At 73.3% G+C, this 57671-nt stretch carries 42 protein-coding genes and 1 pseudogene (1 of these 43 running past the window's edge); 20 read left to right on the top strand and 23 right to left on the bottom strand.

Annotated features, from left to right (window positions below; all coding sequences use genetic code 11):
* The 5 genes from IE272_RS31035 to IE272_RS31015 form a co-directional block, all read right to left on the bottom strand.
* A protein-coding gene (locus IE272_RS31035; RefSeq protein ID WP_229897851.1) for a MinD/ParA family ATP-binding protein crosses the window boundary here: on the bottom strand, positions 1-453 show its beginning. Its footprint begins 711 nt before the window's first position; the window shows 453 of its 1164 coding nt (coding positions 1-453); its start codon is at positions 451-453; its stop codon lies beyond the left edge, outside the window.
* A gap of 54 nt (positions 454-507) precedes the next feature.
* Positions 508-1851 (bottom strand): type VII secretion integral membrane protein EccD, encoded by a 1344-nt coding sequence (gene eccD / locus IE272_RS31030; RefSeq protein ID WP_098890925.1) that lies wholly within the window; start codon positions 1849-1851, stop codon positions 508-510.
* Between the two features lie 169 nt (positions 1852-2020).
* Positions 2021-2311: a hypothetical protein gene (locus IE272_RS31025; protein ID WP_050360873.1), complete on the bottom strand. Its 291-nt coding sequence runs from the start codon at positions 2309-2311 to the stop codon at positions 2021-2023.
* An 84-nt stretch (positions 2312-2395) separates the two neighbouring features.
* Complete coding sequence (locus tag IE272_RS31020) at positions 2396-3256, bottom strand: GNAT family N-acetyltransferase (RefSeq protein WP_190009115.1); 861 nt, start codon at positions 3254-3256, stop codon at positions 2396-2398.
* Between the two features lie 59 nt (positions 3257-3315).
* Positions 3316-4938 carry a PucR family transcriptional regulator ligand-binding domain-containing protein gene (locus tag IE272_RS31015; protein ID WP_050360869.1) on the bottom strand — a complete coding sequence of 541 codons (1623 nt, stop codon included), beginning with the start codon at positions 4936-4938 and terminating at the stop codon, positions 3316-3318.
* 104 nt (positions 4939-5042) lie between these two features.
* Here IE272_RS31015 and IE272_RS31010 point away from each other — a divergent pair, with 104 nt between their 5' ends.
* From IE272_RS31010 to IE272_RS31000, 3 genes are all read left to right on the top strand, one after another.
* Positions 5043-6560, top strand: coding sequence for a sodium:solute symporter family protein (locus tag IE272_RS31010; RefSeq protein ID WP_050360868.1), 1518 nt, complete (start codon positions 5043-5045; stop codon positions 6558-6560).
* 245 nt (positions 6561-6805) lie between these two features.
* Positions 6806-7792: an agmatinase gene (speB, locus tag IE272_RS31005; RefSeq protein WP_050360867.1), complete on the top strand. Its 987-nt coding sequence runs from the start codon at positions 6806-6808 to the stop codon at positions 7790-7792.
* Complete coding sequence (locus IE272_RS31000; RefSeq protein ID WP_056707056.1) at positions 7789-9471, top strand: thiamine pyrophosphate-binding protein; 1683 nt, start codon at positions 7789-7791, stop codon at positions 9469-9471. The genes speB and IE272_RS31000 overlap by 4 nt, the downstream gene beginning before the upstream one ends.
* 43 nt (positions 9472-9514) lie before the next feature.
* Here IE272_RS31000 and IE272_RS30995 read toward each other — a convergent pair whose 3' ends face one another.
* A complete protein-coding gene (locus IE272_RS30995; protein ID WP_047176708.1) occupies positions 9515-9880 on the bottom strand; it encodes a hypothetical protein in 366 nt (121 codons plus the stop codon).
* A gap of 311 nt (positions 9881-10191) precedes the next feature.
* On the opposite strand from IE272_RS30995, the gene IE272_RS30990 reads away from it, so the two are divergent.
* The 3 genes from IE272_RS30990 (at position 10192) to IE272_RS30980 (ending at position 16134) form a co-directional block, all read left to right on the top strand.
* Positions 10192-13923: an ABC transporter ATP-binding protein gene (locus tag IE272_RS30990; RefSeq protein WP_056707052.1), complete on the top strand. Its 3732-nt coding sequence runs from the start codon at positions 10192-10194 to the stop codon at positions 13921-13923.
* Between the two features lie 238 nt (positions 13924-14161).
* Positions 14162-14527, top strand: coding sequence for a hypothetical protein (locus IE272_RS30985; protein WP_056707051.1), 366 nt, complete (start codon positions 14162-14164; stop codon positions 14525-14527).
* Between the two features lie 122 nt (positions 14528-14649).
* Complete coding sequence (locus tag IE272_RS30980) at positions 14650-16134, top strand: S28 family serine protease (RefSeq protein ID WP_050360860.1); 1485 nt, start codon at positions 14650-14652, stop codon at positions 16132-16134.
* A 52-nt stretch (positions 16135-16186) separates the two neighbouring features.
* Here IE272_RS30980 and IE272_RS30975 read toward each other — a convergent pair whose 3' ends face one another.
* From IE272_RS30975 to IE272_RS30935, 9 genes are all read right to left on the bottom strand, one after another.
* Positions 16187-16846 carry a hypothetical protein gene (locus IE272_RS30975; RefSeq protein ID WP_050360931.1) on the bottom strand — a complete coding sequence of 220 codons (660 nt, stop codon included), beginning with the start codon at positions 16844-16846 and terminating at the stop codon, positions 16187-16189.
* Positions 16847-16972: 126 nt separating this feature from the next.
* Positions 16973-18805, bottom strand: a complete 1833-nt coding sequence (locus IE272_RS30970; protein ID WP_190009113.1) for a glycoside hydrolase family 3 protein — start codon at positions 18803-18805, stop codon at positions 16973-16975.
* A 209-nt stretch (positions 18806-19014) separates the two neighbouring features.
* On the bottom strand, positions 19015-19803 hold the full coding sequence (locus IE272_RS30965) for a sugar phosphate isomerase/epimerase family protein (protein WP_057662896.1): 789 nt from the start codon (positions 19801-19803) through the stop codon (positions 19015-19017).
* 76 nt (positions 19804-19879) lie between these two features.
* Positions 19880-20500 (bottom strand): GAF domain-containing protein, encoded by a 621-nt coding sequence (locus IE272_RS30960; RefSeq protein ID WP_056707046.1) that lies wholly within the window; start codon positions 20498-20500, stop codon positions 19880-19882.
* The gene (locus IE272_RS30955) at positions 20484-21410 is read right to left on the bottom strand and encodes a S8 family peptidase (protein WP_190009111.1); all 927 of its coding nucleotides are present in this window, start codon (positions 21408-21410) and stop codon (positions 20484-20486) included. Before IE272_RS30955 ends, IE272_RS30960 begins: the two co-directional genes overlap by 17 nt.
* A gap of 3 nt (positions 21411-21413) precedes the next feature.
* Complete coding sequence (locus tag IE272_RS30950) at positions 21414-24704, bottom strand: adenylate/guanylate cyclase domain-containing protein (RefSeq protein WP_190009110.1); 3291 nt, start codon at positions 24702-24704, stop codon at positions 21414-21416.
* A gap of 171 nt (positions 24705-24875) precedes the next feature.
* A complete protein-coding gene (locus IE272_RS30945) occupies positions 24876-25094 on the bottom strand; it encodes an aroma-sacti cluster domain-containing protein (RefSeq protein WP_069756450.1) in 219 nt (72 codons plus the stop codon).
* The gene (locus IE272_RS30940) at positions 25091-25846 is read right to left on the bottom strand and encodes an iron-containing redox enzyme family protein (protein WP_056707038.1); all 756 of its coding nucleotides are present in this window, start codon (positions 25844-25846) and stop codon (positions 25091-25093) included. Before IE272_RS30940 ends, IE272_RS30945 begins: the two co-directional genes overlap by 4 nt.
* Positions 25843-26967 (bottom strand): radical SAM protein, encoded by a 1125-nt coding sequence (locus IE272_RS30935; protein ID WP_190009108.1) that lies wholly within the window; start codon positions 26965-26967, stop codon positions 25843-25845. The genes IE272_RS30940 and IE272_RS30935 overlap by 4 nt, the downstream gene beginning before the upstream one ends.
* A gap of 322 nt (positions 26968-27289) precedes the next feature.
* On the opposite strand from IE272_RS30935, the gene IE272_RS30930 reads away from it, so the two are divergent.
* The 3 genes from IE272_RS30930 (at position 27290) to lanKC (ending at position 31528) form a co-directional block, all read left to right on the top strand.
* A complete protein-coding gene (locus IE272_RS30930; protein WP_164219961.1) occupies positions 27290-27445 on the top strand; it encodes a hypothetical protein in 156 nt (51 codons plus the stop codon).
* Between the two features lie 166 nt (positions 27446-27611).
* On the top strand, positions 27612-28904 hold the full coding sequence (locus tag IE272_RS30925) for an MFS transporter (protein ID WP_050360848.1): 1293 nt from the start codon (positions 27612-27614) through the stop codon (positions 28902-28904).
* Positions 28905-28915: 11 nt separating this feature from the next.
* Complete coding sequence (lanKC, locus tag IE272_RS30920) at positions 28916-31528, top strand: class III lanthionine synthetase LanKC (RefSeq protein ID WP_190009106.1); 2613 nt, start codon at positions 28916-28918, stop codon at positions 31526-31528.
* A gap of 67 nt (positions 31529-31595) precedes the next feature.
* Here lanKC and IE272_RS30915 read toward each other — a convergent pair whose 3' ends face one another.
* From IE272_RS30915 to IE272_RS30900, 4 genes are all read right to left on the bottom strand, one after another.
* A complete protein-coding gene (locus IE272_RS30915; protein WP_190009104.1) occupies positions 31596-33458 on the bottom strand; it encodes an AfsR/SARP family transcriptional regulator in 1863 nt (620 codons plus the stop codon).
* A gap of 186 nt (positions 33459-33644) precedes the next feature.
* A complete protein-coding gene (locus IE272_RS30910) occupies positions 33645-36566 on the bottom strand; it encodes a helix-turn-helix transcriptional regulator (protein ID WP_190009102.1) in 2922 nt (973 codons plus the stop codon).
* Between the two features lie 79 nt (positions 36567-36645).
* A complete protein-coding gene (locus tag IE272_RS30905) occupies positions 36646-36843 on the bottom strand; it encodes a hypothetical protein (protein WP_050360846.1) in 198 nt (65 codons plus the stop codon).
* A gap of 117 nt (positions 36844-36960) precedes the next feature.
* Complete coding sequence (locus IE272_RS30900) at positions 36961-40293, bottom strand: type 2 lanthipeptide synthetase LanM family protein (RefSeq protein ID WP_190009100.1); 3333 nt, start codon at positions 40291-40293, stop codon at positions 36961-36963.
* A gap of 400 nt (positions 40294-40693) precedes the next feature.
* Between IE272_RS30900 and IE272_RS30895 the strand changes: the two genes are divergently transcribed.
* Together IE272_RS30895 and IE272_RS30890 are read left to right on the top strand one after the other, a co-directional pair.
* Complete coding sequence (locus tag IE272_RS30895) at positions 40694-41155, top strand: DUF6232 family protein (RefSeq protein ID WP_268254208.1); 462 nt, start codon at positions 40694-40696, stop codon at positions 41153-41155.
* Positions 41152-41496, top strand: coding sequence for a hypothetical protein (locus tag IE272_RS30890; protein WP_050360843.1), 345 nt, complete (start codon positions 41152-41154; stop codon positions 41494-41496). Before IE272_RS30895 ends, IE272_RS30890 begins: the two co-directional genes overlap by 4 nt.
* Positions 41497-41554: 58 nt before the next feature.
* On the opposite strand, the gene IE272_RS30885 is transcribed toward IE272_RS30890, so the two are convergent.
* Positions 41555-42655 carry a LacI family DNA-binding transcriptional regulator gene (locus IE272_RS30885; RefSeq protein WP_073741439.1) on the bottom strand — a complete coding sequence of 367 codons (1101 nt, stop codon included), beginning with the start codon at positions 42653-42655 and terminating at the stop codon, positions 41555-41557.
* A gap of 109 nt (positions 42656-42764) precedes the next feature.
* Between IE272_RS30885 and IE272_RS30880 the strand changes: the two genes are divergently transcribed.
* From IE272_RS30880 to IE272_RS30865, 4 genes and pseudogenes are all read left to right on the top strand, one after another.
* Positions 42765-43916, top strand: a complete 1152-nt coding sequence (locus IE272_RS30880) for a Gfo/Idh/MocA family protein (RefSeq protein ID WP_190009098.1) — start codon at positions 42765-42767, stop codon at positions 43914-43916.
* Positions 43917-43956: 40 nt separating this feature from the next.
* Complete coding sequence (locus IE272_RS30875; protein WP_190009096.1) at positions 43957-45105, top strand: dihydrodipicolinate synthase family protein; 1149 nt, start codon at positions 43957-43959, stop codon at positions 45103-45105.
* Complete coding sequence (locus IE272_RS30870; RefSeq protein WP_050360839.1) at positions 45102-45938, top strand: sugar phosphate isomerase/epimerase family protein; 837 nt, start codon at positions 45102-45104, stop codon at positions 45936-45938. The genes IE272_RS30875 and IE272_RS30870 overlap by 4 nt, the downstream gene beginning before the upstream one ends.
* A gap of 216 nt (positions 45939-46154) precedes the next feature.
* Positions 46155-46700 (top strand): annotated as a pseudogene (locus IE272_RS30865) (DinB family protein); the annotation flags it as partial.
* A 20-nt stretch (positions 46701-46720) separates the two neighbouring features.
* Here IE272_RS30865 and IE272_RS30860 read toward each other — a convergent pair.
* A complete protein-coding gene (locus IE272_RS30860; RefSeq protein WP_190009094.1) occupies positions 46721-47428 on the bottom strand; it encodes a VOC family protein in 708 nt (235 codons plus the stop codon).
* A gap of 290 nt (positions 47429-47718) precedes the next feature.
* Here IE272_RS30860 and IE272_RS30855 point away from each other — a divergent pair, with 290 nt between their 5' ends.
* Positions 47719-48600 carry a lysozyme gene (locus IE272_RS30855; RefSeq protein WP_050360836.1) on the top strand — a complete coding sequence of 294 codons (882 nt, stop codon included), beginning with the start codon at positions 47719-47721 and terminating at the stop codon, positions 48598-48600.
* Positions 48601-48774: 174 nt separating this feature from the next.
* Positions 48775-49422 (top strand): peptidoglycan recognition protein family protein, encoded by a 648-nt coding sequence (locus IE272_RS30850; RefSeq protein WP_050360835.1) that lies wholly within the window; start codon positions 48775-48777, stop codon positions 49420-49422.
* 332 nt (positions 49423-49754) lie between these two features.
* Here the strand turns inward: IE272_RS30850 and IE272_RS30845 are convergent, their stop codons facing one another.
* Entirely contained in the window at positions 49755-51332 is a 1578-nt protein-coding gene (locus tag IE272_RS30845; protein ID WP_229897858.1) for an MFS transporter, read from the bottom strand.
* 238 nt (positions 51333-51570) lie between these two features.
* Here IE272_RS30845 and IE272_RS30840 point away from each other — a divergent pair, with 238 nt between their 5' ends.
* From IE272_RS30840 to IE272_RS30830, 3 genes are all read left to right on the top strand, one after another.
* Positions 51571-52149: a MarR family winged helix-turn-helix transcriptional regulator gene (locus IE272_RS30840; RefSeq protein ID WP_050360833.1), complete on the top strand. Its 579-nt coding sequence runs from the start codon at positions 51571-51573 to the stop codon at positions 52147-52149.
* 53 nt (positions 52150-52202) lie between these two features.
* Entirely contained in the window at positions 52203-54428 is a 2226-nt protein-coding gene (gene recD2 / locus IE272_RS30835) for an SF1B family DNA helicase RecD2 (protein ID WP_098890935.1), read from the top strand.
* A gap of 215 nt (positions 54429-54643) precedes the next feature.
* Complete coding sequence (locus IE272_RS30830; protein WP_003969077.1) at positions 54644-55942, top strand: citrate synthase; 1299 nt, start codon at positions 54644-54646, stop codon at positions 55940-55942.
* Positions 55943-56439: 497 nt separating this feature from the next.
* Here IE272_RS30830 and IE272_RS30825 read toward each other — a convergent pair.
* Positions 56440-57671, bottom strand: a 1232-nt coding sequence (locus IE272_RS30825; RefSeq protein WP_190009092.1) for a heavy metal translocating P-type ATPase, incomplete at its 5' end; no start/stop codon positions are given.

The following is a 57671-nucleotide window of genomic DNA, read 5'->3' as shown; positions in this document are numbered from 1 at the left end:
GATGGAGGTGACGGCGATCTGCCGGCCGGTCGTCACCGGCTGCTGGATCCGCTCGGCGGTGCGGGTGATCTCGGCGACTTCGCGGGCCGCCGACGACGAGACGATCCGGCGTATCGCGCGTGAGACCCGTGCGGCGGCCGGCTCACCCTGCCGGGGGCGGCGTGCCGTACCGGACAGCGCGCTGTCGACCACGGGCCGTGAGTCGGGGGAGCGGGCGGGCCGTTGCATACGTGCCGGAGGAGCGGCGGGAGCGGGGGACGACGCGGGGGTGTTCGGGCCCGGCGCCCGCGCACCCGTACGCGGCTGCGGCTGCGGCTGCTCCTGCGGAGGCTGCTGCTGTTCCTGTGCCGGACGGTGGCCGTGTGCCGCACCGTGGCTCTGCGCGCGCTGCGGAGGAGGGGTTCCCCTCAGATCGCGCAGCACATCACCCTGCCAGTTGTCCGCGTTCGGCATGTCTGCCCTTCTCCTCCGCTCCGATGCCCGACCGGAGTCGCCCGCGCATGAATGTCAGAACTTGTCGAGCAACTGGCCGTACATGCCGAACACGCCGATGGCGAGCGGGAACAGTCCCACCATGCCGATGGACTCGATCAGGTCGGCGGTGCGCCGCAGCCTCACCCGCACATGCTCGGGAGGCTCCACCGCCAGGGCGAGCAGGGGCAGCAGTGCCGCCGTGCCGAGCACGACGACGGGGCCCGCGCCCCCGGACCCCTGCTCCATCCACAGCATCACCAGGCGTACGAGGAGGACCGCCGCGGCGGCGAACAGGGCCACCACCTCGGCCACCAGGGGGAACGCGCGAGCCCTCGACAGCAGCACCACCGCCACCAGAGAGGGAAGGAGCACCGTCCACACGGTCGGCCGCGGGGTCAGGGTGAGGAGCCACCCCGCCCCCGTCGCGGACGCCGCGGTGACCACGGTGGCGAGGGCGAGTCCGCGGTGCGTGGCGGCCAGTGCGTCGGCCACGTCGTGGCGGCTGACCGATGCCCCGCCCGAGCGCCGGTCGTCGAGCGCCGTGAGGCCGGACGCCATCAGCGCGAGCCGGGGCAGCATGCCGAGCAGTACCACGGAGAACACCGCCATCACGGCGCCCAGTCGAGCCGGATCCGGTTCCACGGCGGCGACGGCCTCCCACACCGCGGCGACCGCGGCGGTCGCACCCGCACCGATCAGGCCGCCGCGGCCGAGCGGCGAGAAGAATCCGAGCAGCAGCAGGGCGAGGGCCACCGCCGTCGCCACCGCGGCGAGCCGGGCCTGGCCCGACCAGTCGTACGCGTCGGCGGCGGTCCAGGCCGTGAGAACACCGAGACCGCCCGAGACGAACAGCAGCGCGGTCGCCAGACCGCGGTTGCCCGTTCCGATCCGGGCGCACAGTGCGCCGCCCACCAGAAGGACGGCGGTGGCGACCGCCAGCGCGAGGGCCAGGGTGTCGAGCGGGAATTCGCGCCGGGCCAACAGTGCGGTGATCACGGCGAAGGCCACGGTCGATGCCCCGGCGGTGACCCTTCGCGCGGCCGGACGCCAGCGCCAGGCCTGGAGGTCGAGGCTGTCGGCCACCTGGTCCGTGACGTCGTGGACCACCGGGGCGGGCGGAGCCGCGTGGGTCCTGACCAGGCGCAGCACGGCACCGTCGCTCACGCCGGCCGAGGCGAGAGTGCTGTCGTGCGGCAGGGCCGAACCGTCGGAGGTGATCAACTGCCGGGTCAACGGCCGCGATGCCGCCCGGTCGTCCAGCAACTGCAGTATGTCCGGCAGTAGTTGACCGATGGGCGTGTCCGAGGGCAGCACGATGTCGGCCCGGCGCCGCTCGCCGACCAGGGTCACCCGGCTCAGTTCCGAGCGGGACGTCATTGCTGTGCTCACCACTTACGGAAACCTATCATCGTGATGTTCCGAAATTTCGGGCCAATTGGGCAAAGCGCGTTGCGCGGTGGGCGCATTCCCGAGTTCGGCCCCATCTCGCCTGCAACGCTTGCGTGGTGAATTTCCGGCCACTTTGTCGTTCCCCGGCCGGAGTTGATCAGAGGGCCTTCTCCGGGCCGGAAGAATGCGTCGGCCGGTCGTACCGCTGCGCCTGCCGCTGCTGCTTCTCCTGCTCGGCCTTCTGCTTGTCCAGTGTGTGCTGGAGGAAGGACCAGCCGACGCACCCGGCGCAGAGCACGGCGGTGATGGCGATGCCCGCGAATACCTTTCCGAGCCGCTCGTCGGCGGTGCGCCGTGCGCGTCCCACGCCGAAGAGCAGAGCGTCTCGCATCCTGCGGCGGCGTACCCCCACCGATTCCAGCAGCTGACTGTCGTAATCCCGTGCCACACGATCCCCCTTTGCCACTGCAACATACCGAGGCGCGGTCGTGGAGTACACACCAGGGGGCCGTGATGTGAGGGGGAGCGGTGTTCACATCCCGCCGGGGCGCGTCCAGTCGAGGTTCTCGCGTACGACGGTGAATCCGGCCGACCGGTAGAGCGCGGCCGCCGCCTCGTTGCTCGCCGGCGTCAGGACGGCCACCGCGCTCGCGCCCCGGTCGGCGAGTGCCGCGCAGGCGCCCCGTACGGCGTCGCGCCCGTAGCCGTGTCCGCGGTGGTCCGCGTGGGTGCCGACCGGTTCGAGCAGTCCGCACCTTCCCGTGCCCCCGAACCAGCCGGTCGCGGCGGCCGCGGGCTCCCCGGCGGGTGTGCGGACGAGCGTCTCCACGGCGAGGTGGCCCGCAGGGGACTTCTTCATCGTGCGCCAGTGGTCGGCGGTCAGCGTGGATCCCGTGAAGGCGGCTCGATGCACCAGCGCCCGGTCGGCCGTGTCGGACTCGGTGACCTGTACGGCGCGGCTCGACACCGGCTCCGGGGTCCAGGAGAAGACGAGCCAGGGTTCCTCCGTGTCCGGTTCCCAGCCGGGTACGGGCAGGCCGTCGGTCGCGTCGTTGCCGGGTACGAGCAGGTCCTCGGCGTCCGCCGCGAGCGCCCCGAGGTCGGCGTCGGGCGCGGTGGTCACGCGCAGCACGGGGCCGTCGAGGAAGCCGACCGCCACGGGCGCCGCCGTCGTCACACCTTCGGCCCGTGCGGAGGTCTGTGCGTCGGCCCGTGTGTCGGTCCTTGCGTCGGTCCAGAGGAAGACCGTCGCGTCGTCCCGCCGCAGCAGCCAGCCCACGTCCCCGGGGTGCAGGCTCCCGGACGGGGCGTCGGGCGGTGTCCACGCGCGCAGCGCGCGCAGTGCCGGGCCGGTGTCGGCGGGAGACAGGCGGTGCCGTGAGAGTGAGGCCATGCGCGGAGACTAGCCAGCGTGCCGCCGGGTCGCGAAGGCATTTGTGTCCGGGCTCGTGGTCATGTCTGCCGCAGCGCGAACCACAACTCCGTCCGTACGTCCATGTCGTCCAGGTCCATGGCCAGCAACTCCCCGCACCGCCCGATGCGTTGGCGGACGGTGTTGCGGTGGACGCCGAGGGCCACCGCCGTACGGTCCCAACTGCCGTGGAGGGAGAGCCAGCAGCGCAGGGTGTCGGCCAGCGGCGCGGTGAGCGGGGCGAGGAGGGCGCGGGCGTGGGCGGCCGCCTGTTCGGGCGGGACCAGCGCGGCGAGCCCGCCGGTGGGGGCGTCCACCGTCAACGGGGCGCGGGTGGCCCGTGCGTGGGCCAGGGCGCGGGCGGCCACGGCGTCGGCGGCGGCGAGTGCGGTGACGGGGGTGGGGGCGGACGCGCCGAGCGTCCAGCCGGGCCTCGGGGTGGGCCGGGCCGGTTCCGGTGCGCGCTCGACGGGCTGTGCCGTGGGCCGGGCCGGATCCGGTGTGGTCTCACCGGGCAGTGCCGTGGGCCGGGCTTGCGCTGCGGTCTCGCCGGGCCGTGCCGCGATCCGGTCGGGTTCCGGGCCGGGGCCCAGCAGCACCCGGACCGCCTCGCCGGCGCCGCGCTCCGCGTCGACCAGGGCCGTGCCCAGCGACGCGCCCAGGGCCCCGGCCGTCAGGGCGTCCGCCGGGGCTCCGTCCGTACGGCGGGCGTGGATCACCGTCCAGGGGCCGGTGGAGCCGAGGAGCGGGGCCACCTCGGCGGGGGAGGCGCCCAGGAGCATGCGGACCAGGGCCGCCGAGCGGCCCGCCGCGTCCGCGCCCTGATGCGGGGCGGCCAGGAGGGAGAGGAGGACCACCGCGATGCCCGCCACCGTGTGGTCGCCGGATTCCCGATGCCGGGTCGCCAGCGCCAGGACCAGGCCTTCGCCGCCGCCCAGCGCGTACGCGGACAGGTGGGTGCCGCCGTGGGTGTCGGTGGCCGAGGAGGGGGAGCCGGGGCGTTCGCGGGCGACCACCCGGGCCAGCCGTGTCAGGGCCCCCGCCGCCTCCGGGTCCGGGCGGCGGCCCGCCGCGTGGAGCTCCTGGCCCCGCGCCGTCAGCAGGGCCGCCCGGCCGCCGAGCTGCGTCGCGAGCTGGTGGAGGACCGCCGGTACGGGGTCGGGGCGGGCCGCCGCCGTCGCCAGCGCCTGCTGGGCGCGGGTCACCCGGCGCAGCTCGCGGTGGCGCGCCTCGGCCATCAGCCGCCACACCGCCCGCGCGATCGTGGTGAACGGGGTCTCGGGCGGCACCTCCAGCAGGGGCAGGCCCTGCCGGTCGCACGCCTCGATCAGCGCGGCCGGCACCGTCTCGTGCACCGGCCGCACCCCGAAACCGAGCGCCGCCGCCCCCGCCTGCACCAGCCGGCCGACGTAGTGGTCCGGGTCCGTCAGCAGCACCCCCGCGCTCAGCAGCAGTTCGCCGCCGAGCAGATACGGATACGGGTCGGCCATCTCCGAGGTGTGCACCCAGAGCAGATCGGCGTCGGCCGGGCCCGCGATCCGGCGCAGGCCCAGCTCCTCGCGTGCCAGGAGCTCCGCCAGGGGGATGGGAGGGGTCGGGGGGCCGGTCGGCGGAGTCGTCTGCGGGGCGCCCGCGGAAGAGTTCGACATGGACGGTTCATCCATTCAGTACGACGAGAATGGAGGAAACGTACACTTCAGCGTCGGCTTTCGGCCACCTACCGTCTTCCTCGCACGTACATCTGTTTGCGCGAGACGGAGGGAAGCCCATGGCTGTCGACTACGCCGTGATCGTCGTCTACCTGGCCGGCATGCTCGCCATGGGCTGGTGGGGCATGCGCCGCGCCAAGTCGAAGAGCGAGTTCCTGGTCGCGGGCCGCCGCCTCGGGCCGGGGATGTACTCCGGCACCATGGCCGCGATCGTCCTCGGCGGCGCGTCCACCATCGGCGGCGTCGGGCTCGGCTACCAGTACGGCCTCTCCGGCGCGTGGATGGTCTTCACCATCGGCCTGGGGCTCCTCGCCCTGTCCGTCTTCTTCTCCGCGCGGATCGCCCGGCTCAAGGTCTACACCGTCTCCGAGATGCTCGACCTGCGCTACGGCGGCCGGGCCGGGATCATCTCCGGCGTCGTGATGTGGGCGTACACCCTGATGCTCGCGGTCACCTCGACCATCGCGTACGCCACCATCTTCGACGTCCTCTTCGACGTGAACCGCACTGTCGCCATCGTCCTCGGCGGCGCCATCGTCGTCGCGTACTCGACGCTCGGCGGCATGTGGTCGATCACGCTCACCGACATGGTCCAGTTCGTCGTCAAGACCATCGGCGTGCTGCTGCTCCTGCTGCCGATCGCCGTCATCAAGGCGGGCGGCTTCAGCGAGATGAAGGCCCAGCTGCCGACCGAGTACTTCGACCCGCTCGGCATCGGCGGCGAGACGATCTTCACGTACGTGCTGATCTACACGTTCGGCATGCTCATCGGGCAGGACATCTGGCAGCGCGTCTTCACCGCGCGCAGCGACAGGACGGCGCGGTGGGGCGGCACGGTCGCCGGTACGTACTGTCTCGTCTACGCCATCGCCGGGGCCGTCATCGGCACCGCCGCCAAGGTGATGTACCCGAACCTGCCGAGCGCGGACGCCGCCTTCGCGACGATCGTCAAGGACGAGCTGCCGGTCGGCGTGCGCGGGCTGGTGCTCGCCGCCGCGCTGGCGGCTGTGATGTCGACGTCCTCCGGCGCGCTGATCGCCTGCGCCACCGTGGCCAACAACGACATCTGGTCCCGGATCCGCGGGGCGGTCGGCCGGGGCGGGGGCGGCGACGAGCCGCACGACGAGGTCAAGGGCAACCGGATCTTCATCCTGATCATGGGCGTCGGCGTCATCCTCATCGCCATCGCGCTGAACGACGTGGTCGAGGCGCTGACCGTCGCGTACAACCTGCTGGTCGGCGGGCTGCTCGTGCCGATCATCGGTGGGCTGCTGTGGCGGCGCGGCACTGCGGCCGGGGCGCTGGCGGCGGTGTGCGTCGGGGGTGTCGCGGTGATCGGGCTGATGGCGCACTACGGGATCCTCGCCAACCAGCCGATCTACTACGGGCTGCTGGCGTCGCTGGCCGTGTACGTCGTCGTCTCGCTGGCTACGCCGCCGACGGATGCGGTGGTGCTGGCTGCTTGGCGTGAGCGGTTGGCGGGGCGTGGTGGTCCGGACGCGGACGCCGCCTCGGAGGCCCCGGCCGAGCCCACCGCCTCCGGCGCACCCGGCACACCCAGCCCGTCCGGCGTTTGAGGACGGACCCCTCGGGCCGGACCACCCCAGCCTGTCCGGCGATTGAGGACGGAACCCTGCTGCCGGATCGGCCGAGCCTCAAAGATGCCCTCAATCGCCGGGCGGGCTGGGGTTCGGCCGGATCGGCTGGGGTTGGCCGACGTCAAAGATGCCCTCAATCGCCGGGCGGGCTTGATGCGGCCGGACCGGCTGGTAAGCCCGCACACTTGACACCGTACGAAAACCGAAGGAAAGGCACACCCCCCATGAGCAGCACCGATTCGCCGCGCGGCCCCATCGACTCCTCCCGCGTCCCGCGGTACGCCGGGCCCGCGACGTTCGCCCGGCTGCCCCGGCTCGACGAGGTCGGCCGGACCGATGTCGCCGTGGTCGGCGTGCCCTTCGACACCGGGGTCTCCTACCGGCCCGGCGCCCGCTTCGGCGGCAACGCGATCCGTGAGGCGTCCCGGCTGCTGCGTCCTTACAACCCGGCCCAGGACGCCTCCCCGTTCGCCCTCGCCCAGGTCGCCGACGCCGGGGACATCGCGGCGAACCCGTTCAACATCAACGAGGCCGTCGAGACCATCGAGGGCGCGGCCGACGACCTGCTGGGCACCGGCGCACGCCTGATGACGCTCGGCGGCGACCACACCATCGCCCTGCCGCTCCTGCGTTCCGTCGCCAAGAAGCACGGGCCCGTCGCCCTGCTCCACTTCGACGCGCACCTGGACACCTGGGACACCTACTTCGGCGCCGAGTACACCCACGGCACCCCGTTCCGCCGGGCCGTCGAGGAGGGCATCCTCGACACCTCCGCCCTCTCCCACGTCGGCACCCGCGGCCCGCTGTACGGCAAGCAGGACCTGACCGACGACGAGAAGATGGGCTTCGGCATCGTCACCTCCGCCGACGTCATGCGACGCGGCGTCGACGAGATCGCCGACCAGCTGCGCCAGCGCATCGGCGACCGGCCGCTCTACATCTCCATCGACATCGACGTCCTGGACCCGGCGCACGCCCCCGGCACCGGCACCCCCGAGGCCGGCGGCCTCACCTCCCGCGAGCTGCTGGAGATCCTGCGCGGGCTCTCCTCCTGCCACCTGGTCTCCGCCGACCTGGTCGAGGTCGCCCCCGCGTACGACCACGCCGAGATCACCTCCGTGGCCGCCTCGCACGCCGCGTACGAGCTGACGACGATCATGTCCCGCCAGATCGCGGCGGAGAAGGAGACGAAGGAGGGCGCGGCCAAGTGAGCCACGACCACGACGACCGGCCGCAGCTCACCGCCGCCCAGGCCGCTGCCGTAATGAATCCGCCGGCCGGCCGCAACGGCGGTGACCTCGTCGTCGAGTCCCTGCAAGGGCTCGGCGCGACCACCGTCTTCGGGCTGCCCGGCCAGCACGCGCTCGGCATGTTCGACGCGCTGCGCCGCTCCTCCCTCTCGTACGTCGGACTCCGCGTCGAGAACAACGCGGGCTTCGCCGCCGACGCGTACGGCCGGATCACGGGGGAGGTCGCGCCGCTGCTCCTGTCCACCGGGCCCGGCGCGCTCACCTCGCTCGCCGCGCTCCAGGAGGCGGCCGCCGCCTCCGCACCCGTCCTCGCGATCTCCAGCCAGATCCCCACGGCCGGGCTCGGCGGCGGGCGGCACGGCTATCTCCACGAGCTGCGCGACCAGCAGGCCTCCGTCCGCGACATCGTGAAGTCCGTCCACACCGTGCGCAGCGCTTCCCAGATCCCCTCCGCCGTCGCCGCCGCCTGGGAGTCCGCGCTGACCGCCCCGCACGGGCCGGTCTGGGTGGAGATCCCGCAGGACGTGCTGCTGGCCGAGACGACCCTGCCGGTCGTCAGCTCCATGGACGCCACCCCGCGCGAGCTCTACCCGCGCCCCGAGCTGACGATCGCCGCGGCCCATCTGCTGTCGAACGCCGAGCGGCCCGTGATCATCGCGGGCGGCGGAGTCGTACGCTCCGATGCCTCCGGCAAGCTCCTCGCGCTGGCCGAGAAGATCGACGCGCCGGTCGTGACGACCTTCGGCGGCAAGGGCGCGTTCCCCTGGGAGCACCCGCTGTCGCTGCGTTCCTGGCTGGAGGACCGGCACACCACCGACTTCCTGGAGGACGCGGACGTCCTGCTCGTGGTCGGTTCCGGGCTCGGCGAACTCTCCTCGAACTACCACACCTTCCGCCCCCGCGGCCGGGTGATCCAGATCGAGGCGGACGCCGGGAAGCTGGAGTCCAACCACCCCGCGCTCGGCATCCACTCCGACGCCCGCGAGGCCCTGTCCGACCTCCTGGAGGCCGTCGAGCGGCGCGAGGACGCGGGTGCCGCCGAGCGCGTACGTACGGTGCTGGAGAAGGTACGGGTCCGGATCGACGCCCAGGACCTCACCCTGGAGCAGCAGGTTCTCGCCGCCGTCCGCGAGGCGCTGCCCGACGCCGCGCCCAGCTTCTGGGACATGACGATCCTGGCGTACTGGGCCTGGTCCGCGTTCGACGCCCGCCGCCCCAACACCATGCACTCCGCCCAGGGCGCGGGCGGCCTCGGCTACGGCTTCCCGGCGGCCATCGGCGCGGCCGCCGCCGACCCGACGAAGCCCGTGCTCGCGGTCTCCGGCGACGGCGGCGCGATGTACTCCATCGCGGAGCTGGCCACCGCCCGCCAGTACGACCTGCCGCTGACCTGGCTGATCGTCGACGACGGCGGCTACGGCATCCTGCGCGAGTACATGACGGGAGCCTTCGGCGAGGCCACCGCCACCGAGCTGTCCCGCCCGGACTTCGTCGCGCTCGCCGAGTCCTTCGGCGTCCCCGCCGTCCGGACGACACCGGAGTCCCTCGCCGGGGATCTGAGCAAGGCGCTGGCGGCCCCGGGGCCGTCCGTCGTCGTGCTCCCGGCCCTGCTGCGGATGTTCGAGCCGACGCACCTGTAGGCCGTACGTCCCCGGCCCGGCGCACGCCGGGCCGGGGACCCGCTCACAGCTCCGCGAGCGCCTTCTCGATCGCGGCCTCCTGTGCCTGGACGCCCTCCTGGAACCGGGCCCGCTCCGCCGGGTCCCGGATCTCCCCGGGCAGTTCCCGGCGGCGCGGCAGAAGGTCCGGCAGCTGCCGGAATATCACCGCGGCGGCGGGCCCCTGGTCCCGGTTGGCCGCGCCGGCCAGATAGCGGCCCGCCTGCCACAGATGCACGGTGAGGTGCTTGCGCGGCTCGGTGGACACCTGCCGCCGCACCCCGGGCTTCCCCAAGGAGTGGTGCGTGCCCTCGCTGAGGCGCTCCAGAGCGGCGAGCGCCGCAAAGAGCTGTCCGCAGCGGTAGGCCTCGGTGAGCCGGTCGTTCGCCATGGTTCCTGCCCCTTCGAGAGGTCCTCCGGCCTGTGGCCGGCCCCGGCTCCGCCCTGGGTCGGCCGGGTCCGCCGCGGGTTACTACCCGCCCGGCCGGGGCCCCGAACCGGTCCTAGGACCCCGGTACCGCACGCCCCCGACCATCGGCCCCGTTTGCCGCCCCCTTTGTTGCGGCGGGATGAAATCCGCAGCCCCGGGCGTTGGTGCCTTCCGGTAGGCCAGGTGGAACGGCTGGATTCGGAGCCAGGTCACCGGTGGAACAGCTGGATCAGCGGACAGGCCGGCGGACAGGCCGAAACGGGAGGCAACGCGTGACGGGCGCAGAGCAACAGGGGTGGGGCCGGCGGCTGACCGGGTACGCGTGGCGGTACCGGCGCAACGTCGTGCTCGCTCTCGGCTCGTCGCTCGCCGGAATGGCCGTCATGGCCCTCGTGCCGCTCATCACCAAGGTGATCATCGACGACGTGGTCACCGACCACACCCGTTCCCTCGCCGTCTGGACCGGGCTGCTCATCGGCGCGGCCGTCCTGGTCTACATAGCCACCTACATCCGCCGGTACTACGGCGGCCGGCTCGCCCTGGACGTCCAGCACGACCTGCGTACGGACATGTACACGACGATCACCCGGCTCGACGGGAAACGTCAGGACGAGCTGTCCACCGGGCAGGTCGTCGGCCGCGCCACCAGCGACCTCCAGCTGATCCAGGGGCTGCTGTTCATGCTCCCGATGACCATCGGGAACGTGCTGCTCTTCCTCATCTCCCTGGTGATCATGGCGTGGCTCTCGCTGCCCCTGACCCTCGTCGCCCTCGCCGTCGCCCCCGCCCTCTGGTTCATCGCCCGCCGCTCCCGTACGCGTCTCTTCCCCGCCACCTGGTACGCCCAGAGCCAGGCCGCCGCCGTCGCCGGAGTCGTCGACGGGTCCGTCTCCGGGGTCCGGGTCGTCAAGGGCTTCGGCCAGGAGGACCAGGAGACCGGCAAGCTCCGCGAGGTCGGTCGCCGGCTGTTCGCCGGGCGGCTGCGCACCATCCGCCTGAACTCCCGTTACACCCCCGCCCTCCAGGCGGTGCCCGCGCTCGGCCAGGTCGCCATGCTCGCCCTCGGCGGCTGGCTGGCCACCCGGGGCGAGATCACGCTGGGCACGTTCGTCGCCTTCTCCACCTACCTCGCGCAGCTCGTCGGCCCGGTCCGGATGCTCGCCATGGTCCTCACCGTCGGGCAGCAGGCCCGGGCCGGTGTGGAACGCGTCCTGGAGCTCATCGACACCGAGCCCTCGATGCAGGACGGCACCAAGGAACTGCCCGCCGACGCCCCGGCCGGGATCGAGTTCGACGACGTACGCTTCGGCTATGACGACGAGCGCCCCGTCCTCGACGGGTTCTCGCTCACCGTCGAACCCGGCGAGACCGTCGCCGTCGTCGGCGCGTCCGGCAGCGGCAAGTCCACCGTCTCCCTCCTGGTGCCCCGCTTCTACGACGTGTCCCACGGGGCCGTCCTCATCGGCGGCCACGACGTCCGCGAACTCACCCAGGCGTCCCTGCGCTCCGCCATCGGGCTCGTCCCCGAGGACAGCTTCCTGTTCTCCGACACCATCCGCGCCAACATCGCCTACGGCCTCCCCGACGCCCCTCAGGAGCAGATCGAACAGGCCGCCCGCGCCGCCCAGGCCCACGGGTTCATCTCCGACCTGCCGAACGGCTACGACACGACCGTCGGCGAGCACGGGCTCACCCTCTCCGGCGGCCAGCGCCAGCGCGTCGCCCTCGCCCGCGCCATCCTCACCGACCCCCGGCTCCTCCTCCTCGACGACGCGACCTCCGCCGTCGACGCCCGCGTCGAGCACGAGATCCACGAGGCCCTCAAGCAGGTGATGGCGGGCCGTACGACGCTCCTCATCGCCCACCGCCGCTCCACCCTCCAGCTCGCCGACCGCATCGCCGTCCTGGACGGCGGGAAGCTCGCCGCGGTCGGCACCCACGCGGAGCTGGAGCGCACCTCCGCGCTCTACCGCCGCCTCCTCACCGACCCCGACGAGCTGGGCGGCACCTCGCCCGGCCACCGGCCGCCCCGCACCGAGGCCGACCCCGAGGACGACCGTGCCCTCCTGGAGGAGCTGGACGCCGAGTTCGACGCGGAGCGCGGCATCACCCCCGAGCTGTGGATCCGCAAGGAGGAGGAGCGGGACACCACGGTCGGCGGTATGCCCGCGACACCCGAACTGCTCGCCCAGGTCGAGGCTCTGCCGCCCGCCACGGACACCCCCGACGTCGACGAGGCCGCCGCCGTGCGTCCCGAGGACTCCTACGGGCTGCGCCGGCTGCTGCGCGGCTTCGGCGCGGTTCTGCTGATCAGCCTCGGGCTCGTCGCCGTCGACGCCGGCATGGGCCTGCTGCTGCCGGTCCTGATCCGGCACGGCATCGACGAGGGCGTCACCCAGCTCTCCATCGGCGCGGTGTGGGCCGCATCCGCGATCGCCCTCGTCGTTGTGCTCGTCCAGTGGGTGGCCCAGACCGGCGAGATCCGGATGACCGGCCGGACCGGCGAGCGGATCCTCTACGCGCTCCGCCTGAAGATCTTCGCCCAGCTCCAGCGGCTCGGCCTCGACTACTACGAGCGGGAACTGACCGGCCGGATCATGACCCGGATGACCACGGACGTGGACGCGCTCGCCACGTTCCTCCAGACCGGGCTGGTCACCGCCTTCGTCTCCGTGGTCACCTTCTTCGGCATCATGGTCGCGCTGCTCGTCCTGGACATCCAGCTCGCCCTGGTCGTCTTCGCCACCCTGCCCGTGCTGATCATCGGCACCTTCTTCTTCCGGCGCAGCAGCGTCAAGGCGTACGAGCTGGCCCGGACCCGCATCAGCGCCGTCAACGCCGACCTCCAGGAGTCCGTCTCCGGCCTCCGCATCGTCCAGGCCTTCGGCCGCGAGGACGACGGGGCCGCCCGCTACGCCGAGCGCAGCGACCACTACCGCCAGGCCCGGGTACGCGGTCAGTGGCTGATCTCCGTCTACTTCCCGTTCGTCCAGCTGCTGGCCTCGATCGCGGCCGCCGCCGTGATCATCGTCGGGGCGGGCCGGGTCGACAACGGCACGCTGACCGTCGGCGCCCTGGTCGCGTACCTCCTCTACATCGAGCTGTTCTTCGCCCCCGTCCAGCAGCTCTCCCAGGTCTTCGACGGCTACCAGCAGGCGACCGTCTCCCTCGGCCGCATCCAGGAGCTGCTGCGCGAGCCCACCTCGACCGCCGACCCGGACGAGCCGCTCGACGTGCTCTCGCTGCGCGGCGAGATCGCGTTCGAGGACGTCTCCTTCGCGTACGGCTCCGACGAGGAGGCGCTGACCGGTGTCGATCTGCGCATCCCGGCCGGCCAGACGGTGGCGTTCGTCGGGGAGACGGGGGCGGGCAAGTCGACCCTCGTCAAGCTCGTCGCCCGGTACTACGACCCCACGGGCGGCCGGGTCACCGCCGACGGGGCCGATCTGCGGACCCTCGACATGACCGCCTACCGGCACCGCCTCGGCGTCGTCCCGCAGGAGGCGTACCTCTTCGCCGGCACGGTCCGCGACGCCATCGCCTACGGGCTCCCCGACGCCACCGACGCCCGGGTGGAGGCCGCCGCCCGCGCGGTCGGCGCGCACGAGATGATCGCCACGCTGGAGGACGGGTATCTCCACGAGGTCGCCGAGCGCGGCCGCAACCTCTCCGCCGGACAGCGGCAGCTCATCGCGCTGGCCCGCGCCGAGCTGGTCGACCCGGACGTCCTGCTCCTGGACGAGGCCACCGCCGCCCTGGACCTCGCCACGGAGGCCCTGGTCAACCAGGCCACCGACCGCCTCACCGGCCGCCGCACCACGCTGGTGGTGGCCCACCGGCTGACCACCGCCGCCCGCGCCGACCGTGTCGTGGTCATGGACCACGGGCGCGTCGTCGAGGACGGCACGCACGACGAGCTGCTCGCCCGGGGCGGGCCGTACGCCCGGCTGTGGCGCACCTTCATCGGCGAGGGCATAGGGGAGGACGAGCCGGCGGGCGTCTGAACGGCCACGGGGTCCATCGGGTCCGCCGGGTCCATCGGGTCCGGCGGTGCAACCTCCCACGGGTCTGCTGCGTCGTAGCCAGGGACGCACAGGTGCGTACAGACGTCAGGTGGGGGCGAATGTGTTCGGCAGAGCTGCGGAGCCGGTGAGACCCATGAGGCCGGCAGGACCGGCGGGGGCTGCGGGACCGGCGGAGGCAGCCGGACCGGCCGGACGGACGGGGCCGGGGGGACGGCCGTTGCTGGCCCGCCTTCTCGTCCTGTTCCTGCTGGCGGGACTCGTGCCCCTGCTCGGCGCCCCCGGCGTCGCCCGGGCCGCCTCCGGCTGCTCCGGCCGCCCGGCGAAGACGGTCGGGTTTTCCACGGGAGAGCTGCGCGTCTACAAGAGCCGCGCCCATGTCTGCGCGGTGACTGTCGCGAAGAAGCCCGGCAAGCGGCGGACGATGAGCGTCACGCTCCAGGCGCGCGGCGGACGCGCCGTCTCCGACAAGGGCAAATACACCAAGATGGCCGGCCCGGTCACGGTCAACGCGCTCAACCGGTGCGTACGGGCCACCGGCGCGATCGGCAAGAAATCCGCCGCCACCGGATGGATTCTCTGCTGACCTTTCCGCCGGCTTCCCCCCTTCTCCGCCGACTTCTTCACTGACACGGACAACCGGGTCTGGCGTGGCGTGTGTTGCCCCGATAAGTTCACGGCGACTGTTGTGAATCAAGGGGAGGGTGCATGCGCAAGGCGCTCACAGGGGTTCTCTCGCTCGCTGTGCTCATAGGCACGGTCGGAGCCACGGGGGCCTCGGCCGGTGCGGCCACCGCCGCGGAGCCGGCCGCGAAGCGGAGCAGCGGCGCTGCCGGAGGCAGCGAAGCGAGCAACGAGGACATCAAGGACCGCATCCTGGCCATCCCGGGCATGAGCCTGATCGAGGAGAAGCCGTACGCGGGTTACCGCTACTTCGTCCTCAACTACACCCAGCCGGTCGACCACCGGCGCCCGTCCAAGGGCACGTTCCAGCAGCGCCTGACGCTGCTGCACAAGGACGTGAGCCGCCCGACGGTCTTCTTCACCAGTGGCTACAACGTCTCCACGAACCCCAGCCGCAGCGAGCCGACGCAGATCATCGACGGCAACCAGGTCTCGCTGGAGTACCGCTACTTCACCCCGTCCCGGCCGGCCCCGGCCGACTGGTCCAAGCTGGACATCTGGCAGGCCGCCAGCGACCAGCACCGGGTGTTCACGGCGCTGAAGAAGATCTACGACAAGAAGTGGCTGGCCACCGGCGGGTCCAAGGGCGGGATGACCGCCACGTACTTCGAGCGCTTCTACCCGAAGGACATGGACGGCGTCGTCGCCTACGTCGCGCCCAACGACGTCAACGACAAGGAGGACTCGGCGTACGACCGGTTCTTCGCCAAGGTCGGGACCCAGGAGTGCCGCGACAAGCTGGCGGGCGTGCAGCGCGAGGCGCTGATCCGCCGGGCCCCGCTCCAGAAGAAGTACAAGGAGCTGGCCGCCGCCAACGGCTGGACCTTCAACACCGTCGGCTCCCTCGACCGCGCCTACGAGGCCACGGTCATGGACTACACGTTCGCGTTCTGGCAGTACAGCCTGCTCGCCGACTGCGTGGACATCCCGGCCGACGCCAAGAAGGCCACCGACGAGGACATCTGGAACTCCGTCGACGCCATCGCCGGCTTCTCCGGCTACATCGACCAGGGCCTGGAGACGTACACCCCGTACTACTACCAGGCGGGCACCCAGCTCGGGTCGCCGGACATCAAGCAGCCCTGGCTCGGCAACCTGAGCCGCTACGGCTACCAGCCCCCGCGCAACTTCGTGCCCCGCTCCATCCCGATGACGTTCGACCGGGGCGCGATGCGGGACGTCGACCGCTGGGTCAAGCGCAACGCCCGGCAGATGATGTACGTCAACGGCCAGAACGACCCGTGGAGCGCGGAGCCGTTCCGCCTCGGACGCGGCGCGAAGGACAGCTACGTCTACACCGTCCCCGGCGGCAACCACGGCTCGAAGGTCTCCGGTCTCCCCGGCGACGAGAAGGCGAAGGCCACCGCCGCGATCCTGCGCTGGGCGGGCGTCGCCCCGGCGGCCGTCGAGGCGGACCCGGCCAAGGCGAAGCCGCTGGCGAAGTTCGACACCAGGCTGGACCAGCGCAACGGTGAGATCGAGCGCGACGAGGCCACGCTGCGCCCGTAGCGCGGCCACGCTTTTCTCCTCGCGGCCGTCCCCGGTGGGCTGCCTCCTCCGGTCACTCTCCAGGTGACCGGCGGGCGCAGCCCACCGGCCTGTCCCCGCCCAGGGCGACGAACAGGTCCGTGGCGCCGGGGCACTGCGCCCGCTGCCGCACCGCCGACTCCACCCGGTAGCGCGGGGCACGGCCGCCCGTGTCCGCGCAGGCGGTCTCCGTGACCTCGCCCGCGCGGGAGGCCGTGACACAGTCCCCGACCACGGTCAGCGGGCCGCCTCCCTGCCCCGGGTCGCCCGGATGCGGGGGCTCCAGATTCCGCATGCAGGCGTAGCCGGTGGTGAGCCGGGAACGGGCCCCGGTGCCCGTCTCCGAGACATGCAGGACGAAGTCCGTGGCGTCCGGGCAGGGCGGTCCCGACGACGGGGTGCCCAGGTGCCGGGCGAGCACGGTGGCCGCGGCCTTCTCGCTGCGGCAGAACACCTCCCGGATCTCCGGGCCCCGCGAACTGCAGTCGCCGGGGCCGAGGAACACCACCCCGTACGCTGACGGGCCGGGCGAGGCGGGGACAGGCGCGGGCCCCCGGTCGTCGGTGACCGTCCCGTCCGGGATCCGGCAGGCCGTCAGCAGGAGCGCGGCGACCGGCAGGACCACGGCCAGGACCGCGACCCCGACCGCGCCCCGGACCCGGGCCCGGCCCCCCGGGGAAGTGTGCTCATCCATGAAGAAACCCCCGATACGTCCGTACAGACGTACACCCGGCGTGGCCCGCCGGAGCGGGGCCACGCCAGGTGCGCGGGGTGCTTTGCGTCCTCGGCCGGAGGGCGGGGCCGTCCGGCCGCCGTAGGGCTAGTACGACAGTCCGTGGCCCACCGGATACAGCACCTGCGTCGGGTCGTCCGCGCGCTGCACCGGGACCGGGAGGGTGCCCTCCGGATCGGCGTGGCCCGCGATCACCCGGGCGGCGGCGCGCAGTTCGACGTCGGTCCAGGAGTACGCGGCGAGGCTCGCGGCGACTCCGGTCCCGGTGAGATGGGCGACGTCGTACGGGTTGCGGACGGCGACGGTGACCACCGGGACGCCGGTCGCCACGAGGGCCGTGACCAGGGTGCGCTGCGAGCTGGTCGCCGTGACGTTGTACGTCGCCACGACCACCGCGTCCCTGCCCTCGGCGGCGGCGACCGCTTCGGCGATCTTCGCCTGGTTCGGAGCCGTACCGGTGGACAACGCCCTCGCGGTGAAGCCCAGTTCACCGAAGGCGTTCGCGAGGGTGCTGGTCGGCGGGCCCGTCGTCCCGGAGGGGGAGGCCGGATCGGCTCCCACCACCAGCAGGTTGCGGTGGCTGCGGCGGGAGAGCGGCAGCAGCGAGCCCGGGTCGGCGAGCAGGGTCGTCGTGCGCTCGGCGATCCGGTCGGCGGCGGCCCGGTGGGCGCGGCTGCCGACCGTCCGTTCGACGCCCCGCCGGCTGACGAACGGGTCCCGGAACAGGCCCAGACGGCTCTTCAGCCGCAGGATCCGCAGGATCGATTCATCGACGCGCGCCTCGCTGATCTCGCCGCCCCGCACCGCCTCCAGCACGGCGTTCCAGGCGACGGAGAGGTTCGGCGGGTTCAGCAGCTGGTCCACGCCCGCCAGCAGGGCGAGGACCGGCACGCGGTCGTCGCCGTACTTCGTGCGCACGCCCTCCATGCCGAGCGAGTCGGTGACCACCACCCCGTCGTAGCCCAGCTCCTCGCGGAGGATGCCGGTGAGGATCGGCCGGGAGAGCGTGGCCGGGTCCTCGGACGGGTCGAGTGCGGGGACCACGATGTGCGCGGTCATGATCGAGTCGATACGGGCCCGGATCGCGGCGCGGAACGGCGGGGCGTCCAGCTCCTCCCACTGCGCGCGGGTGTGGTTGATGACGGGCAGCCCGGTGTGGCTGTCGGTGCTGGTGTCGCCGTGGCCGGGGAAGTGCTTGGCGGTCGACGCGATGCCCGCGCCCTGATAGCCCTTCACCTGCTCCGCGACCAGGGCGGCGACCGAGGCGGGGTCGGAGCCGAAGGACCGCACGCCGATGACCGGGTTGGCCGGGTTGACGTTGACGTCGGCGTCCGGCGCGTAGTTCTGGTTGACGCCGAGCGCGGCCAGTTCGGCGCCCGCGATCCAGGCCGCCCGGCGGGTGTCGGAGCGCGAGCCGCCCGCGCCCAGGGCCATCGCGCCCGGGAGCAGCGTGGCGGGTTCGCCGACCCGGCAGACGATGCCGTGCTCCTGGTCGGTGGAGACGAGCAGCGGCAGCCGGGAACGCCCGGCGAGGGCCGCGCGCTGGAGGCCGTTGGAGAGCTCGGCGATCTGGTACGGGTCGCGGGTGTTGTGCGCCCAGGTGAAGTAGATGATGCCGCCGACGTGGTACGTGGAGATCAACTCGGCGGCCGTACGGACCCCGATCTCCTTGAGGTTCGCGTCGATGTCGGCCTGGTCGGGGTCGGTGGCGGAGTGCCCGTAGACCCGCATCACGAAGAGCTGGCCGACCTTCTCCTCCAGGCTCATCCCGGCGATGATCCGTCGCAGCCGGCGGTCGGTGGAGGTGTTCGTGGAGTCCGCGGACGCGGTGGAGGGGACGGCGAGGACGCCGGTGGCCGCCGCCGCCGTGGCGGCCGCGGTGGCGGTGAGAAGGGTGCGTCTTGAGGTGCGGTGGGGCACGTGAGCTCCTTCCTGGGGTGAAAGAAACTTTCAAGTGAGTACGCTTATAGGGAAAATAACTTCCGGTCAAGAGGGTGGGCCGCCCGCGTCACGCCCCGCACGCGAACGGGGGAAGGCGGAAGCGCACCGGCACACGGCCTCGCCCGGACGCGGAAAAGCGCGGGGACACCGCCTCGCACCGGTCCCCGCGCCCCCGTACCGCCCCGCCGCTACTGCTTCGGCGCCCCGAGCCGCAGCAGGTGCTCGCGCCCCGCGCCCAGCAGACCCGGCAGCTCCGGCGCCCCCGGGTGCCAGCGCTTCTCGTACTCCCAGCACACCCACGTATCCGGATCGAGCCCGTCCAGGCAGTCCGCCAGCGGAACCACCCCGGAGCCCAGCGCCACCGGCGTGAGGTCGTCCGCCGACGCGACGTCCTTCACCTGGACGTATCCCAGGTGCGGGGCGAGCACCGCACGGCTGGCGGCCGGCTCCTCACCGGCGAGCCAGGTGTGCAGCACATCCCAGATCGCGCCGACCCGGGGATGCCCGACCGCGGCGACCACCCGGGCTGCGTCGAGGCCCGCCCGGTGCGAGTCATGGGTCTCCAGCAGGATGCTCACGCCCATGTCGGCGGCGGCCGGTGCGGCCGCTCCGAGCCGTCGGGCGGCCGTCGCGTCGGCCTCCGCCTGCTCCTGGTCGCCGCCGCCGGGGAAGACCCGGACGTAGGACGCGCCCAGGTCCCGGGCCAGCTTCACCAGTTCGGACAGCTCCGCCAGGACCGGTTCGTCGTCCCCCTCGGCAGCCGCCCTCACATACCCGGCGAGAGCCAGGATCTCCACCCCGCCGGCCTTGAACTCCTCGACCACATCGGCCCGTTCCAGCGACGAGAGCCCCAGGTGCACCGGCTCCTCGGGGTGGACGCGCAGCTCCACCCCTCGGTAGCCGTTCGCGGCCGCGAGCCGGACGACCTCGGAGACCGGCGTTCCCGGCACCCCGAGGGTGGAGAATGCGAGCTTCATCGTGCGTGTCCTTCCCTAGTGCCGTCGCCCCGCTCCTGCCCGCCGGGCCGGTGGTCACTCCCGGACGCCGGCCTCCTCAGCCGGTTCCCCGCAGCAGTCGCTCCAGGCTACCCAGCAGCTTCAGCGCGTCCTCGCGCCGCGCACCCTCCAGCAGGCCCGCGCCGGACGCCGCGCGCTGCTCGGCCTCCCGCACCCGCTCCGGGGTGATCACCCGCAGGGCGGCGGCGGCCTGCCGGGCGAACATCGCGAGCAGGTCCAGCTCCCGGACGCCCGACCGGGCCTGCGGGGAGGGGTCCAGTACCTCCAGCACGCCGAGGATCCGGGAGTCGCTGATGAGCGGGGCCGCCATCAGGGAGTTCGGCACGTACGCGGTCGACTCGGCCAGCGAGCGGTCGAAGGCCGGATCGGCGCTCAGGTCGTCCACCACCATCGGTTCGCCGGAGGTCGCCACCCACCCGGCGATCCCGCGGCCGGCCGGGAACCGGCGGCCCACGAGGAACTCCTCGCCCTGCCCGGACACGGCCTGGAAGACCAGCTCGTCCGCCTCCTCGTCGAGGAGGAAGACCGAACTTGCCTCGGCCCCGAAGATGGCGCGGGCCACATCGACGACGGACTGGAGCAGCTCGCTGCGCGGCGCGTCGGCGTCCGGGGCGGCGGCGGGGGAGAGGGACGGGGCGGAATCAGTTCTCTGAGTCATCACGGATATCTCCTGCCGCAGTGGAAGGACGCGGCGCGTGGCGCACATTGGCCGCGGACAGATAGAGGGCGTTCTTGAGCTGGAAGGCCGTCATCCGGGGATGCGCGGACAGGACGCGGGCGCAGAGCCCGGCGACGTACGGCGTGGCGAAGCTGTTCCCCGTGGTGCGGATCGTCCGGCCGCCCAGCCACGGCACGGTCACGTTCTGGCCGGGACCGAAGAACTCCACCGGGGGATCCGGGTTGTACAGGTGCAGTTCGGGGTCGTCCTCCTGATGGCTGCCGACCGAGATCACCGAGGCGAACCGCCACGGAAAGCTCTCCACCGGGGTGTTGTGGGCCGAGGCGACGATCACCGTACGGGCGAAGTAGGCGCTGTCGGCCAGGCTGTGCAGCTCCTGCGCGAACCGGGTGCGGGTGGTCGACAGGCTGAGGTTGATCACGTCGAAGCCCTGCTCCACCGCCCAGCGCAGCCCGGCCATCAGGACGTCGCCGGTGCCGGAGAACCGCTCACCGAGCACCCGCACACTGTGGATCTCGCACTCCGGGGCGGTCCGGCGGACGATGCCCGCACACGCGGTGCCGTGCCCGCAGGTGTCCCCGGTGGTCGTCGGCTCGACCGTGATCTCCCCGCTCTCCGCGTCCTTGACGACCACCCAGGAACCGGCCAGCGGGCCGATCAGCGGATGGTCCCGCTCCACACCCGAATCCACCACGCACACCCGTACGCCGCGCCCGGTGGCGGGCCCGGCGGGGCGGCCGAGCGGTGGCCCGGGGTCCGCCAGCACCGGTACGTCCTCCGGGCCGCGCCCGCGCAGACTCCAGGTCAGCCCCTGCCCCGGGGCCCTGCGTGCCCCCGGGGCCGGTCGCGGCTCTCCCGGCCCCGTCCGTTCCGGTTCCGTGGTCGTCATCGGTCAGCTCCTCTCCCTCGTCGTGGCCATGGGCCGGGGCGGATTCGCGAGGAAGCCGGAGACCCGGCGCACCCCCGGCAGATGCCCCTTGCCCGTGAAGTGCGCCCCGGCCGACCGGGCCGAGACCCCGGCCTCCGGCCACCGGCCCAGGGCGGCGAGTGCCTGCGCCCGGTCCAGCTCGGCCGTCGCCTGCACCAGCGGGGAGTCCGTGAGCAGCGAGGCCCGGACCGCCCGGTCCGCGTGTTCCGCCGCCTCCTGCGGGCGGTCCCGCACCGCCAGCCGGGCCCGCAGCCCCGCCAGATCCACCGCGTCCGCCCGGCTCAGCCCCGATGTGTCGCCGACGCCCGCCAGCCGGGCGGCCGCCCGGTCCTCCCGGCCCGCGTCCAGCTCCAGCCGGGCCGCGTCCAGCGCCACCGCCGTCCGCATCCCGGCCGCACCCGTGCGCCGGGCCGCCGCGTCCGCCCGGCCGAGCAGGTCCAGGGCCGTCGCGCCGTTGCCGAGCAGCGCCTCCACCGTCGCCCGGAACACCGGAAGGAACACCTCCGCCTCCGCGAACCCCAGCTTCCCGGCCAGTCGTTCCGCCTCGGCCAGGCAGTGGTACGCCTCGTCGGGCCGGCTCTGGAGCGCGTACAGCACCGCCAGCGGGCAGTTGAGGGTGACCCGGACCGTGGGCCGGCCCGCCCCGTGCGCCGCCAGCAGCGCCCGGCAGCGGATCACCGCGGCGGGCACCGGAACCGGCCCCCGCCACAGGGAGACGCCGATCGCGCCGAGCGCCCCGGCCCGTTCCGGCTCCGCACCGGCCAGCACCGCGTGCTCCAGGGCCCGCGCCTGGTCCCGCTCCGCCTCCTCGTGCCGCCCGGACCGCTGGAACTGCTGGGCGAGCCGCAGATGGGCCCGCGCCCGGCCGGTCGAGTCCCCGGCCGCTTCGAACACCGGGAGCACGGCCCGGGCCACGGCGGCGGGGCCGGGCCCCGGGCCGCCCGGATCCAGCACCGCGAGCGCGAGGCGGGCATGCGCGGCCTCCACCGCGTCGGCCCCCGAGTCCCGTACCCGGCGCAGCAGTTCGGCCCCCTCCCCGGTGCGGCCCAGCGCCACCCGTACCTCGCCGAGCCGCCGCGTCGCCGCCGGATCCCCGGGGCACAGGTCCACCGCCCGCTCCAGCAGGCCGTGCGCCCAGTGCAGGTCGGACCGGGCGGCGGCCTGCGCCCCGGCCCGGCCCAGCGCGGCGGCGGCCCGTTCGCGCAGCCGCCGGGCCGGATCGTCCAGCAGGCCCAACTCCGCGCGGTAGCGGTAGGCGCGCTCCAGATGACCGCCGACCGCGCCGTCGCCGCTCCGCAGCACGCTGGGCAGCTCCGCCGCCCAGGCATGGCGTTCCGCCTTGGCCCGCTTGGACAGCGACGCGTACGCGACCTCGTGCACCAGTCCGCTGCTGAACCGGTACGCCGCCGCCTCCCGGCCGTCCGACGGCCCCGACTCCACCAGACGGCGACGGCCCAGCACCGCCAACGCCTCCTCGACGTACCGCCGGTGCTCCGGGGCCGCCCCGGCCGCCCCGGTCGCCCCGGCGAGCTGCCCGGCGTCGTGGCCCTCCCCGGCCCGTACGGACAGCTCCAGCCGGACCAGTTCCGGCGCGGTGAACTCCCGGCCGATCACCGCGGCCAGGTCCACCACTCCGCGCTCCGCCCTGGCCAGGGCCCCGATGCGCGCACCCAGCAGGGCCTGGAGCGTGGGCGGCAGATCCTCCTCGGCGGCGGGTTCCCCCGGACGGGAGGCGGCCGCCGGGTCCGCCCGGTCGCCGACCAGGAGCTGTTCCAGGTAGAGCGGATTGCCCCCGGCCCGCGCCAGGAGCCGGTCGTCCACCGGGGCGGGCCCGCTGTCCGGACCGGCGAGACCGGCCGCCAGCCGCGCCGCCTCATCGGGCGGCAGGCCGGTGAGCTGGAGTTGCCCCGCACCACCGACGGGCTCGTCACCGCCGATGGGCCCGTCCCCCTCGTCCGGCCCGTCCGGCCGCCCGGCGCAGAGCAGCAGCACCCCCGCGCACCCCGAGCCGTCCGCCAGTCGGCGCACCGTGCGGACCAGCAGCGGGGCCGCCGCGTGCCAGTCGTCCAGCACCAGGACGACCGGGCGGACCAGGGCGGCCCGCTCCAGGACCGCCGTCAGGGCCGCGCACATGTCCTCGAAGGGCGCGTTCGGCGTACCGTCGCGCAGCAGACCCCCGGACAGCAGGGCCATCGCGTCGTCGACCGCGAGACCGCCGGCCGCGTCCTTCACGTCGTCCGCAGGCCCGTCCGCAGGCCCGGACCCGCGTCCGGGCGTGGGCGCGCTCCCGGCCGCCACCAGCGAACGCACCGCGTCGGCCAGCGGGGCGAGCGTGCCGTGGTCCCCGTAACTGCGGCACCGCCCCGCGCCGTACACCAGCGCCCCGGACGCCGACCGCAGCGCCAGCCACTCCCGTACCAGCCGGGTCTTGCCGATGCCCGCCTCCCCGGTGACCCGCAGCAGCCCGGCCCCGTCGCCGCGGGCGGCCCGCTCCAGGGCGGCGTCCAGCGCTCGCCGTTCGGCGTCGCGGCCGACGAAGGGGACGTCGAAGCGGCGCAGCAGTTCGGGGTCGTCCGCGCCCAGCGCCAGCAGCCGGTGGGCCTCCACACTATCCCGCTTGCCCTTCAGCCGCAGCGGCCCGGTGGGTTCGGCCCGCACCGTCGGGCCGGCGGCGAGCAGGGTTTCCGGGCCGATCAGGATCTCGCCGGGGCCCGCGTTCTGCTCCAGCCGGGCGGCGATGTTGACGGTCTCCCCGGAGACCAGGGCCTGCCGGGCGGTCGTGTCCGAACCCGCCACCACCTGACCGGTGTTGACGCCGATACGGGTGGTCAGCTCGATGCCCAGGGTGGCGTCCAGCTCCTCGTTCAGCCGGGCCAGCGCCCGGCGCATCCCGAGCGCCGCGGCCAGCGCCCGGCGGGCGTCGTCGTCACGGACCACCGGTACGCCGAACACGGCCATCACCGCGTCCCCGATGAACTTCTCCGGGGTGCCGCCCCGAGCCACGATCTCGGCGCTCATCGCCTCGAAGTAGCGCAGGGTCACCGTGCGCAGCGTCTCCGGGTCCAGCACCCCCGACAGCGCGGTGGACCCGACGAGATCGCAGAACAGCACGGTCACCGGCTTGCGTTCGTCACCGGCGGGTGCGGCCGGGGCGGGTCCGGCCCCGGCGGTCCCGGTGGTCGCGCACGGCGTCCCGCAGGACGAACAGAACCGGGCCGTCGGCGGCAGGTCCTGCTGGCACGAGGAGCAGTTCATGGGGGTCCTTCTCTCCCGGGGGCCGTGCGGTCAGGGGGTGTCGGGCGGGTTCACCGGGCGGTCTCCCCGGCATGCACGGGCCCGGCGGCGGTGAACCGGCGCCGGGCCCGTAACGGTGATCGGTCACCGGCCGTCGGTCGGAACAGCCGGTGACTGGTCACCGGCCGCCGGTCAGAACAGGGCGCCGCCGGCGATCTCGCCGTGCGCCTGGACCTCCGGCCCCACGGCGTCCAGCCGGCCCTTGACGTCCAGCAGCACCGCCAGTTCCTCCGGGGTGAGCCCGCTCAGCACCTCGCGCTGCTCCTCGGTGAGCAGGTCGACGGGGAAGCCCGCCTCGTACAACGCGTCGGGCAGCACCGGCCGTCGGCCGTTCTCGGGTGGTCCGGTCATGGTGTGACTCCCATCGGTGGGACAGGTCCGGCTCCCCGCAGCGACGGCGCCGGTGCGGAGCGCCCGAGCCGGACGAACAGCTGGGTGAGCGCGTCGAGGGAGTGCAGCGCGCTGACCGCCACGGCCGCTTCCGGCCCCCGGCCGAGCGGCAGCCGGTCCAGCAGCGCGTACAGCTCGTCCAGGTGCTCCGTGTCGATCACTGAGTGCTCCCGTACGGTCCGCAGCGCGGCGGCGGGCAGTCCGGTCAGCCGGGCGATACGGCCGGTGAGACCGGGGGCGGGCGCGTAGCCCTCCAGTACGGCGATGTAGCCGAGCAGGGCGACCGGGTGGTGGTGCTCGATCCAGTAGTACTGGGGCCCGACGAGCGAGGCGACCAGGGGGGAGGGCAGCGGGCCGAGCGCGTCCTCGGGGTCGCCGCCCGCCGCCCTGAGGTCCTCCAGCAGCCAGGCGTCATGGCCCTCCTCCTCCCGGATGTGCTCCTCCAGGTACGCGGCGAGCGGCGCCGCCAGCGGATCGCCGGACGCGGCCCGGACGCGGGCGCGGTCGAGGGCCAGCTCCATCAGCGGGACGGAGGCGCGGATGACGGCGTGCATGGTGCACAGGTACGTCCGGTAGCGCGGCAACAGCCCGTCGGCACGCCACATGTGGTGGGTGGCGTCCCGGAACTCCGGCTCCAGCAGGAGGAGTTTGACCCGCAGACGGGCGGAGGCCCCCGTGGTGCCGAGCGGCACGGCGTTGGCTGTCGCGCTCATCGGAGGTCCTGCGCTTCGGTCTCCGGCAGCGGCGGCCCGCCCGTGACGACCAGCGGCGCGTACGCCGCGCAGCCGTGGCGGCGCACGACGCCCTGCGCGCCCTCCCGGGAGCCGCGCACCGCGGCCGTCAGGTCCAGCAGCGCTCCGGCCGCCCCGCCCGCCACGGCACGGGCCCCGGCCGCCGCCGCCTCGTCGCCGTCGAGCGCCCGGCAGCCGTCGCAGTAGGAGCCCGTCCCGGGGCCGGAGCCGTACCGGGCGGCCAGATGCGTGGGCCCGACCGTGCGGAGCATGCGCAGCACCGGGGACTCCAGCGCCCGGCGGCGCACGGTCGCCCAGTCGTCGACGCCGATGTGCCCGAGGTCCAGATGGGCCGGTACGGGCCGCCGGTCGACCGTGTCCTGGTTGCAGCAGGCCAGCACCCGGCCGTCGAAGGCGACCACCGGCCAGGCGGCCATCGAGCACGGCGACGCCGCCGCCGGGTCGGGGCCGGTGCGGGCGGGCCTGGCCCACGAGGCGGCCCGGCCGAACGGCCGCACCTCGTTGACGAGGCAGGGGACCCGGCCGCCGAACTCCTTCTCCACCGCCCGGGTGATGTCGGCGAGATACGGGTCGGACGCGCCGGTCCCGGTGAGGTGGAAGCTCACGGCCACGCCCTCGTCCCGGATCCGGTGCAGGGCGCGGAACACGTCGGCGCGCGGGACCTCGCGCTCGTGGTGGACGTCGAGGGAGGCCGAGAAGTGGTCGACGGAGCGGATCGCGCGCAGGATCGCGGGAGGAATCGCGGCGCCTCTCCGGCCGCGCCTGCTCGCGGACCGGGCGAAGAACATGCCGCTGAGCAGCGCGGTACGGGACCCGGCGCTGCGCGCCAGCGTGCTCAGCCGTTCGGCGAGCGCGGGCAGCAGCAGCGGTTCCCCGCCGGTGAGCATGGCGACGTCGGGCCGGTTCTCCTCGCTGAACGAGGCGACGAAGCGCTCCAGTTGACCGCCGTCCGGCTCCTCCCGGGTGAACAGGTCCGAGCCGGTCGAGCAGTGCGCGCAGCGCAGGGGGCAGCGCCGGGTGAGGCCGAGGAGCAGACCGGCGGCCGGGAAGGGCCGCCGTGCGACGAGTTCGGCGAGTTCCATGCGGGCCGCCTCCTTCGGGGCTGGGCGCGTCGGGCGCGTACCCAGGCTCCGCCGCGCCGGTTCGCGGACGGTCCGAAGGTGCTTCGGTGGCGGTATGGGCCCAGGTCGGGGCGGGTCCCCGGGCCGCAGCCGGGGCCCTCGGGCCGGGCTCCGTACGCCGCCAACTGGCCCGATACCGGAGCCATACCGCCGCCGAAGCGATCGCCAGGCCCGGCTTCCTAACTTTCTCGGCAACGGCAGGCACCGGCCGGCCGCACCGGACAACCGAGGGGCGATCCCCGACGGAACCCGGCCCCGCTGTGACGAGTGGATGGAGACCACCATGTCCGAGAACACCAAGCCCGCCGCCGGCGACGCCGAGGAGACCCCCGAGGTCGAGGCGCACTCCGTCCTGGACCTCCAGGAGACGGCCAACAACCACGACATCATCCAGCCCCCCGGCAACTGCGTCAGCACCGTGAGCCTCGTCCTCGGCTGACCGGACGGACCGTGCGGCCGTAAGGACTGTTCCGCACGTCCTTGGCCACGTCCGACGGGGCCCGTGCCCCGCAGCCGTGGCGCCGGCCGAAGCCGGGGCGGCCTCCGCGCACCGCGGAGGCCGCCCCGTCCCGCGCAGCCGACGACCATGACCTACGGGAGCCCCGATGGCCGAGCCGCTCCGTTCCAACCGTGATTTCCGGCTGCTCTGGTTGAGCGGCCTCTTCGCCGCTCTGGGCGGCCAGATGAGCGCCATCGCGCTGCCCCTGCTGATCCTCAAGGAGACCGGCTCCGCCGTGCAGGCCGGCGCTGTGGGAACGGTGGCCGTCTGCGCCGTGCTGATCACGATGCTGCCGGGCGGGGTCATGGCCGACCGGGTCGAACGCCGCCGGCTGATGCGCCTGTGCGACGTGGGCAGCCTGGCGGCCGTCACCGCTCTCGCCCTCGCCGTGTGGAACGGGCACGCCCCGATGGCCCTCGTCCTGCTGGTCGCGACCTCCGGCGCCGTACTGAACAGCGTCTACGCCCCCGCCGCGTTCGGTCTGATGCGCGCGGTCGTGCCGCCGGACCAGATGAGCACGGCGACCGCCCGGCTCCAGGCGCGCACCTCCACGGCCCGGCTGGTCGGCCCGCTCGTCGGAGGCGCGCTGTTCGGCGTGCATCAGGCCCTGCCCTTCACCGCCCAGTTCCTCGGGCTGTTCCTCTCCACCGTCTGTGTGGCGCTCGTGCGGACCCGCTCGGCGGCCAGGACCAGGGCGGGTTCGGTGTTCAGCCGCCGGGAACTCACCGCAGGGCTCTCCTTCCTGTGGCAACTCCCCTATCTGCGGACGGTGTTGCTCGTCTTCGGGCTGGGCATGAACTTCTCCTTCGGCGCCCTCACCTTCTCGGCGCTCGCCGTCTTCTCCGACAGCGGGCGCTCCGGCCTCGGCGGCGGCTTCGTCATCACCTGCGTCTCGGCGGGCGCCCTCGCCGGTGCGCTGATCGCACCCCGGTTCGCGGCGGAGCGCCACGTCCGGACGCTCATCGTCATCACCTGCTGGAGCTGCGTGGGAACGGCCGCGGTGCTGGCCTGGCTCAGCAGCCCGCTGGTGGCCGGACTGCTCTGCGCGCTCTGCATGTGCCTCTCGACGGTCGCCAGCATCGGCTTCCTCTCGACCCTGCTGGTCGTCACTCCCGAGGACCGGATCGGGCGGGTGCAGAGCGCCGCGGGCTTCCTCTCCTCGATCGTCCAGCCGTTCGGCCCGCTCGCCGGCGGCTTCCTGCTCGCCACGCTGGACAGCAGCGCCGCCTTCGGCGTGATCGGCTGCGTGCTGGCCGTCTCGGCGGCCGTCGTGACGCTCGCCCCCTCCGTCCGGGCCGGGGCCGCCGCCGCCCGGGAGAAGCCGGAACCGGCCGGAACCGTCTCCACCCGCCCGGCGACCGCCCCGGCCCCCGACGCCGCGGGTCCCGGCGCACCCTGAGGAGGAACCCCGTGCCCGGTCTCCACCAGACCCAGCTCTACTGCCTCGCCGACCGCAGGTACTACGAGACCCCCGCCCGGCTCCAGGACGAGGGCACCCGCTACCCGCTGGACTCCGATCCGCCGGGCGAGGGCTGGCGCCGGATCGCCGGCGGCCTGTGGACCTCCCTGCTCCCCGAGGACCGCGAACCGGCCGGGCAGGGCTGGAAGATCCATGTCTCCACCGTCCCGGAGGAGGCCGAGGAGACCCTGCTCGACACCGCCCGGATCTGCCGGGCCCACGGGGTGCCGTTCAAGTTCCTCCGCAGCGAGCGGGCGCTCCTGCTGATGTCCGGCAAGTACATGTCCCGTGCGGGCGCCGGGAAGTTCATCACGGTCTACCCGCCGGACGAGACGGCCTTCCTGCGGGTGCTGGACGAGCTGACCCGCGCCCTCGCCGGCCGCCGCGGCCCGTACATCCTCAGCGACCTGCGGATCGGCGACGCCCCGGTGTACGTCCGGTACGGGGCGTTCGTCTCCCGCTGGTGCCTCGACGAGGACGGCGAACGGGTGCTGGCCCTGCGCCACCCCTCGGGCGAACTGGTGCCCGACGAGCGCGGGGTGGTGTTCCGGGTACCGCCGTGGGTCACCGTGCCCGACGCGCTGCGCCCGCATCTGGCGGCCCGCGCCGCCGCCGGGGACGCCGCCTTCCCCTACGACGTCTCCGAAGCCCTCCAGTTCTCCAACGCGGGCGGCATCTACCTGGCCCGGCACCGGGAGACCGGCCGGCAGGTGGTGCTCCGCGAGGCCCGGCCGTACAGCGGTCTTGACGAGGCGGGCGACGACGCGGTGACGCGGCTGCACCGCGAGCACCGGGCCCTGACCGCGCTGGCCGGGCTGGACTGCGTTCCCGAGGTGTACGGCGTACGGACCGTGTGGGAGCACCACTTCCTGATCGAGGAGCACATCGAGGGGGCCACCCTCCTGGAGGAGATCGTCGGCCGCTTCGCCCTGCTCCACAGCACCGGCACCGCCGCCGAACTCGCCCCGTACACCGCCTGGGTGGAGTCGGTGACCGAGCGGCTGACCGAGGCGCTGGCCGCCGTCCACGCGCGCGGTCTGCGCTTCGGCGACCTCCACCCCTCCAACATCATCATCCGTCCCGACGGCCGCGTGGCCCTGATCGACTTCGAGTACGCCACGGCCCTGGACGACCGGGACACCCCGGTGGCGGGAGCCCCGGGACTCCAGGCGCCCGCCGGGACCGTCGGCGCGGAGGCCGACGCCTACGCCCTCTGGGCGACCTGGCTCTACATGCTGATGCCCATCATGGAGATGGCCGGCCACGACCGGGCCAAGGCCCTGACCCTGGAACGGTGGGCCCGCCGGAGGTACGGCCTCGACGCCGGGGCCGGACCGCGCCGGCCCTCGGTGCTGCGGGCCGCCGAGAGCACCGACGGCCGCGAGAGGGAGACCGCCGCGCTGCTCGACGGTCCCGAGCCGGACTGGGCCGGGCTGCGGGAGAGGCTGCTGCGGGGCATCCACGCGGGGGCGACGCCCGAGCGCACCGACCGCCTCTTCCCCGGGGACCCCGAGGTCTTCTCGACCGGCGGCAGCGACGTCGCGCACGGGGCGGCCGGGGTGCTCCACGCCCTGCACCGTACCGGGGCCCCGGTACCGCGCGTCTGGACCGACTGGCTCGTCGACACGGCCCGGCGCCGGGACCCCGCGGCGCCGGGCGGCCTCTACGGCGGGCTGCCGGGCACGGCGGTGGTGCTGTCCGCGCTGGGCCGCCGGGAGGAGGGCCGGGAACTCTACGAACGGTCCGCCGCCGCGCCCCCGTCCGCCTCGGCCGACCTGATGAACGGCCGCGCGGGCAGCGCGCTCGCCGCGCTGCGCCTGGCCCGGCCGGACCGCGCGGAGAACGGGTCGCCCGACGCCAAGATCGACCACGACCTCGTCGACGCCGCGGCCCGCACCGCCCACGACCTGGACCGGCTGGTGCGGGGCGAGTCCGTGCCGGGGCTGCGCGCGCCCGCGTCGGCGGGGCTGCTGCGCGGGCTGAGCGGTGCGGCCCTGCTCCACCTCGAACTGCACGCCCTGACCGGCGACGACCAGTTCCTGGCGGCCGCCGGCCGGGCCCTGGAGGCGGAGGCGGCCCACTGCGTGACCATGCCGGACGGCACCGTCCAGGTGAAGGACGGCCGACGGCACTTCCTCTACCTGGACCAGGGGAGCGGCGGTTTCGCCCTGGTGGCCCGGGCCTTTCTGGCCCGCCGCGACTTCCCGGCACTCGCCGCCCTGCTGCCCGGTGTGGCCAAGGGCTGTGCCTTCGAATTCGTCCGCGAGCCAGGCCTGTTCACCGGCCGGGCGGGGCTCATGGCCGTGGCGGGCGCCCTGTCGCCGGACGGCCGCGGGGCCCCCGGGGTCCTCGCCTCCGTACGCAACCTGTCCTGGCACCTGGTCGCCGACGAGGACCGGCTGTTCGTCCCGGGGGCGGGGCTGATGCGCTGCTCCGCCGACCTGGCCACCGGAGCGGCGGGGCTGCTGATGTCCCTGCACTTCCTCTCCGGCGCAAAGACCGGGCGCGACGGGACCGACGGGTCCGGGGAGACCGGCCTGCTGGAGCTGCTCACCCTGGGCTGAGCGACCGCGCGCGGAAGGGCCCCGGGGCTGCCGCAGCCCCGGGGCCCTTCCGCGCGGAACCGGACCCTCACACGCCTTCGCGCTCGTGGGCGTACAGGCCGAGCAGACGCGGCACCTCGTACAGCGCGGCGTGCGCGGTGACCTCCCCGGCGGGCGAGGTCACCGCACCCGCGTCGATCAGCGACTCGACCGCCCGGATCGCCGCCCGCTCCCCGCAGCCCAGCGCCTCCGTGGCCCGGTCCAGGGTGAAGCCCCCGGCCTCGGCGAGCCCCGCCAGCCGCCCGAGCACCCACCGGTCGCCGTCCGCCAGGTCCTGCCAGCCGGACGCGATCCGGTGCCGTACGGATACGTCCCCGGCGACCAGTTCGTCCAGCGCGGCCGACGGGTCGTCGAGCCGGTCCGCGTACTCCGCCAGCGGCAGGTGCCGCAGCACCGCCAGCCGCATCCCGCTCACCTCCACCGCCAGCGGCAGCCCCCCGCACGCCCGGACGATCCGCAACGCCGCCCCCGGGTCCGCCCGCAGCCGCCCCGCCCCGATCAGCTTCCCCAGCAGCTCCAGCGCCTCACCGTCCGCCAGCGCCGGCAGCGCGATCCGGTGGACCGGGGCGAGCCCGGCCAACTGCCCCCGGGCGGTGATCAGTACGGAACACTTCCCCGACCGGGACAACAGCCCCCGTACGGACGCCTCGTCCGGCACGTCGTCCAGGACGACCAGCGCCCGGTGCCGGGCCTGCCACTCCTGCCAGGCGTCCGCGAGGGCCGCCGTCGCCGCGCGGTCACCGCCCGCCCCGCCGTCCGGGGAAGCCGTGTTCCCCGGGGGAGCGGCGTTGCCCGCCACCCCGCACAGCCGTCCCAGCTCCGCCAGGATCTCCGCCCGGCTCCGCGCCGTACCGTCCTCCCGGCGGACCCGGACCCGGACCCGGCCGTCGGGGAAGCGGTCGGCGAGCAGATGCGCCGCCCGCAGCGCCAGCGCCGACTTCCCCGCCCCGGCCGGCCCCGAGACGACCACCACGCGCTCCTCGCCGCAGCCCAGCACCTCCAGAAGTTCCCGCAGTTCCCCGGGGCGCCCGGTGAAGGCCGCGGTGCAGGCGGGCGGAGCCGCCGGACCCACCGCCTCCCGGGCGGGGGCGGGCCGCCGGGCCTCGCGCCCACGCCCCAGCATCGAGCGGTACAGCGCCGCCATCGCCGGGCTCGGCTCCAGCCCCAGCTCGCGCGCCATCAGCTGCCGGTAGTCGTCGTACACCGCCAGCGCCTCTGCCTGCCGGCCCGACTGGTGCAGGGAGTTCATCCACGCGGCCCGGAGCCGCTCCCGCAGCGGATGCCGCTCCACCAGGTCCCGCAGCCCGTCCACCGCGACGGCGGGCCGGCCCAGCTCGATCTCGGTCTCCGCCCAGTCCTCGTAGACGGTCAGACATCGGGCCTCCAGCCGCCCGGCCTCCTCGGCGACCCCGGCGGAGTCCCGCAGGTCGTTCAGCGGCGGCCCCTCCCACAGGTCCAGCGCCTCGCGCAGCAGCCGGGCCGCACCGGCCAGATCACCCCGCCCGGCGGCCGCCCGCCCCGCGCGGGCCAGCGACCCGAAGCGCAGGGTGTCCAGCTCGCCCTCGGCGATCCGCAGCAGATAGCCGCCGCAGCCGTGCACCACCCGGTCCCGGCCCTCGTGCCCGGCCGGACCCAGAAGGGTGCGGGCGGCACTGACGTACACCTGGAGGTTCTTGCGGGCGGTACGCGGCGGATCGTCCGGCCACACCGCGTCGGTCAGGACCTCCACCGGTACGGGGGTGTTGGGGCGGGACAGCAGCGTGGCGAGGACGAGGCGCTGCTTCCGCGGGCCGAGCGGCAGTTCATGGCCGTCCAGCCGGGCGGTGAGCGGGCCGAGCAGGGAGAAGTACACCGCACCCGTGGGAGCGGTGCGGACGGGAGGTCGGGTCATCAGCGGGCCTCCGGAACGGGGACGGGCGGCGGTCTGGGCCGTACGCACGCCCCGATCCTGCTGCCGCCCCGGCCCCCGCACATCGGGGCCCCGCACGCATTTTCCGGCCGGACACCCGACCGAAACGGCCCGCTGCCCCCATGTTGCCCGCCCCGGCCCCCACGAGGGGCCCACGACGGGCCCTCATCAGGCCGGTTCGACGGCGCACTCGGCGGCGAACTCGCACAGCGCGGCCCGGTCCGCACGCCCGGTCTTGCTCAGCAGACTGGCCATGTGCTTCTCCACCGTGCGGGGCGAGATGGACAGCCGCCGGGCGATCTGCTGGTTCCCGGGCCGCTCGGGCAGCAGGACGAACACCTCGTACTCGCGCGGCGTCACCCCGCTCGTCCGCAGCGGCGACGGGATCCGGTCCCAGCCGCCCCGGTGCTGCCCCACACTCGCCCCGGCCTGCCGCAGCGCCGCCCGGCACGCGGAGGCGACCGCCTGCACCCCGGCCCCGTAGAAGTACTCCTCGGCGGACCGCAGCCACGCCACCGGCTCGCCCCACCCGTCCGCCCGGGCCGCGTCCGCGACCAGCCGCAGGCCCAGGTGGCGGGCGACCGGGAAGGGCGCGGACCGCACATCGAAGGACGCCATCAGCCGGGCGGCCCCGGCCGGGTCCCCCTCCCGGCCCAGCAGCACCGCGTCGGCCAGCTCCAGGAACTGCCGGTTCCAGGCGAGAGCGCCCCCGGGAGCCGCCCGCGCCTCCGCCAGCTCCGCCCGGTCCGCCTCGCCCGCCAGCACCCGCAGCAGCGGGCGCAGCCCGTACCGCCCGCTCAGGTAGTAGTAGCTCGGGTGGTCCGCCTCCCAGGCCAGCGCCTCGTCCAGACCCGCCGCCGCCCGCTCCCGGTCCTCCTCCAGGAGCGCCCCGAACGCCCGGCACAGCCCCGACCGGAGCGGCACCAGCAGCGACTGCTCGCCCCCGGCCCGCCGGAACGCGGCCAGCGCCCGGTCCATCTCCCGCCGCCGCCCCCGGTGCGCGGCCATCGTCGCCCCGGCCAGCAGCAGATAGCGGTGGGCGGACCGGTCGCCGACCCGGGCGCTGGCCTCCGCCGAGCGGTCGACGATCTCCTGCGCCTCCTCCCACCGGGCGCACATCACCGCGTTCATCGCGAGCAGCCCGTCGACCGTACGGGTCAGCAGCAGCGCGCCCAGCTCGGTGGCCGCCGCCCGCGCGGAGAGCAGCCGGGCGGCGTCCCCGGTCCGCATGAAGGCGTTCGCCCCGAGCCGCACCAGCGCCTCCACCCGCCAGACCGGCAGGGCGTGTTCGGTGGAGATCGACAGCATCCGCTCCAGTGCGGCGTCCGCCGCGTCGAAGCCCTCCTCGCGCCGCAGCAGCGCCAGCAACTGCCAGGCCTGGCAGGCCACCACGGGCAGCCCCTCGGCCTCGGCGGTCTCCGCGGCCTCCCGCACGACCCGCTCGGAGTCCGCCGGATCCCGGGGCTTCTGCCCGTGCCCGGGAAGCAGCGCCAGATACCCGTCGACCACCACGAGCGCGGCCCGGCGACCCGGCGGCGGCGACGGGCCGAGCAGGACACGGGCCGCTTCCACCTGGAGCGCCGCGTCGGCGGTGCGCTCCGCCATGACCGCCGCCCAGGCGAGTTCGATATGGATCAGGCCGCGCCGGGCGGCGGCCTCGGAACGCGCCGGAACCGGCGGCAGCGCGTCCGCCAGCGCCAGTGCGGCGTCCAGATCGCCGCCCTCGGCACGGGCGACCGCCAACGACTCGGCGACGGCGGCCCGGTCGGTCTCGTCGGCCAGCGGGTGCGCCCGCTCCAGCAGCACCACGGCGGAGCCGTGCGCCCCCGAAGCGAGCATCCGTCTTCCCGCCTCCGCGAACTGGCGGGCCGCCCCCGCCCGGTTGCCCGCGGCCAGTTGCAGCGAGGCCACGAGCTGACGGCCGTCCTCGTCCAGCGGCTGCCCGGAGTGTTCGATGGCCCCGGCGGCGCGGCGGGCGAGCGAGGCGCGCTCGGCCGGAGCCAGCGAGGAGATCAGGGCCTCGGCGGTGAGCGAGTGCCGGAAGGTGTAGCGGTCGGGGGCGGCGCCGTCCGGGGCGATGACACCGGCCTCCACCGCCGACCGCAGATGCGTGAACAGGGCCCGGTCCTCGAACCCGGTGACGGTCTGGAGCACGGTCACCGAGAACTGGCTGCCCAGGGTCGCCGACGCCAGTAAGAGGTCCCGCACCGGCTCGTCCAGCCGCTCCAGCCTGCGGGCCCAGCTGCGGACGATGTCCGAGGGAACCGAACCGCCCGGCTGCTCCGCCGCCACCCACCCGTCGTCCGTCCGCCGGAGCCGGCCGGTGTCCAGCAGGTCCGCCAGCAGCACTTCCAGCAAGTACGGGTTGCCCGCGGCGCGTTCGGCCAGCCGCCGGTGCACCGACCCGGGTATCTCCTCCGGCCGCGCCTCCAGACACGCACCCGTCAGCGCCCGCACCCGGTCGTCGCGGAGCGGGCCCAGCTCCCGTACGGTCGCGGCGTGCCGGCGTTCGGCGGAGCGTACGAGGTCCAGGGCGGCCCCCGGCTCCGGACGCAGGGTGCCCAGGAACAGGATGGGCAGATCGGCCAGGTTGTCGATGACGTACTCGACGACCGCGACGGTCTCCGTGTCGCAGTCGTGCAGATCCTCCAGCAGGATCGCGCAGCCCGCCTCCCGGCCCAGCACGGACAGCAGCCGCAGCAGCGCCTCGGCCAGCTCCACGACCGTCTCCGGATAGCCGGGGGACCCGCCCCTGCGCCACTCCGGGACCAGCCGGGCCAGCGCCGGATGGTAGGGCGCGAGCTCGGGATCGGTCGGCGTGCCCGCGGCCCGGAACCGGGAGGCCAGCGCCTCCGCGAGCGGGCGGAAGGGGACGACGAGCCCGGTCGAGGTGGCCCGGCCGCGCAGCACCGGCATACCGAGCCCGTACGCCCGGTAGGCGCACTCGCCCACCAGCCGGGACTTGCCGATTCCGGCTTCCCCGAGGAGGAACAGCGCGCGCCCCGAACGCCGTTGTACGGCGTCCAGGGCGCTGCTCAGCAGTCCGATCTCCTCGTCCCGCCCGACGATGACCGGCGAAGTGGCTCGCATGGCCGCAGGTTACTGGAGCCGTAACTCCTACGGCAGCGGGCCAATGCGGCTTATTTGAGGTTGAGTTGGCAGGAACCGGTCACCACGGGGCCGTCATGGTGGTCCACGGCAGGTCGTGGCTGTAGCCGCTCTCGCCCTCCGAGGCGCTGAGAAGTCTGCTGCGCGCACCGAGGCCTCCGGTGGACCCCAAGGAGATCTGCCCGGCCGGGTGCTCGGGCGTACCCTCGTGCGCGATCTCGCCGGACGCCTGCAGGGCCGATTCGCCGAACTGCTTCATCTCTGCCTCATCCTCTGGGTGGTGGTGGTGATGGTCGTCGTCAAAGCCGTGGTTCGGTCAGGAAATCCGTGGTTCGGTCAGGAAATCCGTGGTTCGGTCAGGGGAGCCGTGGTTCGGTCAGGGGAGCCGGGAGGAACGCAGGAGCAGGGCGGACCCGATCCGGTCGGGGAACCCGGCCCTCAGCAGCCCGTGCCCGATCCCCGAGAGTCCGGTGAGCAGCCCCGGGTGCGGTACGCGGCCGGGCGTCCCGCACTGCGGTCCCGCCCGGTCCGCCGAGGCCAGCAGCGTCCCGGCCCGGCGCATCCACGCGGGCCGTGCGGCGGGCAGCGCGCCGTGGCCGAGGAGTTCGAGCAGCCCCGACTCCCCGTGGCACAGGCTGTCGTCGGCGAGCGGGCCGATGCCCGCCAGCTCGCCGGAGCGCGCCGCGAGCCAGCCGGACAGCTCCGGGTCCGCCAGCGCGTCGGGGCTGTCCGCGACAGCCAGCGCGATGCCGGCGACCCCGCCGCACCAGGCCGGCCCGGCGGCCGCTCCGGCTGCCGTTCCGGCCGCCGTTCCGCGGGCCGTCCCGGCGATTGCTCCGTCCGGCGCTCCGGCGGTCGTTCCGTACGCTCCGTGCGGCGCTCCGGCGGTCGTTCCGCGCGGCGCTCCGGCGGTGGCGGCGGTGGTCGCGTGGGCCGCTCCGGCCGTCGCCCGGCGCAGGGCCTCCAGCCCGGCGCTCCGGTGGCGGGCGTCGCCCCCGGCCCCGGCGAAGCGCAGCAGCGCCCAGCCGATCCCCGCCGCCCCGTCGGCGAAGCCCCCGGAGCCGGGGAGCGGGGCGGCGGCGATCCGCTCGGCGCAGCGCTCGGCACCACGCCAAGCCTCCGGGCGGCCGGTCGCGCGGTGCACCGCGAGCAGCGAGACGAGCCCGCCCGCCGCCCCGCCGCGCACCCCGTACCCGTCCTCGGCCGCGCTCGCCGCGCAGCTCAGCCGGACGGCCGGACCCGCCAGGTCCAGCACCTCCCGGTCGCCCAGGAGCGAGCCCACCTCGGTCAGCGCGTACGCGATGCCGCCGAGACCCGCGAAGGCGCCGGAGCCCAGGGACCCGAGCTCGTCGGCCCGCCCGTGCAGCGCGTCCAGCAGCCCCGGGACCGGGGCGAGCGCCTCGCGGGCCGCCTCCGCGTACCGGGAGGCGCCGGTGAGTGCGGCCAGTTGCGCCAGGAAGAGCGCGGGCCCGGTGTAACCGCCCGCGAGGTCCGCCGCCATCGGCGTGAGCCGCCAGTAGCGCTCGCCGAGCAGCTCAAGGCCGATCCAGTTGGTGCGGCTCTCGTGCCGGTAGGCGAGGGAGACGAGCTGATCGCCCACCGACCGTGCGGCGGACAGCAGTTGCTCGGGCTCCGGTGCGGTCGCGGCACTCCGCGACCGGCCGCCCGGACCCGCCCGGTGCGGCGGCTCGGGTGAGGTGCTCACCATGGCAGCCCGGATGATCCGTTCCTGATCCTGGCGGTCCACGGTGTCCATCGCGCGCACCTTCGCCTCCACGCGCGCCAGCCCGGTGGGGCCGGCGGCGGCGTCGGCGGCGGCCAGGTCGTGGGCGGGCCGGTCGTGCGGGGACCGATCGCGTGCGGTGTCGTACGAGGGCCCCTCGGGGGCCGGACCCGGAACCGTACGGCCGGTGCCGCTCCACAACTCCGTGGAGCCCGGCCGGGTGCCGAACACGGGCACGTCGCCGCACCACAGCTCCGCGACCTCCTCGTCCTCCACGCCGGGCAGCGCGGGCGCGCCCAGGAGCGGGGTGCGCAGCAGCGAGAGCACCTGGTGCCGTTCGGTGGCGTCCCGCATGAGGTCGGGGTGGGTCGACTCGTCCAGCAGCGTCGTGTACGTCCAGGTCGGCCGGGGCACGACGCGCACCTCGTCCCGAGCGAAGAGCCGCAACAGCCCGTCCTCACCCAGGAGTTCCGCACGGTGATCGCTGATCGCGGTGTAACCGGCGCGGAAACCGCCGCACAGGGCGTCGGTGTACGCGGAGGGGGCGGCCGCCACTCCGCCGAGCCGGGGCCGGTTGGCGGACTCGGTGAACCGGCCCGCCCGCCGCACCAGCCGCATGCGGTCGGTTCCGGCCTCCGCCCAGTCGGCGGTCTCGATCGGCGAGGACGCGGCCCGGCCCCCGCCGATGGCGGACATGTCGAGCGCGGTCGTGTCCCCGACGAGCAACTGCGGCAGGAGGCCCACCCGGTGGACCGAGTCGTGCAGGGCCCGGGCGGCCGGATCGGTGGACCTCGCGGGCCCCAGCGGCGGGTGGAACAGGGTCTCCACATCGACCAGGACCGGATGCGGGCCGCAGGCGATCAGGTTCTCGTGGTGCAGATCCGTACCGTCCAGGGTGTGCAGCAGGGCCAGCAGCGCACCCTGGCGCCGGTAGAACTGCCGGGTCTCCGCCGCCGTGGAGCAGGGCCGCTCCTCGACGAACTCGGCCCAGCCGTAGTCCCCACGGTCCAGGACCCGCAGGACCCGCAGCTCCGGGGCGCCGGGCAGCGAACCGAACCACTCGGCCAGGGTGTTGAAGTGCCGGTGGGCAGCGAGGGGACGCGGCTTGTAGACGAGCCGGGCGCCGTCGGCGAACCGCAGCAGCATGACCGACCGGCCCCCGCGATGGCTGTCGCCCGCCCCGGCCTCGACGCCGGTGAGCGCCCCGGGCCCCGCGTTCCCGCCGAGGCCGCCCTCCGGGGAACCGGCCCGGTCGCCGAGCACCCCCGACGGGGCCAGCAGGTGCCGGTCGGCGGCGAGCCGCGCGGCCATCTCCGCGAACGCGTCCCCCGCGTTCAGGCAGGCCGTCGCGAGGAGGCGGGCCAGCACGGGGTAGCCGGTGACGAGCAGGGCGAGGCCGTCGCGGCGGGCGGTCCGCCGGACGAAGTCCTGGAAGCGCTCCTCGGGCCCCTCGCCGCGCAACCGGCCCAACCGCCGGGCCTCGTGCAGTTCCGTGACGAGGGTGCGCCCCGCGATCCGGGACAGCCGACGCGTCAGCTGCCGCCGGAAGTCCGCCAGGACGGCCGAGGAGCCGTCTGCCGCCGGGCCGTCCGTCGCCCGGCCGCCCACCGAGCCGTCGACCGCCGGGCCGTCCTCCGCGAGTGCGTCCCGGAGCCGCCGCGTCGCCGCCTCGACGAACGGTGCGACGACCGGCCCGAAGCCGCTGAGCCCGGGGTAGGCCCGGTCGGCGACCACCACGTCACGCGGCGCCGAGGCGACGGCCTCCCGGGCGAAGACCGCCCAGCCGGGTTCGCCGGAAGCGCTGCCCCCGACGACGCCCGGAAGCCACCACGGCTCCCCGGCCGCACCCCCGAAGGCTGCGGTGGCGGCGGTGCCGGACGCGACGGGCGTGCCGGAGGAGGGGGAGGAGGAGGGCGCGGACACGACGGAGACAGCAGGGGAGGGACGACGGGTCGTCCCTCTGTCGATCAGATCCTTCTCCGCCACCGCTCCGCACCTCCCCGGTCCCGGGCGGGCCCCGGTCGGGCCGCCCGCGTCCATCGTGGCGGGGGAGCGGGTGCGGGCGCATGGGGGAGTCGCCCCCATCTTTCGCGCCCCGGCGCGCAGACGTCGGTAACACGTAGGTCTGGAGCGAGAATTGGCGGTTTCTCGCCTGCCGCTCGGAGCCGGGCGGGTGCTTAATAGGGCTCCCGCGCATGCGGGCGTGGGTGACGAGTGCTCGGGGGAACGCATGGACAGCACGGGAAGCTCAGGCAGGCCGTGGGCGCGGACGCCACCGTCCGGACCGCCGGCCTCACCGCCTTCCGGACCACCGTCCGGGCCGCCGTCCTCACCACCGCCGGATCCTCCGGCCGGGCCTCCCTCGCAGCCGCCGCCGCTACCGCCGCTGCCGCGTCCGGGAGGCGTCCTGGAGATCGCGGTCAAGCGCCGGATGCTCTGGATCGGCTCGGCGGCCCTGCCGCTGCACAACCTCACCCGGGTCGAGGCCATCAAGGTCAAGCCGGAGCGGAACGTCCTCCGCTTCCTGCTGGGCCTGGGGTTGGTGGCCTTCGTCTACTCGGTGACCGACTGGGCACCGGTTCTCGTCCTGCTGATCGTTCTGGTCGTCTATTTCGTCAAGGCGCTGATCGCACCGGAGACGCCGGTCCTGGTCGTGGAGACGGCCGGCGGCTCCCGCATACTCGTGACGCTGCCGAGCGTGGACGAGCTGCGGACCATCGCCGGGCGGATAGTCCACGCGATCGACCACCCGGAGGCCGAGTTCACGGCCTACGTGCACCAGCTGAACAACTACAACGGCCCCGTCTTCAACCAGAACGGCGGTCAGAACACGGGGATCAGGCTATGACCGAACCGACGCACCACTCGACCTACAACGGCTCCGTCTTCAACCAGACCGGCGCCCAGAACATCGGCATCAACAACGGCTACGTGGGCGCCGCTCAGGATCCCGAACTCCACGCGGCTGTGAAGGAGTTGACCGACCGGCTCCGCGACCTCACCGCCCACCTCACCCCGGACCAGGCCCGCACGGTCGCGGAGACCCTGCCCGTGCTCGCCCTGGACCGCGAGGGCATGACCGAGCGCGGCCTCACCCTGGCACGGCTCGGGCAGCTCACCACCGCGGTCGGCCCGGTGGCCCAGCCCGTCGCGGACGCGCTGGGACGGTTGCTCGGACTGCTCGGCTAGCCGCTCGGCCAGGGCCTCCCGACGGGGCCGACGGGACCGGGGGCATCCCCGGGCCGGCTCACCCGCGCGGCGCCGCCGTGGACCCCCGGATCATCAGCTCGGCCGCGATGGTCGCGATCCCGCCGGGCGGCGGGTTCTCCTTGCCCATCGCGAGCCGCCCCGCCCGGGCGCCCGCCTCGAAGAGCGGCAGCCGCACCGTCGTGAGGGCCGGCACCGCGTCCACCGAGAACGGCAGGTCGTCGAAGCCCGCGACCGAGATGTCCTGGGGGATCCGCATCCCCTGGTCCCGTACGGCCGCGCACGCGCCCAGCGCCACGGTGTCGTTGGCGGCCACGATGGCGGTCACGTCCGGTGCCCTGCGCAGGAGTTCGAGGGTGGCCTCGTAGCCGGAGCGCCGGTCGTAGGGCCCGTGCACGGTGAGCCGGTCCTGATCGTCCGGGCCCCGGCCCCCGTCGGCCTCGTCCGGGGCGGTGTCCAGGCCGGCCGCGCGCAGCGCCTCGCGGTGGCCCTCCAGCCGGTGCCGGGTGGTGGTGCGCTCCGGGGGCCCGGCGACGTAACCGATCCTGCGGTGGCCGAGCGAGATCAGATGCTCGGCGAGCCGGCGTCCGCCGCCCCGGTTGTCGAACGCGAGCGCGGCGACGAGCGCGTCCCCCTCGGGCAGCGGGGGCCGCCCGCAGAAGACGATCCGGGTGCCCGCGTCCGCGAGCTTCGTCAGCTTCGCGGACATCGCGGCCTGGTGCGCCGGATCCTCGACCGCGCCGCCGGTGAGGACGACGGCGGCGGCGCGCTGGCGCTGGAGGAGGGTGAGGTAGGTCAGTTCGCGCTCCGGGGAGCCGCCGGTGTTGCAGATGACGGCCAGCTTCTCGCCGCCCGCCCGTCCGGAACCGTCCCCGGGGCCGCCGATCTGCGTCTGGGCCGCCCCCGCCATGATCCCGAAGAACGGGTCGGCGATGTCGTTGACCAGGATGCCGACCAGGTCCGAGGTGGCCGCCGCGAGCGAGCTCGCGGGCCCGTTGAGCACATAGTCCAGGTCGTCCACCGCGCGCAGGACCCGCTCCCGGGTCGACGCCGCCACCGGGTAGTTGCCGTTCAGCACACGCGAGACGGTGGCCGGGGACACCCGGGCGCGGGCCGCCACATCCGCCAGGGTGACTGTCATCGCTGTCCTCCGTGAGATCACGTGCGGCCCCCTCTTGTCCGGCCGCTGTCGGCAGGCTAGCGTCATCTTCGATAGAAAGCGCTTGCTACGGCTGTATGGAGGGACCTTCGTGACACGCAGGACAGTGCGCATCGCCATGAACGGCGTCACGGGGCGCATGGGATACCGGCAGCACCTGGTGCGCTCGATCCTCGCGATCCGTGAGCAGGGAGGCCTGGATCTCGGCGACGGCGAGGTGCTGTGGCCCGAGCCCGTGCTCGTCGGCCGCCGGGCCCACGCCCTGGAGGAACTCGCCGAGCGCCACGGCCTGACCGAGTGGTCGACCGACCTGGACGCGGTCCTCGCGGACGACACGATCGACATCTACTTCGACGCCCAGGTCACCTCGGCCCGGGTGGAGGCGATCAAGAAGGCGATCGCGGCGGGCAAGCACGTCTACACCGAGAAGCCGACCGCCACGGACGTCGAGGGGGCCCTCGACCTGGCCCGGCTCGCCCGGGACGCGGGCATCAAGCACGGCGTCGTCCAGGACAAGATCTTCCTGCCGGGCCTGCTGAAGCTGAAGCGCCTGATCGACGGCGGCTTCTTCGGCGAGATCCTTTCCGTGCGCGGGGAGTTCGGCTACTGGGTCTTCGAGGGCGACTGGCAGGAGGCCCAGCGCCCGTCGTGGAACTACCGCGCGGAGGACGGCGGCGGCATCGTCGTCGACATGTTCCCGCACTGGGAGTACGTGCTCCACGAGCTGTTCGGCCAGGTCACCTCCGTAACGGCCCATGTGCAGACGCACGTTCCGCAGCGCTGGGACGAGCGGGGCAAGCCGTACGAGGCGACCGCCGACGACGCCGCGTACGGCATCTTCCAACTGGCGGGCGGGGCGGTCGCGCAGATCAACTCCTCCTGGACGGTCCGGGTCAACCGCGACGAGCTGGTCGAGTTCCAGGTCGACGGCACCCACGGCTCCGCCGTCGCCGGTCTGCGCAACTGCCGTGTGCAGCACCGCTCGTCGACCCCCAAGCCGGTCTGGAACCCGGACCTCCCGGTCACCGAGTCCTTCCGCGACCAGTGGCAGGAGGTGCCGGACAACCAGCAGTTCGACAACGGCTTCAAGGCGCAGTGGGAGCTGTTCCTGCGCCATGTGGTCCTGGACGAGCCGTACGGCTGGGACCTGCTGGCCGGCGCCCGGGGCGTCCAACTGGCGGAACTGGGACTGAAGTCGTCCGCCGAGGGCCGCCGCTTCGACATCCCGGAGCTGACCCTGTGACCCGCACGACCGGTGCGCGGCGCCGGCGGGGGCCGCTGACATGACGATCCACCTCCCGCAGGGCCCCTACACGCCCCGCGCGACACCGCTCGACCTCGCTCCCGGAGCGGCGGCCCCCACCTCCCGTACGGTCTTCTCGGCGGCGCACGTGGTCGCGGACCCGTACGCGGACATCGGTCCGGACGACCCGGCGGCCGTCGACTGGGAGTCCACGCTCGCCTTCCGCCGCCACCTGTGGGCGCACGGCCTGGGCGTCGCGGAGGCCATGGACACCGCGCAGCGCGGCATGGGCCTGGACTGGGCGGGCGCCGCCGAACTGATCCGCCGCTCCGCCGCCGAGGCGAAGGCGGTGGGCGGCAGGATCGCCTGCGGCGTGGGCACCGACCAGCTGCCCGGCGACGGGACGCCCACCCTGGCCGAGGTCACGGCGGCGTACGAGGAGCAGCTGGCCCTGGCCGAGGAGAACGGCGTCCAGCCGATCCTCATGGCCTCCCGCGCGCTGGTCCGCGCCGCGCGGGGCCCGGAGGACTACCTCGCCACGTACGCCCATCTCCTGCGCCAGGCGTCGGAGCCGGTGATCCTGCACTGGCTGGGTCCGATGTTCGACCCGGCCCTCGCGGGCTACTGGGGCAGCGCCGACCTCGACGAGGCCACGGACACCTTCCTCAAGGTCATCGCCGAACACCCCGACAAGGTCGACGGCATCAAGATCTCCCTCCTGGACGCGGGCCGCGAGATCGACGTCCGCCGCCGCCTCCCGGGCGGGGTGCGCTGCTACACGGGCGACGACTTCAACTACCCGGAACTCATCGCGGGCGACGAACGCGGCTTCAGCCACGCCCTGTTGGGTATCTTCGACCCGCTGGGACCGCTGGCGGCGCACGCGGTACGGGTGCTGGACACGGGAGACGTGGACGGCTTCCGGGCGCTCCTGGACCCCACGGTCGAACTCTCCCGCCACCTCTTCCGGTCGCCGACCCGCTTCTACAAGACGGGCGTGGTGTTCCTGGCCTGGCTCTCCGGCCACCAGGACCACTTCACGATGGTGGGCGGGCTCCAGTCGGCGCGCTCGCTCCCGCATCTGGCGAAGGCGTACGAACTGGCCGACCGCCTGGGCCTGTTCCCGGACCCGGACCTGGCGGAACACCGTATGCGCTCACTGCTCGCGGTCCACGGAGGCACACGATGACCGACGGCCGGCTCTCCCGCCTCTCGCTCAACCAGGAGACCATCAAGCAGTGGTCGCTGCCCGAGCTGACCGAGGGCTGCGTCAAGGCGGGCATCGGCATGGTGGGCCTGTGGCGGGCCCCGGTGCAGGCGTACGGCGTCGAGCGCACGGCCAGGCTCCTGGCGGATGCCGGGCTCACCGTCACCAGCCTCTGCCGGGGCGGCTTCTTCACCGCGCTCGACCCGGCGGAACGGGCCCGCGCCCTGGACGACAACCGGGCGGCGATCGACGAGGCGGCGGCCCTGTCCACCGACACCCTGGTCCTGGTCTCCGGCGGCCTCCCGCCCGGCAGCCGCGATCTGTACGGGGCCCGGGAGCGGGTCGCCGACGCGCTGGCGGAACTGGCCCCGTACGCGGCGACGCGCGGCGTACGCCTGGCCATCGAGCCGCTGCACCCGATGTACGCGTCCGACCGCTGCGTCGTCTCCACGCTCGGCCAGGCCCTGGACATCGCGGAACGCTTCCCGGCCGACCAGGTCGGGGTGGTCGTCGACACCTACCACCTCTGGTGGGACGACCGGGCGCCCGCCCAGATCGCCCGCGCGGGTGCGGGCGGCCGCATCCACTCCTTCCAGCTGGCCGACTGGATCACCCCGCTCCCGGCGGGCGTCCTGCTGGGCCGGGGGCAACTGGGCGACGGAAGCGTGGACTTCCGTGAGTTCCGCCGTCTCGTGGAAGCCGCCGGCTTCGACGGCCCGATCGAGGTGGAGATCTTCAACGAGGCGCTGTGGGCCCGCGACGGGGCGGAGGCGCTGGCGGAAGTGGCGGAGCGCTATGTGCAACATGCCTGCTGAGAGCCCCTGCGCCACCTCGATGGCAAAGAGATCGTAAAGGGCTGCAACCTTTGCGTACCCTCCCGTGTCACACATGGCGTCGGGTACTTCCGGGGAGGGGTCCGGGGGGAACGGGAAGGCCCGACGGGAGGGGAAAGCGAGGGGGGTCCGGCCGTGAGGCCGGGCCCCATTCCGCTGTTCCGGCCCCGCTGTTCCGGCTCCGCTACCGTGTCCGCCATGACGGAGAGCACAGTGGAAGCCTGGCCCGAACCTCCCCTCGCCGGCACCGAGGCGGCAGCCGTCCTCGGCGCGCTGGAGCGCCAGCGGGCCACGCTCGCCTGGAAGTGCTCAGGCCTGGACGCCGCCGGACTGCGGGCCACCGTTGGCGCATCCACCATCACCCTGGGCGGTCTGCTCAAGCACCTGGCGCACGTCGAGGACAGCCACTTCGCGCGTCTGTGGCTCGGTGTTCCGGTCGGCGCGCCCTGGGACGCGGTGGACTGGGACAGCGACCCCGACTGGGCCTATCGCTCCGCCGCCCAGGACACCCCCGGGCAACTGCGCACCCTCTGGCGGGAATCGGCGGCCCGCTCCCGGGCCACGGTCGACGCGGCACTGAGCGCGGGCGGCGGCCTGGACCAGCTCGGCGCCCACGTCACCCGTAGCGGCGAACGCCCGAACCTCCGCCGCATCCTCCTGGACCTCATCGAGGAGTACGCCCGCCACGTCGGCCACGCCGACCTCATCCGGGAGTCCGTCGACGGCCTGACGGGCGAGGACCCGCCGACGCCCCCTTCGGCTGATCAGCCCCGCAACTCCGCGAGCCGGGCCAGCGTGTCGGCGGCGGCTTCGCTCTCCTCGGGCCCGAGCCGGACCGCCGCGGCCTCTTCCAGCAGCACCCCGGCCTTCTCCGCGTCACCCATGCGCTGCGCGATGTCCCCGCGCAGGACGAGAAGGCGCAGCTTCTGCACCGGGGCCGGGTGCTCGTCCGTCAGCCCCAGCACCCGGTCGATGATCTTCGCCGCGCCCGGCAGATCCTGCTTGGAGTCCGCGAAGAGGTCCGCCATGTGCAGGGCGCGGGCGAAGGTCTCCTTCGGCGCGGGCCGGTGGTTCTGGTCCTCGCTGATCGGCTGCCCGATCCGGATCGTGTTCCCGGTCGGGTCGGTCATCAGGAACTGCCGCACCCCGTACGACATGTCCTTCAGCGGACCGATGTGCGGCAACCCCCGTGCCGGGACGCGCCCGTAGGCCTCCTTGAGGCCGGCCCGGAACGCCGCATGCAGGCCGTCCACGTCATCGGTGAGGACATAGCACCCGGAGTGGGAGGACGCCGGGTCGTACTCCTTCATGCCGTACAGCCGGAGTTCGACCGCTCCCCGCTCGACGACCGCGTACGCGTACGGGCTCTTCTGCAGGTACGTCGTCGCGAAGCCGAGGGCGGTGTAGAAGTCGACGGTGGTCTCGATCAGCGAGGTGCGGCAGGGCAGCATCGGGATGGTCGTCTCGGTCATGCGGGCAGCGTAGTCAAATTTGAGTACTGGGGGCAAGGCGTGCTCGGCGGCCGGTCTCCGCCCCTGTGTGTCTTCGCGTGCCCATGGGTCGGGAGCGGGCGCCGGGGGCCTTCAGGAGTGAAAATTCTCGCCGCCCCGGCGCGTTTTCGCAGGTGGGGTACGGCGGCACAGGTCTAGACCGCAGGGCCTCTTTACGCCTTCCCCCGCCCGTGCGTTACTCATGACATGTCCATGGCGTCCGGTAATCGGATGCCATGGATCTCTTCCCGTCAACGTGCCCGGAGGTGGCTGTGCCCGCGTACCGTTCTCCGTCCCGCCGACTCAAGAGATCCAGAGGCGCTCTGCTCGCAGGAGCTCTCGGCAGCGCCGCGGCGCTGATCCTGACCGCCACGGGCACGGCCGTCGCCGCGCCGCCCGCACCCGATGAGCCGGTCCGGTCCGGACAGGCATGGATGGGGGCGGGGACCCGCATCGAGCAGGGGCCCGCGTCCTCCGCGCCGGGCGGCGTGACACCGATGGATACCAGCGGCGTCCAGGGCATCGACGTCTCCCACTGGCAGGGGGCGATCAACTGGGGCTCGGTGAAGGCCGCGGGCATCGACTTCGCCTACATGAAGGCCACCGAGGGCACGACCTACAAGGACAGCCGCTTCAGCGCCAACTACACCGGCTCCTACAACGCCGGCCTGATCCGGGGCGCCTACCACTTCGCCCGCCCCGACGTCTCCAACGGGGCGACGCAGGCGAACTACTTCGCGAGCAGCGGCGGAGGGTGGTCCAAGGACGGCAAGACCCTCCCCGGGGTGCTGGACATCGAGCACAACCCGTACGGCGCCATGTGCTACGGCCTCTCCACGACCCAGATGCGCACGTGGATCAACGACTTCTACACCACGTACAAGGCGCGCACCACCCGGGACGTCGTGATCTACACGACGGCCAGCTGGTGGAACACCTGCACCGGGAGCTGGACCGGCATGGCCGCCAAGTCCCCGCTCTGGGTGGCCCACTGGGGCACCAGCAGCCCGAACATCCCCAGCGGCTTCCCCACCTGGACGATCTGGCAGTACTCGGCCACGGGGCGGGTCGCCGGAGTCTCCGGTGACGTGGACCGCAACAAGTTCAACGGCAGCTTCGCCCGGCTCCAGGCCCTCGCCAACAACACGGCGTAGCGGCCCCGCCCCAGCGGCGGCCGGGTGAGTACAGCCCCCACCCGGCCGTACCGCCGCCACCTGCCGCAGCCACCGCCGTTGTCACTGTCACCACCGCTGTCACCACCGCTGTCACCACCGCTGTCACCGTCACCGTCCGGCAGGCCCGGAACGACCACACGCCAGGAGTCCGCCGTGAACCTTCCTCAGCCGTCCCGCCGTCACGTCCTGCTCGCCGGTGCCGGCGGCCTTGCGGCCGTCGCCTTACCCGGAGCGGCCCACGCCGCCGACGTCGTCGAACCGGACATCGACGGCACGTCCCAGTGGAAGGCCCGTCCGCCCCAGGGGCCGATCGACCTGGTGGGCAAGCGGCCCACCATGATCGTCGTGCACCACACGGTCAGCGCCAACACCTCCGACGTCTCCCGCGCCCAGGCCCACAGTCACGCCCACTGGGTCCAGGACCTGCACATGGACAAGAACGGATGGACCGACACCGGCTACCACTTCCTCGTCAGCCGGGGCGGCTGGATCACCGAGGGCCGCCACCAGAGCCTCAGCACACTGCGGGGCGGCAGGGACTTCGTCATGGGCGCGCACACCTCCGGCCAGAACGGGGCGGGCATCGGCATCGCCAACGAGGGCGCGTACCACGACGGAGCGCAACCGCCGCGTGCCCAGTGGGAGGTCCTGGTGGCGCTCTGCGCCTACACCTGCGGCCAGTACGGCATCGCGCCGAGCCGCATCTACGGACACAAGGACTTCGGCGACACCCTCTGCCCGGGCGTGCTGCACGACAAGCTGCCGCAACTGCGCAGCGAGGTCGCGGCGAGCATGGGCTGAGCGCGTACCGGCTCGCGTGGAACGAGGGCGGTGAGGCGAGGTACGTGGAAGGCCGGGAAGCTCTTCCCGTCCGACGCGTGCCGCAGGTGCGGGAGGGGTGCGAGGCCGATATCGGGTACCTGGACGACGACCACCTCTGCTTTGGCCTTGCCGCGTAGACGTACGGGCGTACAGGCGGGAAAACCGCGTTGGCGGATCGTTGGCCCGACGACGGCGGGATCATGCGGACTTGGGGGCCATGTCGGCCGCCTCCCGAGGACGCACTCCCCGGCGACACCCGGCCCCGGAGCACGTCCCCGCGGGCCGAGGTGTCGTTCAGGCGCGTGCGGACATCAGGCTGCCGGGGGAGCGGCGTCGACGGCGGAGCCGTCCGCACCGGTCGCCGCACCGGGCCGTGCGCGTCGCGCGTCCGGGGCCGAAGGGCCCTTCGGCCCCGGCGACATGAACAGCGTCGCGGCCAGCGCCAGGAGCAGCAGCCCCGCGCAGACGTACCCGGAGACCTGGACCCCGACCGCCATCGCCTCGCGGGCCGCCTCCGCCGCCGATGCCGTACGCGGCTCCGCGGCCAGCGTCCCGATCACCGATCCGGCACTGTCCGTCACCATGCTCCCGAGGCGGTCCGCCTCGTCGGCCGCGACGCCGTCCCGGGTGAGGCGGTCCGTCATTCCGGAGGCCAGGGTGCTGAAGAACAGGGTGGTCAGGAGGGCGATGCCGAGGGCCGACCCGAGCTCACGGGCCGCGCTCTGGATGCCCGAGGCCTGGCCTCCGCTCCGCTCCGGCACGTCCACGAGGACGATGTTGGTGACCTGCGCCGTGGCGAAGCCGACGCCGATCCCGTACACGAACAACGCGAGGGCGATGAGCCACCAGGAGCTGTCCGTGGACGCGGTCAGGGCCAGCGTCGTCAGCCCTGCGGCCTCCAGTGCCAGGCCGATGCGGACCTGGGCGAGCGCGGGCACGGTCGCGGCCATCGGGAAGCTCGCACCGGAGGCGACGAAGCTGCCGGCGGCCAGCGCGACGAGGGCGAGGCCCGCCTCGAACGCGCTGTAGCCGAGCGCGAATTGCAGCCAGAGCGGCAGTACCGCGATGATGCCGAACTCGCCGAGACCGACCATCAACGTGACGAAGTTGCCGTTGCGGAACGAGCGGATGGAGAACAGTCCCACGTCCATCAGCGGTTCGTCGCCCGCCCGGCCCAGCGCGGTCTGCCTGCGCCAGAACACCCCCAGGGCCAGGACGGACAGGAGCAGCGCGACGAACACGGGCGAGAGTCCGCCGGACCAGGAGAAGCCCCCGATCTCCAGCGGCTCCGTCGTCAGCAGCCAGCCGTACGCGCGCCCCTCGATCAGGACGAACGCGAGAAGCCCCAGGCCCGCCGCCGACAGCACCGCGCCGGCGCCGTCGATACGGCCCGGGGTGCGGGGTGAGGCGTCCAGGTGCAGGAGCACCCCCACCACGATGAGGGCGACCAGCGGGATGTTGATGCCGAAGGCCCACCGCCAGGAGATGTCGGCGAGCCACCCGCCCAGCAGCGGGCCCACGGCCGCCGCCGCTCCGATGGTCGAGCCCCACACGGCGAACGCCTGGCCGCGCGCCCGCCCGGTGAACGTGGCGTTCAGCAGGGCCAGCGAGGTGGGCAGCATCATCGCACCGCCGACGCCCTGGACGAACCGGGCGAGGATCAGCAGTCCGCCGCTGGGCGCCAACGCGGCCAGCAGGCTCGTCACGCCGAAGACGGCGAGGCCCAGCAGGAAGATCCGGCGTGCGCCGTACAGGTCGCTGAGGCGCCCGGTGACCAGGAGGAGCGCCGCGAACGTGATCGCGTACGACTCCTGGATCCACTGGGCCTCCGACGATCCGATGGAGAGGTCCTCGATGATCGGCGCGAGGATCACATTGACGATCGTCATGTCGACGACGATCAGGGCCACGCCGAGCGCCACGGCGACGAGGCCGAGCCACTGGCGTGCTGTGGGAGGGGTTTCCGCTGTTTCGGGCACAGTGCTTCGACTCCCCAAAGTTGCTTTGCGGTAAAGATAGATACCTTTGCGGCAAAGGTAAATGTGACGGGGTAGGTTGTCAAAGCAGGTGGTGGGAGACGTGACCGGAGGGCTTGCGGCGGATCCGGCGGAGAGTGGGGCAGCGCCGATGGCGAACGGGCACGGGGCGGACGGCGACCGCGAAAGCGAAAGCGAAAGCGACGGGAGCGCGAACGGGAACGGCGACAGCACGGCCGGCCGCGAGGCCGTCCGGGTCGACCGTGTGATGGACGGCCTGCGCGCCTTCGGGGCCAACTACACCGAGTTCACCCGCCGCTTCGCGACGTGGCTCGGGCTGCACTCCACCGACGCCGCCGCCCTCGTCGAGATCCTCTACGCGGAGGACCAGGGCACACCCCTGTCACCGGCCCGGCTCAGTGAGCGCGTCTCGCTCTCCTCCGGCGCGACCGCCATCCTCCTCAAGCGGCTCGAACAGGCGGGGCACATTGTCCGCACCCGCGAGAGCGCCGACCGCCGCGTGGTGACCCTGCGCAGCAGTCCCGGCATCCGGCCGAGGGCCATCGCGTTCTTCGGCCCCTACTCCGAGCGGATGGCCGAGGCGATGGCGGCCTACTCGCCGCAGGAGATCCAGCACTTCGAGAACTTCCTCGGCACGCTGCGCACCACCATGGACGCCCTGCTGGCGCACGAGTACGAGGGCGGCGGGCCGACACCCCCCACCCCCTGACGGGAGTCCCGGCCGCGAACCGCGCTGTCAGCACCACCCGGTAGCGTCGGGTCATGTCCAACTTGGCCGTCCTCGAAGGTGTCCTGGAGCGGATCACCTACGCCAACGAGGAGAACGGGTACACGGTCGCCCGCGTCGACACCGGACGCGGAGCCGGGGACCTCCTCACCGTCGTCGGTGCGCTGCTCGGCGCGCAGGTCGGCGAATCGCTGCGGATGGAGGGCCGTTGGGGCTCGCACTCCCAGTACGGCAAGCAGTTCACCGTGGAGAACTACACCACCGTGCTGCCCGCCACCATCCAGGGCATCCGCCGCTATCTCGGCTCCGGACTGATCAAGGGCATCGGGCCGGTGATGGCCGACCGGATCACCACCCACTTCGGCGTCGACACCCTCGACATCATCGAGCAGGAGCCGAAGCGCCTCGTCGAGGTTCCCGGCCTCGGCCCCAAACGCACGAAGATGATCGCGGCAGCCTGGGAGGAGCAGAAGGCGATCAAGGAGGTCATGGTCTTCCTCCAGGGCGTCGGCGTCTCCACCTCCATCGCCGTCCGCATCTACAAGAAGTACGAGGACGCCTCGATCTCCGTCGTGAAGAACCAGCCCTACCGGCTGGCCGCCGACGTCTGGGGCATCGGCTTCCTCACCGCCGACCGGATCGCCCAAGCCGTCGGCATCCCGCACGACAGCCCCGAACGGGTCAAGGCCGGCCTCCAGTACGCCCTGTCCCAGTCCTCCGACCAGGGGCACTGCTACCTCCCCGAGGAACGGCTCATCGCGGACGGCGTCAAGCTGCTCCAGGTCGACACCGGGCTGGTCATCGAGTGCCTGGCCGAGCTCGCCGCCGATCCGGAGGGCGTCGTACGGGAGAAGGTGCCGTCCCCCGAGGGCGGCGAACCGGTCACGGCCGTCTACCTGGTCCCCTTCCACCGGGCCGAGCTGTCCCTCGCCGGGCAGCTGCGCCGCCTCCTGAACACCGGCGAGGACCGGATGCCGGCCTTCGGGGACGTGGACTGGGACAAGGCCCTGGCCTGGCTCGCCACCCGTACGGGGGCCGACCTCGCGCCCGAGCAGGAACAGGCCGTACGGCTCGCGCTCAGCCGGAAGGTGGCCGTCCTGACCGGGGGGCCCGGCTGCGGGAAGTCGTTCACCGTACGGTCCATCGTCGAGCTGGCCCGGGCGAAGAAGGCCAAGGTGGTGCTCGCCGCCCCCACCGGGCGCGCCGCCAAACGCCTCTCCGAGCTGACCGGGGCCGAGGCGTCCACCGTGCACCGGCTCCTGGAGCTGCGGCCGGGCGGGGACGCGGCCTACGACCGGGACCGCCCGCTGGACGCGGATCTGGTCGTCGTGGACGAGGCGTCGATGCTCGATCTGCTGCTCGCCAACAAGCTCGTGAAGGCGGTGGCACCCGGTGCCCACCTCCTCCTGGTGGGTGACGTCGACCAACTGCCCTCGGTCGGCGCGGGGGAGGTGCTGAGCGACCTGCTCGCGGAGGGCGGCCCGGTCCCCGCCGTCCGGCTCACCCGGATCTTCCGCCAGGCCCAGCAGTCCGGCGTCGTGACGAACGCCCACCGGATCAACGCCGGGCAGCCGCCGCTCACGGAAGGGCTGAGCGACTTCTTCCTCTTCGTGGAGGACGAGACGGAGGACGCGGGCAAGCTCGCCGTCGATGTGGCGGCCCGCCGCATTCCGGCCAAGTTCGGCCTCGATCCACGCCGTGACGTGCAGGTTCTCGCCCCGATGCACCGCGGCCCCGCCGGTGCCGGCCAGCTGAACGGACTGCTCCAGCAGGCCATCACCCCGGCCCGGCCCGACCTCCCCGAGAAGCGGTTCGGCGGCCGGGTCTTCCGCGTCGGCGACAAGGTCACCCAGATCCGCAACAACTACGACAAGGGCGAGAACGGCGTCTTCAACGGCACGGTCGGTGTCGTCACCGGCCTGGACGTGGACGAGCAGAAACTCACCGTCCGCACCGACGAGGACGAGGAGATCGGCTACGACTTCGACGAGCTGGACGAGCTGGCCCACGCGTACGCCATGACCATCCACCGCTCCCAGGGCAGCGAGTATCCGGCCGTCGTCATCCCTGTCACCACCAGCGCCTGGATGATGCTCCAGCGCAACCTGCTCTACACGGCCGTGACGAGGGCCAGGAAGCTGGTGGTCCTGGTCGGGTCCCGTAAGGCGATCGGCCAGGCGGTCCGCACGGTTTCCGCAGGCAGACGCTGTACGGCACTGGATTTCCGGCTTCGGGGCGGCTCGGGCGAAGACTTCGCGTGACCCCTCCGAAAAAATGATCGATCAAATCGGTGGGAAACATCACGGAGGTCTTCCGGAACCGCAGTCAAGGGGGCAGGATGAGTAAGTTGGCGGCACTCAGTGCCGCCAGTAGGTCCAATGGACGACCCCGAGTGCACTCTCCTGAGCCGAATGGGGGAGGGTGGAAGACAGTCAGGGCACCTCGAAGAAGAGGCACTACGTCGGTGAGGGATGACGTGAGCGAGCACACCAACAACGCTGTAGTACTGCGGTACGGCGATGACGAGTACACCTACCCGGTGATCGACAGCACCGTCGGCGACAAGGGCTTCGACATCGGGAAGCTCCGGGCCAATACCGGCCTGGTGACGCTGGACAGCGGATACGGCAACACCGCCGCCTATAAATCCGCCATCACGTACCTCGACGGTGAGCAGGGCATTCTGCGCTACCGCGGATACCCGATCGAGCAGCTCGCCGAGCGCTCGTCGTTCCTCGAGGTCGCGTACACGCTGATCAACGGCGACCTGCCGAAGGTCGACGAGCTGGCGACCTTCAAGAACGAGATCACCCAGCACACGCTGCTGCACGAGGACGTCAAGCGGTTCTTCGACGGCTTCCCGCGCGACGCCCACCCGATGGCCATGCTGTCCTCGGTCGTCAGCGCGCTGTCCACGTTCTACCAGGACAGCCACAACCCGTTCGACGAGCAGCAGCGTCACCTCTCGACGATCCGCCTCCTGGCGAAGCTCCCGACGATCGCGGCGTACGCCTACAAGAAGTCGATCGGGCACCCCTTCGTCTACCCGCGCAACGACCTCGGGTACGTCGAGAACTTCCTGCGCATGACCTTCTCGGTCCCCGCCCAGGAGTACGAGCTGGACCCGGTCGTCGTCTCGGCGCTGGACAAGCTGCTCATCCTGCACGCGGACCACGAGCAGAACTGTTCGACCTCCACCGTGCGTCTGGTCGGCTCCTCGCAGGCGAACATGTTCGCCTCGATCTCCGCCGGCATCTCGGCGCTGTGGGGCCCCCTGCACGGTGGCGCCAACCAGTCGGTGCTGGAGATGCTGGAAGGCATCCAGGCCAACGGCGGCGACGTCGACTCCTTCATCCGCAAGGTGAAGAACAAGGAGGACGGCGTCCGCCTGATGGGCTTCGGCCACCGGGTGTACAAGTCCTTCGACCCGCGCGCCAAGATCATCAAGGCCGCCGCCCACGACGTGCTGTCCGCGCTCGGCAAGTCCGACGAGCTGCTCGACATCGCGCTCAAGCTGGAGGAGCACGCGCTCTCCGACGACTACTTCGTCTCGCGCAACCTCTACCCCAACGTGGACTTCTACACCGGTCTGATCTACCGGGCCATGGGCTTCCCGACCGAGATGTTCACCGTGCTCTTCGCGCTCGGCCGCCTTCCCGGCTGGATCGCCCAGTGGCACGAGATGATCAAGGAGCCGGGTTCCCGCATCGGCCGCCCGCGCCAGATCTACACCGGCGAGGTCCTGCGCGACTTCGTCCCGGTCGAGGGCCGCTGACCCGGACCCCGTGTCGAGGTCGTCGACCAGGACCTCGTAACCCCCCGTAGTGCCCGGCCTCTTCGGCCGACTGCCTTCGCCCCGCGTACCGCGCTTCGCACAGAGCGCGGTGTCCGGGGCGATTCGGCGTTCCAGGGGCTGGAGCGGGAGGGGCCCGGAAAGCGAGAAGCGCCCCGCCGCCGATCCCCCCACGGGTCGACGGTCAGGGCGCTTCCCATATCCCGGAGCGGATTCCCCCCACGGGATCCGGCCGGGCGTCTGCGGGAAGCCGAAGCTCCCGTTGTTCTGTTGTGCTGCGGTCCGCCGGGGTACGTACGCACGGGAGGGCCGCTCAAAGCTCCCCGGTGCACGTGCCCCGGCCAACGCTTGCCACAGGAGCGTCCCCCAAGACACTCCATCGGACGTCCCCCAAGACATCCTTGGCTCGCACTCTAAGACTCGCGAACCCACCGGATGGTTACCCTGAAACCGGTGTGATCTAAATCTCTTTGTGGAAGTTACGTGAAGGCACGCAACCGTAGGCTGTTCGTGACGACGAACACGGACGAAAACGCCATGGCGGCTCCCGCGATCATAGGGTTGAGCAGGCCACTTGCAGCCAGGGGCAAGGCCGCGACGTTGTACCCGAAGGCCCAGAAGAGGTTGCCCCTGATGGTGGCCAGCGTACGCCTGGAGAGGCGGATTGCGTCAGCCGTCACCTTGAGATCTCCACGAACCAGCGTGAGGTCGCTCGCCTCGATCGCCGCATCCGTCCCGGTGCCCATCGCCAGCCCCAGGTCCGCCGTGGCGAGGGCGGCCGCGTCGTTGACCCCGTCGCCGACCATCGCGACGACCCGGCCCTCGGCCTGAAGGCGCTTCACGACGTTCACCTTGTCCTCGGGAAGCACCTCCGCGTGGACCTCGTCGATGCCGACCTCGCGTGCCACGGCCTCCGCGACCGCCCGGTTGTCGCCGGTCAGCAGGACGGGCTTGAGCCCCAGGGCGCGCAGCTCGCTCACGGCGGCCGCACTGCTGTCCTTGACCGCGTCCGCCACCCCGAACACGCCCCGCGCCTCCCCGTCCCAGGCCACGACGACCGCCGTGCGGCCGAGCTCCTCGGCCTCCGCCAGGGCCTCCGACAGCGCGGGCGGGAGGGGGATCGCCGCGTCGGCGAGGAGCCGGGGCCGTCCGACGAGGACGGTGTGGCCCTCGACGATGCCCTGGACGCCGAGTCCGGGGATGTTCTGGAAGTCCTCGGGGGTGGGGAGGGGGCCGGTGGTGTCGGTGGCTGCGGTGGCGACGGCTTGGGCGATGGGGTGTTCGGAGGCGTTTTCGAGTGCTCCGGCGATGCGGAGGACTTCGGTTGTGGTGGTGGTTTTGGTGGTGTGGGTGGTCTGGAGGGTCATGCGGCCGGTGGTGACGGTGCCGGTCTTGTCGAGGACGATGGTGTCGGCGCGGCGGGTGGTTTCGAGGACTTCGGGGCCCTTGATGAGGATGCCGAGCTGGGCGCCTCGGCCGGTGCCGACCATGAGGGCGGTGGGTGTGGCGAGGCCGAGGGCGCAGGGGCAGGCGATGATGAGGACGGCGACGGCTGCGGTGAAGGCGGCGGTGAGTCCGGCGCCGTTGCCGAGCCAGAAGCCGAGGGTTCCCAGGGCGAGGGCGATGACGATGGGGACGAAGACGGCGGAGATGCGGTCGGCGAGGCGTTGTGCGGAGGCTTTGCCGTTCTGGGCGTCCTCGACGAGGCGGG

The sequence above is a fragment of the Streptomyces anulatus genome, from assembly GCF_014650675.1.
Taxonomy (GTDB): Bacteria; Actinomycetota; Actinomycetes; order Streptomycetales; family Streptomycetaceae; genus Streptomyces; species Streptomyces anulatus.
Note: the sequence above shows the minus strand (reverse complement) of the source record. Positions and strands in the feature narration are given on the sequence as shown.

Bases quoted from the DNA above. Each gene is read 5' to 3' on its own strand.
- IE272_RS30955 (WP_190009111.1), bottom strand. From the start codon at position 21,410: ATGACGACCACGGAACCGGAACGGACGGGGCCGGGAGAGCCGCGACCG.
- IE272_RS30965 (WP_057662896.1), bottom strand. From the start codon at position 19,803: ATGAAGCTCGCATTCTCCACCCTCGGGGTGCCGGGAACGCCGGTCTCC.
- IE272_RS30935 (WP_190009108.1), bottom strand. From the start codon at position 26,967: ATGGAACTCGCCGAACTCGTCGCACGGCGGCCCTTCCCGGCCGCCGGT.
- IE272_RS30950 (WP_190009110.1), bottom strand. From the start codon at position 24,704: ATGAACTGCTCCTCGTGCCAGCAGGACCTGCCGCCGACGGCCCGGTTC.
- IE272_RS31015 (WP_050360869.1), bottom strand. From the start codon at position 4,938: ATGGATGAACCGTCCATGTCGAACTCTTCCGCGGGCGCCCCGCAGACG.
- IE272_RS30905 (WP_050360846.1), bottom strand. From the start codon at position 36,843: ATGAAGCAGTTCGGCGAATCGGCCCTGCAGGCGTCCGGCGAGATCGCG.
- IE272_RS30940 (WP_056707038.1), bottom strand. From the start codon at position 25,846: ATGAGCGCGACAGCCAACGCCGTGCCGCTCGGCACCACGGGGGCCTCC.
- IE272_RS30915 (WP_190009104.1), bottom strand. From the start codon at position 33,458: ATGACCCGACCTCCCGTCCGCACCGCTCCCACGGGTGCGGTGTACTTC.
- IE272_RS30860 (WP_190009094.1), bottom strand. From the start codon at position 47,428: ATGACCGAGACGACCATCCCGATGCTGCCCTGCCGCACCTCGCTGATC.
- IE272_RS30995 (WP_047176708.1), bottom strand. From the start codon at position 9,880: ATGGCGAACGACCGGCTCACCGAGGCCTACCGCTGCGGACAGCTCTTT.
- IE272_RS30925 (WP_050360848.1), top strand. From the start codon at position 27,612: ATGGCCGAGCCGCTCCGTTCCAACCGTGATTTCCGGCTGCTCTGGTTG.
- IE272_RS30885 (WP_073741439.1), bottom strand. From the start codon at position 42,655: ATGACAGTCACCCTGGCGGATGTGGCGGCCCGCGCCCGGGTGTCCCCG.
- IE272_RS30890 (WP_050360843.1), top strand. From the start codon at position 41,152: ATGACCGAACCGACGCACCACTCGACCTACAACGGCTCCGTCTTCAAC.
- speB (WP_050360867.1), top strand. From the start codon at position 6,806: ATGAGCAGCACCGATTCGCCGCGCGGCCCCATCGACTCCTCCCGCGTC.
- IE272_RS30875 (WP_190009096.1), top strand. From the start codon at position 43,957: ATGACGATCCACCTCCCGCAGGGCCCCTACACGCCCCGCGCGACACCG.
- IE272_RS31010 (WP_050360868.1), top strand. From the start codon at position 5,043: ATGGCTGTCGACTACGCCGTGATCGTCGTCTACCTGGCCGGCATGCTC.
- IE272_RS30945 (WP_069756450.1), bottom strand. From the start codon at position 25,094: ATGACCGGACCACCCGAGAACGGCCGACGGCCGGTGCTGCCCGACGCG.
- IE272_RS30845 (WP_229897858.1), bottom strand. From the start codon at position 51,332: ATGACGATCGTCAATGTGATCCTCGCGCCGATCATCGAGGACCTCTCC.
- IE272_RS30975 (WP_050360931.1), bottom strand. From the start codon at position 16,846: ATGGATGAGCACACTTCCCCGGGGGGCCGGGCCCGGGTCCGGGGCGCG.
- IE272_RS30840 (WP_050360833.1), top strand. From the start codon at position 51,571: ATGGCGAACGGGCACGGGGCGGACGGCGACCGCGAAAGCGAAAGCGAA.
- IE272_RS30870 (WP_050360839.1), top strand. From the start codon at position 45,102: ATGACCGACGGCCGGCTCTCCCGCCTCTCGCTCAACCAGGAGACCATC.
- recD2 (WP_098890935.1), top strand. From the start codon at position 52,203: ATGTCCAACTTGGCCGTCCTCGAAGGTGTCCTGGAGCGGATCACCTAC.
- IE272_RS30910 (WP_190009102.1), bottom strand. From the start codon at position 36,566: ATGCGAGCCACTTCGCCGGTCATCGTCGGGCGGGACGAGGAGATCGGA.
- IE272_RS31020 (WP_190009115.1), bottom strand. From the start codon at position 3,256: ATGGCCTCACTCTCACGGCACCGCCTGTCTCCCGCCGACACCGGCCCG.
- IE272_RS30930 (WP_164219961.1), top strand. From the start codon at position 27,290: ATGTCCGAGAACACCAAGCCCGCCGCCGGCGACGCCGAGGAGACCCCC.
- IE272_RS30980 (WP_050360860.1), top strand. From the start codon at position 14,650: ATGCGCAAGGCGCTCACAGGGGTTCTCTCGCTCGCTGTGCTCATAGGC.
- IE272_RS30960 (WP_056707046.1), bottom strand. From the start codon at position 20,500: ATGACTCAGAGAACTGATTCCGCCCCGTCCCTCTCCCCCGCCGCCGCC.
- eccD (WP_098890925.1), bottom strand. From the start codon at position 1,851: ATGACGTCCCGCTCGGAACTGAGCCGGGTGACCCTGGTCGGCGAGCGG.